At 59.3% G+C, this 56,019-nt stretch carries 58 protein-coding genes and 2 tRNA genes (2 of these 60 cut by a window edge); 22 read left to right on the forward strand and 38 right to left on the reverse strand.

Annotated features, from left to right (window positions below; all coding sequences use genetic code 11):
- Window positions 1-309, reverse strand: the 5' portion of a protein-coding gene (locus CIK76_RS07155; RefSeq protein WP_176484121.1) for an AraC family transcriptional regulator. The gene continues 618 nt to the left of window position 1, outside the view; the window shows 309 of its 927 coding nt (coding positions 1-309); the start codon lies at window positions 307-309; its stop codon lies off the left edge, out of view.
- Window positions 310-446: 137 nt separating this feature from the next.
- Here CIK76_RS07155 and CIK76_RS07160 point away from each other — a divergent pair, with 137 nt between their 5' ends.
- The 4 genes from CIK76_RS07160 to CIK76_RS07175 all read left to right on the forward strand — a co-directional run bounded on the left by CIK76_RS07160 (window position 447) and on the right by CIK76_RS07175 (window position 3,398).
- Window positions 447-890, forward strand: a complete 444-nt coding sequence (locus CIK76_RS07160) for a DUF1772 domain-containing protein (protein WP_096284882.1) — start codon at window positions 447-449, stop codon at window positions 888-890.
- Window positions 891-1,044: 154 nt separating this feature from the next.
- Window positions 1,045-2,130: an S-(hydroxymethyl)mycothiol dehydrogenase gene (locus CIK76_RS07165; RefSeq protein WP_096284884.1), complete on the forward strand. Its 1,086-nt coding sequence runs from the start codon at window positions 1,045-1,047 to the stop codon at window positions 2,128-2,130.
- Complete coding sequence (locus CIK76_RS07170) at window positions 2,130-2,759, forward strand: MBL fold metallo-hydrolase (RefSeq protein ID WP_096284886.1); 630 nt, start codon at window positions 2,130-2,132, stop codon at window positions 2,757-2,759. The genes CIK76_RS07165 and CIK76_RS07170 overlap by 1 nt, the downstream gene beginning before the upstream one ends.
- A 102-nt stretch (window positions 2,760-2,861) precedes the next feature.
- Window positions 2,862-3,398, forward strand: a complete 537-nt coding sequence (locus CIK76_RS07175) for a hypothetical protein (protein ID WP_096284888.1) — start codon at window positions 2,862-2,864, stop codon at window positions 3,396-3,398.
- Here the strand turns inward: CIK76_RS07175 and CIK76_RS07180 are convergent.
- Window positions 3,395-4,120, reverse strand: a complete 726-nt coding sequence (locus CIK76_RS07180; RefSeq protein WP_096284891.1) for an SOS response-associated peptidase — start codon at window positions 4,118-4,120, stop codon at window positions 3,395-3,397. The genes CIK76_RS07175 and CIK76_RS07180 overlap by 4 nt on opposite strands.
- A 148-nt stretch (window positions 4,121-4,268) precedes the next feature.
- Between CIK76_RS07180 and CIK76_RS07185 the strand changes: the two genes are divergently transcribed.
- Window positions 4,269-4,547, forward strand: a complete 279-nt coding sequence (locus CIK76_RS07185) for a glutaredoxin domain-containing protein (protein ID WP_096284893.1) — start codon at window positions 4,269-4,271, stop codon at window positions 4,545-4,547.
- A gap of 95 nt (window positions 4,548-4,642) precedes the next feature.
- On the opposite strand, the gene CIK76_RS07190 is transcribed toward CIK76_RS07185, so the two are convergent.
- Complete coding sequence (locus CIK76_RS07190) at window positions 4,643-5,380, reverse strand: lipoate--protein ligase family protein (protein ID WP_255248384.1); 738 nt, start codon at window positions 5,378-5,380, stop codon at window positions 4,643-4,645.
- A gap of 121 nt (window positions 5,381-5,501) precedes the next feature.
- Between CIK76_RS07190 and CIK76_RS07195 the strand changes: the two genes are divergently transcribed.
- The gene (locus tag CIK76_RS07195) at window positions 5,502-6,113 is read left to right on the forward strand and encodes a uridine kinase (RefSeq protein WP_255248385.1); all 612 of its coding nucleotides are present in this window, start codon (window positions 5,502-5,504) and stop codon (window positions 6,111-6,113) included.
- Here the strand turns inward: CIK76_RS07195 and CIK76_RS07200 are convergent.
- Both CIK76_RS07200 and CIK76_RS07205 read right to left on the reverse strand, forming a co-directional pair.
- Window positions 6,110-6,928: a thioesterase family protein gene (locus tag CIK76_RS07200; RefSeq protein ID WP_096284897.1), complete on the reverse strand. Its 819-nt coding sequence runs from the start codon at window positions 6,926-6,928 to the stop codon at window positions 6,110-6,112. The two genes, CIK76_RS07195 and CIK76_RS07200, sit on opposite strands and share 4 nt — an antisense overlap.
- A 72-nt stretch (window positions 6,929-7,000) precedes the next feature.
- A complete protein-coding gene (locus tag CIK76_RS07205) occupies window positions 7,001-7,582 on the reverse strand; it encodes an XRE family transcriptional regulator (RefSeq protein WP_096285289.1) in 582 nt (193 codons plus the stop codon).
- A 77-nt stretch (window positions 7,583-7,659) separates the two neighbouring features.
- On the opposite strand from CIK76_RS07205, the gene CIK76_RS07210 reads away from it, so the two are divergent.
- The 3 genes from CIK76_RS07210 (at window position 7,660) to CIK76_RS07220 (ending at window position 10,384) form a co-directional block, all read left to right on the forward strand.
- Window positions 7,660-8,589 (forward strand): NAD(P)/FAD-dependent oxidoreductase, encoded by a 930-nt coding sequence (locus CIK76_RS07210; RefSeq protein ID WP_096284899.1) that lies wholly within the window; start codon window positions 7,660-7,662, stop codon window positions 8,587-8,589.
- Window positions 8,590-8,635: 46 nt separating this feature from the next.
- Window positions 8,636-9,646 (forward strand): MerR family transcriptional regulator, encoded by a 1,011-nt coding sequence (locus tag CIK76_RS07215; RefSeq protein ID WP_096284901.1) that lies wholly within the window; start codon window positions 8,636-8,638, stop codon window positions 9,644-9,646.
- Between the two features lie 534 nt (window positions 9,647-10,180).
- The gene (locus tag CIK76_RS07220) at window positions 10,181-10,384 is read left to right on the forward strand and encodes a cold-shock protein (protein ID WP_096254701.1); all 204 of its coding nucleotides are present in this window, start codon (window positions 10,181-10,183) and stop codon (window positions 10,382-10,384) included.
- 77 nt (window positions 10,385-10,461) lie between these two features.
- Here the strand turns inward: CIK76_RS07220 and CIK76_RS07225 are convergent, their stop codons facing one another.
- The 10 genes from CIK76_RS07225 to CIK76_RS07270 all read right to left on the reverse strand — a co-directional run bounded on the left by CIK76_RS07225 (window position 10,462) and on the right by CIK76_RS07270 (window position 21,959).
- Complete coding sequence (locus tag CIK76_RS07225; RefSeq protein ID WP_096284903.1) at window positions 10,462-11,691, reverse strand: FAD-dependent oxidoreductase; 1,230 nt, start codon at window positions 11,689-11,691, stop codon at window positions 10,462-10,464.
- Between the two features lie 51 nt (window positions 11,692-11,742).
- Window positions 11,743-13,014, reverse strand: a complete 1,272-nt coding sequence (locus tag CIK76_RS07230; RefSeq protein WP_096285291.1) for an MFS transporter — start codon at window positions 13,012-13,014, stop codon at window positions 11,743-11,745.
- Between the two features lie 140 nt (window positions 13,015-13,154).
- Complete coding sequence (gene nrdF / locus CIK76_RS07235; protein WP_096284905.1) at window positions 13,155-14,129, reverse strand: class 1b ribonucleoside-diphosphate reductase subunit beta; 975 nt, start codon at window positions 14,127-14,129, stop codon at window positions 13,155-13,157.
- Window positions 14,130-14,339: 210 nt separating this feature from the next.
- Window positions 14,340-16,478, reverse strand: a complete 2,139-nt coding sequence (nrdE, locus tag CIK76_RS07240) for a class 1b ribonucleoside-diphosphate reductase subunit alpha (protein ID WP_096284907.1) — start codon at window positions 16,476-16,478, stop codon at window positions 14,340-14,342.
- A gap of 2 nt (window positions 16,479-16,480) precedes the next feature.
- The gene (gene nrdI / locus CIK76_RS07245; protein ID WP_096284909.1) at window positions 16,481-16,963 is read right to left on the reverse strand and encodes a class Ib ribonucleoside-diphosphate reductase assembly flavoprotein NrdI; all 483 of its coding nucleotides are present in this window, start codon (window positions 16,961-16,963) and stop codon (window positions 16,481-16,483) included.
- Between the two features lie 67 nt (window positions 16,964-17,030).
- Window positions 17,031-17,261 carry a glutaredoxin-like protein NrdH gene (nrdH, locus tag CIK76_RS07250; RefSeq protein WP_096284911.1) on the reverse strand — a complete coding sequence of 77 codons (231 nt, stop codon included), beginning with the start codon at window positions 17,259-17,261 and terminating at the stop codon, window positions 17,031-17,033.
- A 450-nt stretch (window positions 17,262-17,711) separates the two neighbouring features.
- A complete protein-coding gene (locus CIK76_RS07255) occupies window positions 17,712-18,527 on the reverse strand; it encodes a PfkB family carbohydrate kinase (protein WP_096284913.1) in 816 nt (271 codons plus the stop codon).
- The gene (locus tag CIK76_RS07260) at window positions 18,524-19,276 is read right to left on the reverse strand and encodes a YggS family pyridoxal phosphate-dependent enzyme (RefSeq protein WP_343252115.1); all 753 of its coding nucleotides are present in this window, start codon (window positions 19,274-19,276) and stop codon (window positions 18,524-18,526) included. The genes CIK76_RS07255 and CIK76_RS07260 overlap by 4 nt, the downstream gene beginning before the upstream one ends.
- Before the next feature lie 94 nt (window positions 19,277-19,370).
- Window positions 19,371-21,095: a ubiquinone-dependent pyruvate dehydrogenase gene (gene poxB / locus CIK76_RS07265; protein WP_096284915.1), complete on the reverse strand. Its 1,725-nt coding sequence runs from the start codon at window positions 21,093-21,095 to the stop codon at window positions 19,371-19,373.
- 84 nt (window positions 21,096-21,179) lie between these two features.
- Window positions 21,180-21,959 (reverse strand): YggS family pyridoxal phosphate-dependent enzyme, encoded by a 780-nt coding sequence (locus CIK76_RS07270; protein WP_096284917.1) that lies wholly within the window; start codon window positions 21,957-21,959, stop codon window positions 21,180-21,182.
- Window positions 21,960-22,094: 135 nt separating this feature from the next.
- Between CIK76_RS07270 and CIK76_RS07275 the strand changes: the two genes are divergently transcribed.
- A complete protein-coding gene (locus CIK76_RS07275) occupies window positions 22,095-22,709 on the forward strand; it encodes a DUF2249 domain-containing protein (RefSeq protein WP_176484122.1) in 615 nt (204 codons plus the stop codon).
- On the opposite strand, the gene CIK76_RS07280 is transcribed toward CIK76_RS07275, so the two are convergent.
- Both CIK76_RS07280 and CIK76_RS07285 read right to left on the reverse strand, forming a co-directional pair.
- Window positions 22,706-23,788, reverse strand: a complete 1,083-nt coding sequence (locus tag CIK76_RS07280; RefSeq protein WP_096284921.1) for a PLP-dependent cysteine synthase family protein — start codon at window positions 23,786-23,788, stop codon at window positions 22,706-22,708. The genes CIK76_RS07275 and CIK76_RS07280 overlap by 4 nt on opposite strands.
- Before the next feature lie 417 nt (window positions 23,789-24,205).
- Window positions 24,206-24,541, reverse strand: coding sequence for a helix-turn-helix domain-containing protein (locus CIK76_RS07285; protein ID WP_096284923.1), 336 nt, complete (start codon window positions 24,539-24,541; stop codon window positions 24,206-24,208).
- Window positions 24,542-24,703: 162 nt separating this feature from the next.
- Here CIK76_RS07285 and CIK76_RS19590 point away from each other — a divergent pair, with 162 nt between their 5' ends.
- The 3 genes from CIK76_RS19590 (at window position 24,704) to CIK76_RS07295 (ending at window position 26,172) form a co-directional block, all read left to right on the forward strand.
- Complete coding sequence (locus tag CIK76_RS19590) at window positions 24,704-25,225, forward strand: NAD(P)-binding domain-containing protein (RefSeq protein WP_255248386.1); 522 nt, start codon at window positions 24,704-24,706, stop codon at window positions 25,223-25,225.
- Window positions 25,222-25,476, forward strand: coding sequence for a hypothetical protein (locus CIK76_RS19595; RefSeq protein WP_217990355.1), 255 nt, complete (start codon window positions 25,222-25,224; stop codon window positions 25,474-25,476). The genes CIK76_RS19590 and CIK76_RS19595 overlap by 4 nt, the downstream gene beginning before the upstream one ends.
- Before the next feature lie 339 nt (window positions 25,477-25,815).
- Window positions 25,816-26,172 carry a hypothetical protein gene (locus CIK76_RS07295; protein WP_096284925.1) on the forward strand — a complete coding sequence of 119 codons (357 nt, stop codon included), beginning with the start codon at window positions 25,816-25,818 and terminating at the stop codon, window positions 26,170-26,172.
- Window positions 26,173-26,527: 355 nt separating this feature from the next.
- On the opposite strand, the gene CIK76_RS07300 is transcribed toward CIK76_RS07295, so the two are convergent.
- From CIK76_RS07300 to CIK76_RS07310, 3 genes are all read right to left on the reverse strand, one after another.
- A complete protein-coding gene (locus tag CIK76_RS07300) occupies window positions 26,528-26,833 on the reverse strand; it encodes a transcriptional regulator (RefSeq protein WP_096284927.1) in 306 nt (101 codons plus the stop codon).
- On the reverse strand, window positions 26,817-27,281 hold the full coding sequence (locus CIK76_RS07305) for a hypothetical protein (RefSeq protein WP_096284929.1): 465 nt from the start codon (window positions 27,279-27,281) through the stop codon (window positions 26,817-26,819). Before CIK76_RS07305 ends, CIK76_RS07300 begins: the two co-directional genes overlap by 17 nt.
- Before the next feature lie 171 nt (window positions 27,282-27,452).
- Window positions 27,453-30,035: an esterase-like activity of phytase family protein gene (locus tag CIK76_RS07310; protein WP_096284931.1), complete on the reverse strand. Its 2,583-nt coding sequence runs from the start codon at window positions 30,033-30,035 to the stop codon at window positions 27,453-27,455.
- 229 nt (window positions 30,036-30,264) lie between these two features.
- On the opposite strand from CIK76_RS07310, the gene CIK76_RS07315 reads away from it, so the two are divergent.
- Complete coding sequence (locus tag CIK76_RS07315; RefSeq protein WP_096284933.1) at window positions 30,265-31,116, forward strand: 3-hydroxyacyl-CoA dehydrogenase; 852 nt, start codon at window positions 30,265-30,267, stop codon at window positions 31,114-31,116.
- An 83-nt stretch (window positions 31,117-31,199) separates the two neighbouring features.
- A complete protein-coding gene (locus CIK76_RS07320; RefSeq protein WP_096284935.1) occupies window positions 31,200-32,882 on the forward strand; it encodes an ATP-binding cassette domain-containing protein in 1,683 nt (560 codons plus the stop codon).
- A 139-nt stretch (window positions 32,883-33,021) separates the two neighbouring features.
- Here the strand turns inward: CIK76_RS07320 and CIK76_RS07325 are convergent, their stop codons facing one another.
- A complete protein-coding gene (locus CIK76_RS07325) occupies window positions 33,022-34,761 on the reverse strand; it encodes an FAD-binding protein (RefSeq protein WP_096285295.1) in 1,740 nt (579 codons plus the stop codon).
- Between the two features lie 78 nt (window positions 34,762-34,839).
- Between CIK76_RS07325 and CIK76_RS07330 the strand changes: the two genes are divergently transcribed.
- Window positions 34,840-35,787 carry a LysR family transcriptional regulator gene (locus CIK76_RS07330; protein WP_096285297.1) on the forward strand — a complete coding sequence of 316 codons (948 nt, stop codon included), beginning with the start codon at window positions 34,840-34,842 and terminating at the stop codon, window positions 35,785-35,787.
- Here CIK76_RS07330 and CIK76_RS07335 read toward each other — a convergent pair.
- From CIK76_RS07335 to CIK76_RS07350, 4 genes are all read right to left on the reverse strand, one after another.
- A complete protein-coding gene (locus tag CIK76_RS07335; RefSeq protein ID WP_096284937.1) occupies window positions 35,777-36,442 on the reverse strand; it encodes a pentapeptide repeat-containing protein in 666 nt (221 codons plus the stop codon). The two genes, CIK76_RS07330 and CIK76_RS07335, sit on opposite strands and share 11 nt — an antisense overlap.
- Before the next feature lie 52 nt (window positions 36,443-36,494).
- Window positions 36,495-37,463 carry a DUF1731 domain-containing protein gene (locus CIK76_RS07340; RefSeq protein ID WP_096284939.1) on the reverse strand — a complete coding sequence of 323 codons (969 nt, stop codon included), beginning with the start codon at window positions 37,461-37,463 and terminating at the stop codon, window positions 36,495-36,497.
- 124 nt (window positions 37,464-37,587) lie between these two features.
- Complete coding sequence (locus CIK76_RS07345) at window positions 37,588-38,487, reverse strand: VOC family protein (protein WP_096284941.1); 900 nt, start codon at window positions 38,485-38,487, stop codon at window positions 37,588-37,590.
- Between the two features lie 159 nt (window positions 38,488-38,646).
- Window positions 38,647-39,519, reverse strand: a complete 873-nt coding sequence (locus CIK76_RS07350; RefSeq protein ID WP_217990356.1) for an SDR family NAD(P)-dependent oxidoreductase — start codon at window positions 39,517-39,519, stop codon at window positions 38,647-38,649.
- Window positions 39,520-39,758: 239 nt separating this feature from the next.
- Here CIK76_RS07350 and CIK76_RS07355 point away from each other — a divergent pair, with 239 nt between their 5' ends.
- From CIK76_RS07355 to CIK76_RS07365, 3 genes are all read left to right on the forward strand, one after another.
- On the forward strand, window positions 39,759-40,268 hold the full coding sequence (locus tag CIK76_RS07355) for an Lrp/AsnC family transcriptional regulator (protein WP_176484123.1): 510 nt from the start codon (window positions 39,759-39,761) through the stop codon (window positions 40,266-40,268).
- A 226-nt stretch (window positions 40,269-40,494) separates the two neighbouring features.
- Window positions 40,495-41,562 (forward strand): histidinol-phosphate transaminase, encoded by a 1,068-nt coding sequence (gene hisC / locus CIK76_RS07360; protein WP_096284945.1) that lies wholly within the window; start codon window positions 40,495-40,497, stop codon window positions 41,560-41,562.
- On the forward strand, window positions 41,559-42,947 hold the full coding sequence (locus CIK76_RS07365; protein ID WP_096284947.1) for an amino acid permease: 1,389 nt from the start codon (window positions 41,559-41,561) through the stop codon (window positions 42,945-42,947). Before hisC ends, CIK76_RS07365 begins: the two co-directional genes overlap by 4 nt.
- Before the next feature lie 75 nt (window positions 42,948-43,022).
- Here CIK76_RS07365 and CIK76_RS07370 read toward each other — a convergent pair whose 3' ends face one another.
- The 4 genes from CIK76_RS07370 to CIK76_RS07385 form a co-directional block, all read right to left on the reverse strand.
- A complete protein-coding gene (locus CIK76_RS07370; protein WP_096284949.1) occupies window positions 43,023-43,712 on the reverse strand; it encodes a DNA alkylation repair protein in 690 nt (229 codons plus the stop codon).
- Between the two features lie 76 nt (window positions 43,713-43,788).
- A complete protein-coding gene (locus tag CIK76_RS07375) occupies window positions 43,789-44,253 on the reverse strand; it encodes a protein-tyrosine phosphatase family protein (RefSeq protein WP_096284951.1) in 465 nt (154 codons plus the stop codon).
- Between the two features lie 12 nt (window positions 44,254-44,265).
- Window positions 44,266-44,892, reverse strand: coding sequence for a GyrI-like domain-containing protein (locus CIK76_RS07380; protein WP_096284953.1), 627 nt, complete (start codon window positions 44,890-44,892; stop codon window positions 44,266-44,268).
- Window positions 44,893-44,908: 16 nt separating this feature from the next.
- Window positions 44,909-46,003: a magnesium and cobalt transport protein CorA gene (locus CIK76_RS07385; RefSeq protein WP_255248387.1), complete on the reverse strand. Its 1,095-nt coding sequence runs from the start codon at window positions 46,001-46,003 to the stop codon at window positions 44,909-44,911.
- Window positions 46,004-46,330: 327 nt separating this feature from the next.
- Between CIK76_RS07385 and CIK76_RS07390 the strand changes: the two genes are divergently transcribed.
- Window positions 46,331-47,689 (forward strand): DUF4232 domain-containing protein, encoded by a 1,359-nt coding sequence (locus CIK76_RS07390; RefSeq protein WP_176484124.1) that lies wholly within the window; start codon window positions 46,331-46,333, stop codon window positions 47,687-47,689.
- Window positions 47,690-48,143: 454 nt separating this feature from the next.
- Here the strand turns inward: CIK76_RS07390 and CIK76_RS07400 are convergent, their stop codons facing one another.
- Window positions 48,144-48,701: a TetR family transcriptional regulator gene (locus CIK76_RS07400; protein ID WP_255248388.1), complete on the reverse strand. Its 558-nt coding sequence runs from the start codon at window positions 48,699-48,701 to the stop codon at window positions 48,144-48,146.
- Between the two features lie 119 nt (window positions 48,702-48,820).
- Between CIK76_RS07400 and CIK76_RS07405 the strand changes: the two genes are divergently transcribed.
- Both CIK76_RS07405 and CIK76_RS07410 read left to right on the forward strand, forming a co-directional pair.
- The gene (locus CIK76_RS07405; RefSeq protein WP_096284963.1) at window positions 48,821-49,573 is read left to right on the forward strand and encodes a hypothetical protein; all 753 of its coding nucleotides are present in this window, start codon (window positions 48,821-48,823) and stop codon (window positions 49,571-49,573) included.
- 549 nt (window positions 49,574-50,122) lie between these two features.
- Entirely contained in the window at window positions 50,123-50,770 is a 648-nt protein-coding gene (locus tag CIK76_RS07410) for a DDE-type integrase/transposase/recombinase (protein ID WP_096284965.1), read from the forward strand.
- A gap of 97 nt (window positions 50,771-50,867) precedes the next feature.
- On the opposite strand, the gene CIK76_RS07415 is transcribed toward CIK76_RS07410, so the two are convergent.
- The 8 genes from CIK76_RS07415 to CIK76_RS07450 all read right to left on the reverse strand — a co-directional run.
- Window positions 50,868-50,940: transfer RNA gene (locus CIK76_RS07415), tRNA-Ala, on the reverse strand.
- A 375-nt stretch (window positions 50,941-51,315) separates the two neighbouring features.
- Window positions 51,316-51,774, reverse strand: a complete 459-nt coding sequence (locus CIK76_RS07420) for a GatB/YqeY domain-containing protein (RefSeq protein ID WP_096284967.1) — start codon at window positions 51,772-51,774, stop codon at window positions 51,316-51,318.
- A 324-nt stretch (window positions 51,775-52,098) separates the two neighbouring features.
- A tRNA-Ala gene (locus tag CIK76_RS07425) sits at window positions 52,099-52,171 on the reverse strand.
- A gap of 82 nt (window positions 52,172-52,253) precedes the next feature.
- On the reverse strand, window positions 52,254-52,622 hold the full coding sequence (gene rsfS / locus CIK76_RS07430; RefSeq protein ID WP_096284969.1) for a ribosome silencing factor: 369 nt from the start codon (window positions 52,620-52,622) through the stop codon (window positions 52,254-52,256).
- Window positions 52,623-52,670: 48 nt separating this feature from the next.
- Window positions 52,671-54,284: a hypothetical protein gene (locus tag CIK76_RS07435; RefSeq protein WP_096284971.1), complete on the reverse strand. Its 1,614-nt coding sequence runs from the start codon at window positions 54,282-54,284 to the stop codon at window positions 52,671-52,673.
- Window positions 54,285-54,365: 81 nt separating this feature from the next.
- Window positions 54,366-54,971: a nicotinate-nucleotide adenylyltransferase gene (nadD, locus tag CIK76_RS07440; protein WP_096284973.1), complete on the reverse strand. Its 606-nt coding sequence runs from the start codon at window positions 54,969-54,971 to the stop codon at window positions 54,366-54,368.
- Window positions 54,972-54,973: 2 nt separating this feature from the next.
- A complete protein-coding gene (locus tag CIK76_RS07445; protein ID WP_096284975.1) occupies window positions 54,974-55,183 on the reverse strand; it encodes a hypothetical protein in 210 nt (69 codons plus the stop codon).
- 106 nt (window positions 55,184-55,289) lie between these two features.
- Window positions 55,290-56,019, reverse strand: the 3' portion of a protein-coding gene (locus tag CIK76_RS07450; RefSeq protein ID WP_255248389.1) for a glutamate-5-semialdehyde dehydrogenase. Its footprint extends 566 nt past the window's final position; only the last 730 of its 1,296 coding nucleotides appear in the window; its start codon lies off the right edge, out of view; the stop codon is at window positions 55,290-55,292.

The following is a 56,019-nucleotide window of genomic DNA, read 5'->3' on the forward strand; positions in this document are numbered from 1 at the left end:
CCGCGCCGCAGGGCCGAGGCATTGCTGGCCTGGTCCAATTAGGTATGTTTCAACGGCGGCGGCACGCGGCCGTGCGCTGTCAGCAAACACCCGATAGGGCGCCGTCCCGTGAATGACCACTAGGTTTCCCGGTTCGGCTTGGATCGTTGTTTCGCCTCGCTGCACCGCGCAAGATCCGCTACGCACCGCCAGGATTGTCAACGCGCAGCGATCTTGGACTTCGACTTCCCAGTCCCCTGCCATGCTCATGCGCAGGATGAAGCCATCACGGGCACGCGGCCCCGCCGGAAAGGCATGTTGAGCGGTCACTCCCTCAGATTGGACGATGACGCATGTTTTGTCGAGTTTCAAACATTCTGCATCTGCGATCCGTGCGCTTGAATGAATACCACGCATAGGAAAACGGCTCCCCTCCCAGCTCTCACACCCCGGTCAGGGACGGTGGCATGATCCCCGAATGGCTAGCGGCCACATTGCTCATAACAACTATTAGCAGCGCCGGGATTGTTGCAGGTTTTTATGCCGCCTTCGCGCTGACGGTCCTCCCGGCCTTGGCCTCGGTCCAGGATTCGGCAGCCGGCGACTTCATGATCTCGCTGAACCAGCACGCCGAACGTCCCGCTTTTCTCAGCTTATTTTTCCTTAGCCTCTTCGGCAGTCTCGGCTACACCGCATACGCCTTAGTGCAGGGCCTCCTGGTCCCTGCACTGGGCTCGGCACTGGTGCTGTCCGGAGCCCTGCTCACCATCTTCCTCAGCGTTCCCTTGAACCGGGCCCTGCAACGCGCAACGCTACCGTGGGCGCGCTATTGGCCCCGCTGGCACCGGGTTAATGTGCTGCGTGCAGCAGGCTCCGCGGCCGGATCACTGCTGCTCCTCATTACGGCCTGATCCGCCGCATCGCCATAGCCGAGCGCAGCGCGGTCGGTGCCCCGACTACGCCGCGCGCGAAACTTCTTACGTCACTGTGTCCCGAATACTCGATTAGCTTGGAGCACACCGATAGCATCAAGACACACGAACAATTAAACTCAGGAGCAAATCCATGCCGCATAAGGTCAAAGCCGTTATTTCCCGCGCCAAAGACGCCCCGGTAGAGGTCGTCGATATCATCGTTCCGGACCCGGGACCCGGAGAGGTCATTGTCGATGTACTGACCGCCGGTGTCTGCCACACCGATCTGCACTACAAGCTCGGCGGCATCGGCAACGACTACCCGTACCTGCTGGGCCACGAGTCCACCGCGGTAGTCAGCCAGATCGGTGAGAACGTCACCAATGTGGCCGTGGGCGACCGGGTAATCCTGAACTGGCGTGCGGTCTGCGGCCAGTGCCGCGCCTGCGCCAAGGGGCAGGCGCAGTACTGCTTCAATACCGCGAATGCCACCCAGAAGATGACTTTGGAGGACGGCACCGAGCTCTCCCCGGCGTTGGGCATCGGATCCTTCGCCCAGAAGACCCTGGTCGCCGCCGGGCAGTGCACCAAGGTGGACGAGGACGCAGACGCCGCCGCCGTGGGCCTGCTCGGCTGCGGCGTGATGGCCGGCATCGGTGCGGCCATGAACACCGGTGAGGTCAAGCGCGGGGAGTCCGTAGCGGTTATCGGCTGCGGCGGCGTGGGCGTGGCAGCGATCGCCGGCGCCAAGCTGGCCGGAGCGACCACCATCATCGCCGTGGACCTGAACCCGACGAAGCTGGAGACCGCCACGCAGCTCGGCGCCACCCACACCGTCGATTCCTCGAAGGTCGATCCGATCGAAGCGATCAAGGAACTGACCGGCGGCTTCGGCGCCGACGTGGTCATCGACGCGGTGGGCCGCCCGGAGACCTACAAGCAGGCCTTCTACGCCCGCGACCTTGCCGGCCGCGTGGTGCTGGTTGGGGTGCCGACCCCGGAGATGAAGCTGGAACTGCCACTGCTGGACGTCTTCGGCCACGGCGGCTCGCTGAAGTCCTCCTGGTACGGCGACTGCCTGCCTTCGCGCGACTTCCCGATGCTCGTTGAGCAGTACAAGCAGGGCCGGTTGGACCTGGATGCCTTCGTCACCGAGCGCATCAAGCTGGACGAGATCGAGGCAGCCTTCGACAAGATGCACGAAGGCACCGTGCTGCGTTCGGTGGTGGAGCTTTAATGAGCGCGCAGATCGAGAACGTCGTCACCTCGGGCACCTTCTCCCTGGACGGCGGCACCTGGGAGGTCGATAACAACGTCTGGATCATCGGCACTGATTCCGAGGTCATGGTCATCGACCCGGCGCATGACGTGGAGAAGATCCTCGAGCAGGTTGGCGACCGCGAGGTGATGGCCGTCCTGCTCACCCACGGACACGACGACCACATCCGCGCCGCGGTCGAATTCTCCGATGCGGTCGAGGCACCGCTGTACCTGAACCCGGCCGATACGATGCTCTGGGAGAACGTTTATCCCGAGCGCAAGGTGGATGCCGAAATCCAGGAGGGTGATACCTTCACCATCGGTGAAACGACACTGACCGCGCTGCATACCCCGGGCCACTCCCCGGGTTCCACCTGCTTCTACGCCGAAGATCTCGGTGTGCTGTTCAGCGGCGACACGCTGTTCCACGGCGGTCCGGGGGCTACCGGGCGCAGCTACTCCAGCTTCGAGACGATTATCGAGTCGATCCGCACCAAGCTGTTCGTCTTGCCCGAGCAGACCGTGGTGCACACCGGCCACGGAGATGCCACCACCATCGGCGCCGAGGCTCCGAATCTTGAAGAATGGATCGCGCGCGGGCACTAAACCGCGCAGCCTTCCTTGACTGCCGGCCAGCTTCCAAGCTGGCCGGCAGTTTTTAACTCCAGAGACAAGCGGTAAATGGCTGGACGTGGAAAGATGGTTCCCATGCCAGAATCTACAGCTCCGACACCGCGCAAGATCCCCGCGCTATCCTTCGGCCTCGGAATTCTCCTGCTGCTCGCCGGCAGCGCACTGCTCTGGTGGGACGGCCAGCAGGGGGTGACGATCTATTCCGGGTCCTATGTGTCGCTGCGCGAAGATACGTTTTACTTCGGGCCCAGCGCCACCATGCTGCTGGGACAGCTGCTGCTTGGCCTCGGGCTCGCCGGTTGCGGTGCGGGCTGCGGCTTTCTGCTCTCCCGGGGCACCTGGCTCGGCCGGATGACACCCTGGATCCCGCTCGGCATCGGTGTGCTGCTGCTGATCGCCGGTGGTGGTCTGCTGTGGTGGGATAACGTGCAGGTGAAAACCTTTGGCTGGTTCGCCTACGCTCCGCTGAGCACCGCTGAGCTCCAAGGCCAGATCTCGGCGAGCGCCGCAGCGATTTTCGGAAAGTTCGCCTTGGGGTTCGGCTTCGCGATGCTGGGCGCCGGTGCCGGGCTGTCGCTCGGTCGGCGTGCCGCGCGGCGGGGCCAGGGCTAGAACAGCGACTTGTGCTCTTCGATGAGCTCTGCCGAATCATTGCGCACATTGCCTACCGCGGCGTCGACCTCGTACAGGCTCCAGGTGGAAGCCACGTCGTAGGCCTGCGCGCGGACCTCTTCGATCAGCCCCTCGCCGTCGGCTTCACCCGGGTTCAGCCAGCGGGAGAGCTGCTCCGGATCCAGCGGGATCGGCAGCCGGTCATGCAGCCCGGCAAGCTCGCCGAGCACCCCGGGTTCCTCGGCGGAGGGTGAATCCATGGTGAGGATCGAGGTGGACAGGATCCAGTCCCCGTTTTCGTCCTTCCACCATTCGTAGAGTCCGGCGAAGAACATCAGTTTCCCATCCTCGCGGTGCACAAAGAATGGCCGCTTCTTGCTGCCTTCCTTCTTCCACTCGTAGTACCCCTGCATCGGGACGGCTGCGCGACGCTTTTTGACCGCCGCTCGGAAAGTCGGCTTGCTGGCCGCGGTCTCGCTGCGGGCATTGAAGGCGCGCACCCCCACCGAGAGTTCCTTGGCCCAGCCGGGCACCAGCCCCCACCGGGCCACGTGGACCTGGCGGTGCAGGGCATCGTCGATCAGCCGCTCGAGCACGATCGGCACATCCGTGGTGGGGGCGACGTTCCATGAGTGGCGCAGCTGGAGATTGTCATCCGCCTCGGCTTCGGCCTCCGCAACAAGGTCGCCGATCGCCTTGGCCATGACGTAGCGTCCGCACATGATTTTCGCCTCTCTTCGAACCTATCCGGTGGGCACCAGTGTAGTCCGCGCCCGGAGCTTGGGTGCGGAGAAATAGCGCATCGCAAAATTCTTCTGGCCCGCGGGTGCAATGTGGAACAAATCGATAGCTCACGTGGTTGCATGAAGTATGAGCAACGAATTAAATCTTGAGAAGTATGTTCCTGCTGCGGGCGGGGTCACCATGTTCACCACCAGCTGGTGCGGCTACTGCCGCAACCTCAAGCGGCTGATGGATCAGAAGGGCGTGGCGTACACGGAGGTGAATATCGAAGACGTTGAAGGTACCGCCGAGATCGTGGAGTCCTTCAACGGCGGCAACCAGACCGTGCCGACCCTGATCTTCCCCGATGGCACTGCGGCTACCAATCCGCGCATCGAAGAAGTCGTCGAGCGCGTCGGCGCCTAAGGCCCTGCGGTAGACCGCACTAAACATTCGAAGCCCGGCGCTTTTCCCTCCTGGGAAAGCGCCGGGCTTCACTTGTTGCACCAGCTGAGAGGAGTCTAGGCCTCCAGCAGTTCGGTGTGCTCCCGGTAGACGGCGAGTAATGCCTCGATAAAGCTCTCGACGGTGACCGAGGAGACCAGATCGTCGCCGGCACCCACAGTGGAGGGCTCCATGGGGATTTCCATCGCCCGGTACACGGTGTCGAGCACCGCACGCAGCGGGGCGGAATCCTCGATGACAAAGACGCTGCTGAACAGCCAGGCCCCGGAGATCACCCGTTGCGCGGTACCGATAAGTTTTACCGGGACCTCGCTGCGTGACCCAGCTGTGGGCAGTCCGTGGACCGAGTAGTCCCCGGGGCAGTATTCACCCGGGATCGACCCCACATGCGCGTCAATCTTGAGCCGGCGAAAGGCTCGGGCGTAGAGGTCGGCAAAAACCTTAAAGCGTTGCTGCTGCCCGATAATCGCTTCGGCATGCGGTTCGATATGATCCACGATCAACGTGCCGCGATGATATGCCGCCGCCCGTCCCCCGGCCTTGCGCACCAAGGGGGCAAAGCCGCGTGCCTCAGCCGCCTCGGCCGCACGCTGAAACCCGGGCAGGCGGACATCGCGTTGGCCAAAGGCCAGCGTTGGATCCGGCCGATAGAAACGCAGCAGCGGGCCGCGCGTACCGCCCTGCACCTCGCGTAGCAGCTGAACCCCGCGCTCCAAGTCAGCTTCGGGATCCCCGCTGGCTTCCTCAAACTGGTAGGACAGCGGCGCGCTCGATTCGGGATTCCAAAGGGTCATATTCAGAGTCTAATTCAGTCCGCTTCGTACACCGGTTCACCAAGGCTGAAAAGATCCTTCGGGGGCTGTGATGAGAGGCTCAGAATTCGGGTTCCGCGAGATTCTGCGTGATAATAATCTGGTGCCTAATTCTTCCACCCCCGTGATCCTGCTCGGCGGTCCATCCGGTTCTGGCAAGTCATACCTTGCCAACCGTTTCGGCAATCCGCACCTTCCGCTGGACGAGTTCTACCGGCAGATCAGCGAAGATGGGCACCCAGAATCTTTTCCGCGCACCGGATACGGCGAAATCGATTGGGACCATCCACGTACATGGAATCAGCACGCGGCCCTGAACGCGGTCGATGAGCTGCTGCGCCAAGGCTGCACGCAGGTGCCGAATTATTCGATTGCTACCTCCAGCTACAGCGGGCATCGTGAAGTGCATGGAACCGGCGGGCCGATTATCGCCGAAGGAATTTTCCTCTCCGAGGTGCTGGAACCATTGCGCGCCAAGGGAATCAATGTTCAGGCCTACTACGTGGACGAACCGGCGCTGCTGACCACGATTCGACGCTTCATCCGCGACGTGTCCGAGCGCCGCAAACCGGTGCTGTTTTTGGTCAAGCGCGGCTATGCGCTGTTCCGCGCCCACGGCGCAGATCGCGAAACCTACCGTGCCAAGGGCTTCACCATCATGCCCAAGGCGCAGCTGAAGAAGCTATTGGCCGAATTAGCGGCTACTCACGCTTAGAGCTGGCGCACGGTCAGTATCTGTTCGGCGCGGCCAAAGGGTCCATTGACATCGTGGAGCACGGTGGAGGTCAGGCCAATGCCGTCGGTGCCGTAGCTCTGCTGCACCTCGAGGCCGAGCCATTCTCCTTCGGGCGCACGGTACATGTGGATCTGCAGATCCAGGTTCGGGAACATCCAGCTGCCATCGCCAGGCTCGACGCGGGGCGCCACGCCATTCGCGGTATCCACCAAACCGATCAAACTTGCCAATCGCGAAGCCGGCACACCATCTAGCAGCGCATAAGGAGTCCGCAACCAGGCGATGCCCTTACCCGGGCGGCGGCCGGGAGCGGCGCGGAATTCGATGGAGCGAATGTACCCGCCGGGCCACTGCGCGGAAATATTCTGCGGCTCGCTGTCCTCGGGACCCGGCACTTCGGCATCTTCAGTTCCCGCAACCGCGGTTGAGTCTGCGGTAATCACTCGCCAGGCTCTGGCGACGATGCTGGTGCGCCCCTTGGCCGTCATTTCGGCTTCGATCAGTTCGATGGTTCGGCCCGGGCGAATCATCCGCGTGGTGACCTCGAATTCACCGGCGTGGATCAGCCCGTGAATTTCGAAGCTCAACCGGGCGATGCGCATGTCGTCGCGAGGCTGGAAGTTCTCCAAGGCATGCGTCAAGATCCCCGAGGCTGGGGCCATATGCTGTTCGTGAGGATTCCACGCTCCCTGGGTATGCCAGGAAGACCGATAGCGCCCTTCTCCCAGCTCTTCAAAGTAGAAGTCGCCGTTGGCAAGGATCTTGTCCAGTTCTTCTTCGAGCTGGTGTGTCATGAATCGATCTCCCGATCTGCAAGCTAAATGGTTCTTGATCACAGCCTAACCAAACTTGGTCCGCGATGCGGCTTAGACCGATTGCCCGTCGTGATGGTGCGCGCGGGTGCCGGCGCTGTCCATCATGCTCAGCACCTCGGCGATACCGCCGAGGGCACGAATCGAGTGCGGTGTCATGGTGTCGAATTGTGCCGCCTGCCCGGCTTTCACGTGGAAGACTCGTTCGCCGAGCCTGAGCTGCACTTCGCCGGAGAGCACGGTGAACCATTCCTTGCCCGGGTGGACCCTGTCCTCCGTTGGGATCACCTGCTGCTGCGGGTCGTAGCGGATCTTCGTGACTACCACCCCGTTGACTGCGTCGTCGTCCGATAATTTCCACATCGTCATTCCCGGTACAGAGATCGGCTCGGGGCCGATGATCACGCCTTTTCCATCGGCGGGAGCCACCAGCTCGTCCAAAGTGGTGCCCAGGGACTTGGCGATCGGCACCAGCTGGTCCAGGGCGATCCTCCGGTTGCCGGTTTCGATCCGGCTCAGCGTCGAAACGCTGAGTTCGGCCCGGTTCGCAAGGGCCTCCAGGGACCACCCCTTACCTTGGCGAAGGGCACGAATGCGCTGTCGGATGACCGAGTCTAAATCCAGTTCTTGCGTCATACGCAAAAACATACACGATCAATGCAATGTATCGATAGGTTGGATAGCGAATCAAAAACCCCGCGAAGGAGAGCACCATGGAAAAATACGACGCCATCATCATCGGAGGCGGCAACGCAGGACTAGCCGGAGCCATCGCGCTGGCCCGTTCCCGGCGCAAAGTCCTTGTGGTCGATGAAGGCAATCCACGCAACGCCGTCTCAGCGCACGCACACAATGTGCTTGGCCATGAAGGCATCAGCCCCCATGAGCTATTGGAGCTAGGCCGCAAAGAGGCAAGGGACTACGGAGTCGAGTTTGCCTCCACCCGCATTCAGTCGCTGGGCGGTTCGTTCGAAGAAGGATTCGCAGTTTCCACCGAGTCCTCGCAATGGCAGGCCGCACGAATTCTCCTGGCTACCGGACTAACCGATACCTTGCCCGAGATCCCAGGACTGCGAAAAGCCTGGGGAACCTCGGCCCTGCATTGCCCGTACTGCCACGGGTGGGAGGTGCGCGATCAGCGGATCGCCATTTTAGGTGTCAGTGAAATGAGCACACATCAGGCCCTGCTCTTTGGCCAGCTCAGCGGCACTGTCACCTACGTTAATCACGCCCCGCAATCGCTGACATCAGAAAACCGCGCACTGCTCGCCGCAGTGGAAATAGAAATCGTCGACGCGCAGGTCACCGACATAGCCGTCAGCGATGAAGGGCAGGTGCAGTCCTTGGCTTTGGACAACGGAAGCACCCTGGACGCTCAGGCCGTAGTGGTGGCAAGCCAGATGAAAGCGAACGCGTCATTGTTCCTCCAGCTAGGCGGGCACCTGAGCCAAAACCCCATGGGAGAGTTCATCTCGGTCAACGAGATGGGAGCCACGAGCGTACCTGGAGTCTACGCAGCCGGCAACGCCTCGAACTTAGGGGCAATGATTGGTTTGGCGACCGCCGCCGGAACTATGGCAGGTGCCGCCATCAATGCTGATCTAGTTATGGAATCGGCCAAGAAAAAATTAGCAAAAAAGTGACTCTCGGCTTGAACCCTCCCCTAAGGGCAGAGAATACGATGTCCACATGGAGTACAGCATCGGAGAATTTGCCGCGTTAATGAACGTGACGGTGAAGACGCTTCACCACTATGAGAAGCTCGGCCTGCTCAATCCGGCTCGGGTCGATCAGTTCACTGGGTACCGAAAGTACAGCTCGGTTCAGTTTGAAACCATGATGCAGATTCGCCAACATCAGCATCTTGGACTCCCTTTGGCCGCTATCAAACGGATCATTAGCGGCGAAGTCGATGATGACTCGTACGAAGCGATCCTCGAAAACAGGAAAGACTCACTGCGAGACAGGATCACCAAGGATCTGCAAACCTACGGTGCGCTTGCTGCGACGTTGGGCATAGAAGATGAGCTTTCAGATTTTGCCGAGATGTATTCGGCGATGCACACCATCGTTTGCGACAGGGTGCCACCGCCAATGCTCAGCGGATGCCTACGTCCAATGCCACCCCACGTTGAGGACTCCGGCTTTACGCATGGTCCCCGCTCGGCCTTGCTCAGCGTTTCGGTACCGCTCGCATCCAGAAGCGTCGGCAAACTCAGGCAGGCAACAAAGGCGCTGGCCGAGAAGCTCTTGCCAGAAACCAAAGCCGAAGAAGCCAAGGACCAGATCTGGTATTGGATCGAGACGATGGACGACCCTGAGGAGGGGACGCTATTTAGAATGCACGCGGGCATCGAGGCAAGCGAGGAAATCTCGATTGCACCCGGAGCCGTGAAAACTAATTTGCCGGATTTCCAAATTTCTTTCACCGGACACGATTTCCGGGCATTTGGCTCTGGAGCGTGGCGGCAAATGACCAACCATATGCACCACGAAATGTACGAGCAGGGAGTCCTGCCAACTGGTCCATTATTTGTCCGGCTAGGCGAAAACTCCGATTATCCCGGGGAATCTTTGGCATTCCAAGGGGGCGTCCGCGACGATTCGATTCGCCGATCCTTTGACGGAGTCGACGACCTGGATGACGAAGACGAACCCGCCAACCCATTCGATCACTGGTACTCCGATATGGAGCTCTGAGCGCCCTTGCCCTACAGCCTGGCTCGCGATGAGAGGCCGGCTGTAGGACAAGCCCGGAAAATGATGGTACGCTTAATTTGTTACCTCGACGTTTGCAGGTGTGAGTCATCCGCCAGCGAATGTTAGCAGTTTAGATTTGTAGCAAGACAAGCAAATCGTCTGTGCAGCAAATCGGTTCAACGATTCTTCGGAATTAGCGAACTCCTATCGAAACGAATTTTCATCTTCTCTTCTTCACCGCTTACAGCTCGTCCAGGCGCTTCTCAGCGTTTCCACGATGCGGCTTCCAAATTCTACTCCACTGACTCTGGCCATTATTCCACAGTCATGTCTATGGACCGCAAGGACATTTAGCGTGCGTAGCGACCTCCGTTTTGGCCGGTATCGGCAAAATCAGCATTCGATCGCTGATACCGACGGCATGGAAATCGCCCAACATAGTACTGCTCGAGGTAACCACTAATTTTCCGTTTCGGATTTCGACTCGGCAACAAGGTCACGTAGTGGCCAATGAATAAATAAGGAAATAAAAACATGGCTACTGGCACCGTAAAATGGTTCAACGCTGAAAAGGGCTTCGGCTTCATCGCTCCTTCTGATGGATCGGCAGATGTGTTCGCACACTACTCCGCAATCCAGAGCTTCGGTTTCCGTAGCCTCGAAGAGGGCCAGAACGTTGAGTACACCCTGGAAGCCGGTCCAAAGGGCCCACAGGCAACCAACATCCAGGCTCGCTAAGCTTTAGCAAAAGCCAAACTTTTGGTGCAGTACCGTCCGTATCGGATGGTACTGCACCATTGGTGTTTCTAGGGGTCCTAGCGTTCCGCTAAATTTCGCTTTGCAGCTTCCGGCGGGCGTTCGCGCAGGATTCCTACCCCCAAAAGCCGGGCTGGAATCGAAGTGATCTTGGGAAAGGTACGCAAGATTCTCGCAATAGATGCCGGCAAGAGCACGTCATTGCTTGTTTTCATCAACCGCCGCAATCCTAGGTGCATCAGCCGCTGAGTGCTCTGGACCACGACGGTCGGGAGGATGCGCCGACTCTGGACAGCGGCCACATCCCGATCCGAAATCGTTCCGGCTTTGAGCGGCTCGGCAAGTATTCGAGCCGCCGCGACTGCATCCTGAACCGCCAGGTTCACGCCCACTCCCCCAACCGGACTCATCGCATGTGCCGAATCCCCGATGCACAACAGCCCGCGGCGCCACCACCGTATCGCGCGGTTGAGTTTCACGTCCAGTAATTTAGCGTCCTGAAGTCTCAGCGCCGGGACCCCTTCTTCAAGTTCGGGAGCGGCTTCGATAATCGCCCGGTGCCACGGTTCGGTACCCTGAGCACGCAGCTCTGCGTCTTTCCCCTTCGGCAAGAGCATCGCTGTCTGAACGTACCCGGGCCGTGGAATTAGCACGAAAGATCTGTCCGCGGTGAAGGCCGGGGACAAAACATTCTTTAGATTCAATGCTCCGGGGATCTTGAACCACCAGACATCAATTGGCACGGCGAACTCTTTAATAGCGAGCCCCGCAGCATCACGGATCTTCGACCATCTGCCGTCGGCCGCGATGGTCAACAGCGCGTGCATTTCGCCGATTCCGTCGGGCCCCGAATAACGTACGCCCACAATGCGTTCCCCCACGGTGAGCACGTCGGTCACGTCGCAATTCATGCGCAGGTCAAAATTCGCTTCGGATTCACCGGCGCGAGCCAATAGATCCAGGAAGTCCCACTGTGGAGCCATCGCGATAAACGGATAGGGATGGTTGAGCTTGGATAGGTCGAGAACCGTGGCGCGGGCACCGTCTCGTGCCGGAAATTGCGCTTGGGACACCTTGCTGTAGCCGATCTTTTCAAACTCTTCCATCAATCCAAGTTCCTCGAGCAGCAACATCGTGGATGGGTGGATGGTGTCGCCACGGAAGTCACGAAGAAAATCCCCATGTTTCTCAAATACCGTCACGGGGACTCCGCTACGCGCCAAGAGGAGTCCGGCCACCATGCCGGCAGGGCCACCGCCAACGATGACGCATCGAGTTCTAGGTACCATGCGAGCTATCCCTTCAGCGAATGTCCGTGAATTTCACCTTCGCACTAATTTCTATTCGTGGATAGTCTCCGACGTGGACCTTTTGATATTTAAGGTGATCATGATCATCGCCAGGGCTAGGAGGACTAGAGCCAGTCCTTGGAAACCGATAGCGGCTAGAATCGGTCCGGCGCAGAGCCCGCCCATCACCCCAGCCAAGCTCATGCAAAGATCTGAAGTTCCTTGCAGCTGCGGGCGTTCGTTGATTCCCACTGCACCGGAAATCATGGTTGATCCCGCTACCGTTGCGGCGGACCAGCCCAAGCCCAAACAAAGCAAGGCTATGGTGGTAACCACATGATCTGCGGAGTTGGTCCAAACCAGGACACTGGCGGAGATCAGTAGCGCCTGCCCTGCCAGAATGATCACCCGTGAACCGCATTTGTCGGTCAGCCACCCGAAGACCGGCGACAGGGCGTACATGCCAGCCACGTGCATGGATATGGTGAAACCGATTAAGGTGAGCGTTGCGCCATGGTGCTGCATATGAATCGGGGTCATCGACATCATCGACACCATATACATATGCGACAGGGCCACGGTGAGCACCGCCCGGCGCGCGGCTACGGACGTACGCAATATATGCCATCCACGGCGGCGGGCCTGCCCGGAATCCGGCCGACCCAAAGCCTGACGCTGCGCTATTCGCAGCGGATCGGGCCGGAGCCCGATCCAATAGACCAGTGCACCGGCTAGCTGTGCACACATGGCGATCAGGAATCCGCCGGTATAGGGCGGAAGGTTGATGTACTGGGCGATAACCTCGCCAGGCTCAAAGAGATTCGGACCGATGACCGCACCGATGGTCGTCGACCAGACGACTACCGAAAGATCGCGTCCGCGGGTGGCCTTCGTGGAAAGATCCGTGGCAGCGAATCGCGATTGCAGGTTCATTGCGGCGCCTGTGCCAAGAATCAGCATGCCCAGCATCAAAAGCGGCCAGAAGTCGAGGAATGCGGCGGCAATAATGACCACAATGCCGCTTGCCGCCAGTACTGCACCGCTCGAGAGGGATATCCGTCGCCCATGCTTCTGCGCCATCAACGCCAGCGGAATTGCCATGAGCGCCGCGCCCAGCGTATTCATCGTGGCGGCCATGCCTGCCAGCGAGTCCAGACCCGAGATGCTGACGATCAACAAGGACCCCAGGGTCAAGGTGGCGCCGCCGCCTAGCCCACCAAGGATTTGTCCAGCTGCAAGTACCGAAATCGATTTGCGTCGAACCCTTTGCACTTGCTGCTCGTCTAATGTGCCCAGATCATTGGATGCTGATTCGATCTGCACATTCACCCCCGCGTTCGTTCATCAGTGAATCCGTTACTGTCCAAGTATCCACGATATGCAGCTGGTCGGCGGGGTATTTCTTCGGGTATGGCAATGGCCCCGTTGAGAAACGGGGCCATCGCCGGGAAGAGACTAAGCGCTTAGAAGTCCCAGTCCTCGTCTTCGGTGTTCACTGCCTTGCCGATCACGTAGGAGGAACCGGAGCCGGAGAAGAAATCGTGGTTCTCATCGGCGTTCGGGCTCAGCGCCGCAAGGATCGCTGGCGATACGTCGGTGACGGTTGCCGGGAACATTGCCTCGTAGCCTAGGTTCATCAGGGCCTTGTTGGCGTTGTAGTGCAAGAACTTCTTGACGTCCTCGGACAGGCCTACCGGATCATAGAGATCGTGGGTGTACTGAACTTCGTTTTCGTACAGCTCATACATGAGTTCGAAGGTGTAGTCCTTCAGCTCCTGCTTGCGCTCTTCGCTTGCACCTTCCAGACCCTTCTGGAACTTGTAGCCGATGTAGTAGCCGTGAACGGCCTCATCGCGGATGATCAAGCGGATCAGGTCTGCGGTGTTGGTCAGCTTCGCGTGCGAGGACCAGTGCATCGGCAAGTAGAAACCCGAGTAGAACAAGAAGGACTCGAGCAAAGTTGAAGCAATCTTGCGCTTGAGTGGGTCTTCACCGTGGTAGTAGCTCTCAATGATCTGAGCCTTCTTCTGCAGGTTCACGTTCTCCGTGGACCAACGGAAAGCTTCATCGATTTCCTTGGTGGAAGCCAAGGTAGAGAAGATCGAAGAGTAGCTCTTTGCATGCACCGATTCCATGAAGGCGATATTGGTGTACACGGCTTCTTCGTGAGGCGTCAGCGCATCCGGGATCAGCGAGACCGCGCCGACGGTGCCCTGCAGGGTATCGAGCAGGGTCAAGCCGGTGAAGACGCGCATGGTGAGCAGCTTCTCGGCTTCGGTCAGAGTTCCCCACGACTGGATGTCGTTGGACAGTGGAATCTTTTCCGGTAGCCAGAAGTTATTGACGAGACGGTTCCAAACCTCTACGTCTTTATCATCCTGGATGCGGTTCCAGTTGATTGCTTCAACCTTGTTGGCGAGCTTAATCTTCTCGGTCATTGCCCCTCATCGAAACGCTAAAAATAGAATTAGTCTGCCTACAACTGTACCGCGAATCAGGCCGAGTGACGAACTTTGAATCGATTCGTTAGAACTTTATATACCAATCTGACTAGGCATTTAACGACAATCAACCAATAAGCGACAGTGTCGCTTATTGGTTGATTGGTGACATTAATGACGAAGAGACTCAGTCAAAAACTTGAGGCATTACAGTGCGCAGGAGACGCAACCTTCAACCTCGGTGCCTTCCAGCGCAAGCTGGCGTAGGCGGATGTAGTACAGGCTCTTGATGCCCTTGCGCCATGCGTAGATCTGCGCCTTGTTGATGTCACGAGTGGTCACGGTGTCCTTGAAGAACAGCGTCAAGGACAAGCCCTGATCCACGTGCTGGGTTGCAGCGGCGTAAGTGTCGATGATCTTCTCGTAGCCGATTTCGTAAGCGTCTTCGTAGAAGTCGATATTCTCGTTGTTCATGTAAGGAGCCGGGTAGTACACGCGGCCGATCTTACCTTCCTTGCGGATCTCGATCTTCGCTGCGACCGGGTGGATCGAGGAAGTCGAGTTGTTGATGTACGAGATCGAACCGGTTGGCGGCACAGCCTGCAGGTTCTGGTTGTAGATTCCGTGCTTCATGACCGAATCCTTCAGCGCACTCCAGTCTTCCTGGGTAGGAATGTGGATTCCGTCGAAGAGTTCGCTCACTCGCGCGGTGGCCGGAGCCCACTGCTGAGTGGTGTACTTGTCGAAGAATTCTCCGGATGCGTACTTCGAGTTTTCGAAGTTGTCGAAGGTTTCACCGCGTTCCATGGCGATCTTGTTCGACGCAGTTAATGCGTGGAACAGGATCGTGTAGAAGTAGATGTTGGTGAAGTCAATGCCTTCTTCGGAGCCGTAGTAGATGTGCTCACGGGCTAGGAAGCCGTGCAAGTTCATCTGGCCCAGTCCGATGGCGTGCGACTTCTTGTTTCCGTCAGCAATCGATGGCACCGAAGCGATGTAGGACATATCGGATACCGCGCTCAGGGCGCGAATCGCGATATCCACCGAGCCGGCGATATCCTTGCCGTCCATGGCCTTGGCGATGTTCATCGAGCCGAGGTTGCAGGAGATGTCCTTGCCGACCTTCGAGTAGCTCAAGTCATCTGCGAACTCGGAAGCCGAAGATACCTGCAAGATCTCCGAGCAGAGGTTCGACATCGTGATGCGACCCTCAATCGGGTTCTCACGGTTTACGGTGTCCTCGAACATGATGTACGGGTAACCGGATTCGAACTGGATCTCTGCCAAGGTCTGGAAGAATTCGCGGGCGCTGATCTTGGTCTTCTTGATGCGCGAGTCATCGACCATCTCTTCATACTTTTCGGAGACCGAGATTTCGCTGAACGGCACGCCGTAGACGCGCTGCACGTCATACGGGCTGAAGAGGTACATGTCTTCGTTCTTGCGGGCAAGTTCGAAGGTGATATCAGGGATGACCACGCCGAGGGAGAGGGTCTTGATACGGATCTTCTCGTCGGCGTTTTCGCGCTTGGTGTCCAAGAAACGGTGGATATCTGGGTGGTGCGCGTTGAGGTATACCGCGCCTGCGCCCTGACGTGCACCAAGCTGGTTTGCGTAGGAGAAGGAATCTTCAAGAAGCTTCATCACTGGGATGACGCCGGATGACTGGTTCTCGATCTGCTTGATCGGTGCACCGTGCTCACGCAAGTTGGTAAGCGACAGTGCTACGCCGCCGCCGCGCTTGGAGAGCTGCAGCGAGGAGTTTACCGCGCGGGCAATGGACTCCATATTGTCTTCGATGCGCAGCAGGAAGCAGGAGACGAGTTCGCCGCGCTGCGCCTTGCCGGCGTTGAGGAAGGTGGGTGTTGCGGGCTGGAAGCGGCCGGCGATGATTTCATCGACCAGGCTCGTTGCCAGCTGTTCATCGCCGCGGGCCAGGTGCAGGGCTACCATGCACACGCGGTCCTCGTAGCGCTCCAGGTAACGCTTGCCGTCGAAGGTCTTCAGCGTGTAGGAGGTGTAGAACTTGAAGGCGCCGAGGAAGGTCTCGAAGCGGAACTTCTTCGCGAAGGCGCGCTTGAACAGATCGCGGATGAAGTTCATCGAGTACTGATCGAGGGTTTCACGCTCGTAGTACTCGTGCTTCACCAGGTATTCGAGCTTCTCATCCAGGTCGTGGAAGAAGACGGTGTTGTTGTTCACGTGATCCAAGAAGTACTGGCGGGCTGCGTAGCGGTCCACCTCGAATTGGATCTTGCCGTCTGGACCGTAGAGGTTCAGCATGGCGTTCAGATCGTTGTAGCTCAGGCCCTGCATATTTGCTGGGAGCTCTTTGGTGTCATTCATCGTTACTTCTTCTTGTGCGACGCTGGTGCCCAAAAGGTTTCAAGCCCTTCATTGACGTTGAGAACATCTTCCGGCGTTCCCATGAGTTCGAATGTGTACAAAACGGGTACGTCGCATTTGGCGGCAATTTTCTTGGCCGCGATGCAGTAGTACTCGCCGAAGTTCGTGTTCCCTGCGCCAATCACGCCACGCAAGTTTGCGCGGTTCTCTTCGTGACCCAGAAATTTCAAAATCTGGGGAAGGATTGAACGCTTCCCGCTTTCGCCGCCGTAGGTTGGTATGAGCAATACATACGGTGCCGTTGCGATCAGTTGCGGTTCGGTTGCAAAAACCGGGATGCGAGCCGCACTGAAATTCAATTTTTCCACGAAGCGCAAGGTGTTCTCCGATACCGAGGAGAAGTAAATCAAGTTGGTATCGGTGTATACCTTGGCTTCGTGAGCCTCAGCGTTTTGCCGTCGATCGGCAACTGCTGCTGGTGGCATTTCTTCGCCTCCGCTAGGTGGTCGACGAGTAAGTTCCCTTGGACCCCGTGCGGGGCCCGGATGCCGACTAGTTGGCTACGGCCAAGGTAGCGATCTTGTCTGGGCGGAAACCCGACCAGTGATCGTTGTCGGTGATAACGACCGGAGCCTGCTGGTAGCCAAGGCCGCGGACGTGCTCTAGGGCGGCGGCATCCTGCGAGATGTCTACCTTGTTGTACTCGATGCCCTGCTTGTCCAAAGCGCGGTATGTAGCGTTGCACTGCACGCAGGACGGCTTCGTGTAAACGGTGATTGCCATTTCCCTGTTTCCCCTTTTTAAAAGTCCTTGTTTTGGCTCGGACTCCACCATTTCCTGGTGCTTCCGGCCATCCTCTCGGATGCCCCAAAATGCTGTCTATGGGGTGCTTTCGGTGTTTCACTCACCAACGGGTTCAATACTACATCTTGTGTTTGGCCGGTCAAGCGGCCACAAGATGATGTATTACAAGTATGTCATTCCTCCACCGGGCCGTCCACAGCCACTGTGGATATTAACGGTCATTTAAACCGCGATTTCTCGCGGTCGGCCAAAACTTGTCCACAGCCTCGAGGATGGTCGATGTGGTTTAAAAATTCTTCATGTGAGATGTTCCTCGGCGTGTTCCACGTCGTCCTGCCCGACGACCGGACACTAGATGTGCCCTAGCTCCAGTGTCGGGGGCCGGACCGACACTTTAGGCGCGCATCGGCGAACTGTGGGTAAGTGATCTCAGGCCTCTTGCACCGCGAAGGCCGGATGCACCCCGGCCAATGCCTCGGAGGTGCCGGCCACCGCGCGGGCCACGGCCTCGGGCAGGGCGAGGCCGGAAAGCAGCGCACCGGTGAGCTGGCCCAGGAAGCAGTCCCCGGCCCCTTTGGCCTCGGTGCTAATCCGGCCGGTGTCGAACTGCTCGAGCTCTTCCTCGTCCATCACGAGCAAGCAGCCGATGAAATCTTCATCTTCGGTGGGCGCGGAGGTGGCGATCACATGCGCGGGGCCGGCATCCATGAGGTCCAAGGCCGCGTTGGCCGCGTCTTGCTCGTCATGGATCTGGGTTTCGGTGAGCAGCGCGAGCTCGAAGCAGTTCGGCGTCATCAGCCAAGCGTCTTCGACCAGATGCTCGGCATAGCTGGAAGCGACCTCCTCGCTCGCGTAGAGCCCGACATCCGTATCCCCGAAGGCGGGATCCAGGATCAGCCGCAGCTTCGGGTAGCGGGCCCGGGCGGCGCGGAACCAGTCGGCGATGATCCGCCCCTGGCTGGCCGCCCCGAGATAGCCGACGACCACGTAGCTGGCATCGCGCAGCGCGTCGCGGCTGAGCAGGTCCTCCAAAATGGCGCCAAGCCACTGATCCGAGATGGGGCCTCCGGCCACCGAGGGATAGTGCGGCAGATTGCTGAGCAGCACCGTGGGGACCGCCACCGTTCGGTGCCCGGCCAATTCGATCATTCGGGCGATGGCGTTGTTGCCCACCGATCCATAGGCCAGCTGGGAGCTGAGCACCACGGCGGCGACCGGGCGGGTATCTAGCTCAAAGCCGCTCATGCGTTCGCCTGCGGGTACTGGCGGGCGCCGAAGATCCCCTGACCCACGCGCACCACGGTGGCGCCTTCCTCGATGGCCAGCTCGAAGTCCCCGCTCATGCCCATGGAGAGCTGGTCGAAGCCTTCGGGGGCGCCGCCGTCGCGCAGCTGCGCCGCGGTGGTGCGCAGCAGCGCGAAGCTGGCGCGGATGGAGGACTCGTTCGTGGTGTTCGCGGCCATGGTCATCAGCCCTCGCGGGATGAGCCGATCCAGCGGGGCGATGGCTTCGAGCAGCGCACCGACCTGGCCGGCGTCGATCCCGGACTTGGTCTCTTCCCCGGAGGTGTTGACCTGGAGGAAGACCTGGAGGCTGCGGTCCTCGGCTTCCAGGCGGCGCTGCAGGGTTTCGGCGAGCTTCAGCGAATCCAGGGCATGGAACTCGTGGGCGAAGCGTGCTACGAACTTCGCCTTGTTGCCCTGCAGTGGCCCGATGACCGCATAGCGCAGTTCCGGGTAGTCGGCGGAGAATTCCTCGTATTTGGCCAGCGCTTCCTGGACCTTGTTCTCCCCCAGGGTGTCAACCCCGGCGTCGATGGCCAGACGCAGCCGGGCAGGTTCGATGGTTTTGGTGACCGGCAGCAGGCGCACCGCACCGGCTTCGCGGCCGGACCGGGCGGCGGCGGAGGAGATCTTCTGGTTGACGCTCGCCAGGTTCCGGGCGAAATCCTCGGTGGTTGCCGCCTGGGCCGCGGCCGGTTGCGAAGTTATCAAAGCGCCTGCGCCTCTTTCTGTTTGGTGGTGCTCGCTGCGAAAGCCGGCCCCGCTCACGCGGGTCCGGCTTCAAGCATAGGCATAGATCCCGGTGCTAGAACATTTGGCGCCAATTGGTCTTGGCCAGATCGAACAATTCGTCCCCGCGCCCGGAGAGCACCGTGCGGATGGCATAAAGCGCGAAGCCCTTGGCCTGCTCGACCTTGATGCTTGGCGGCATGGACATTTCCTGCCGGTCGGTGACCACGTCCAGCAACGCCGGCCCCTCGTGGGCGAGGAATTCTTTGACCGTGGCCTCTAGCTGCGCGGAGTCCTCCACCCGGAATCCCTTGAGTCCCGCGGCGTTGGCCACCGCACCGAAGTCGGGATTCTCCAGCTCGGTGGCATAGGTCACGAAGCCGGCGGCCTTCATCTCAAGTTCCACGAAGTTCAGCGAGGAATTGTTGAAGACCACCACCTTGATTGGCAGCTTATTCTGCGTGGCGGTCAGCAGCTCGCCGAGCATCATCGTCAGCCCGCCGTCCCCGGCGAAGGCGATCACCTGCCGCGTGCGGTCGATCGCCTGGGCACCGAGGGCGTGGCAGAGGGCGTTGGCCATCGAGCCGTGGTTGAAGGAGCCGAGCAGCCGGCGGTCTTCGGTCATGCTCAGGTAGCGGGCCGCCCAGATCACCGGGGAGCCCACATCGGCGGTGAAGATTGCGTCCTGGTCCGCCGCCAGATCGATCAGCCGGGCCAGGTACTGCGGGTGGATGGCCGCCTTGCCGCGCGAGGGGGTGGCCAGCTCGTCGAGTTTGGTGCGGGTTTTCGCGTAGTGCTCCAGCGCGTCATTCAGGTGCTTGCGCTTGCCCTGCCGGGGCAGTAGCGCCGAAAGCGCCGCGGCGGTGTCCTTCACCGTGCCCACCAGGGGCACATCCACGGTGGTGCGCCGGCCGAGCTGTTCCCCGCGCAGGTCGACCTGGATGATGCTGGCATGCTGCGGGTAGAACTGCTGGTAGGGGAAATCGGTGCCGAGCATCAGCAGCACCTCGCATTCCTCGATCGCCCGGTAGCCGGAGGCAAAGCCGAGCAGTCCGGTCATGCCCACGTCGAAGGGGTTCTCGTATTCGATATGCTCCTTGCCGCGCATCGAGTGCACGATCGGGGCGGCGAGCCGATCGGCCAGCTCCATCACCTCCGCGTGCGCCCCGGCGGTGCCGGCCCCGGCCAGGATGGTGACCTTGGCCGAGGATTCAAGCAGCTGCGCGGCGCGGGCAAGCTCCGCGTCGGCGGGCAGCACCCGCGGGCTGGTCTTGACGATCGCTTGGGTGCCGGCGCGTTCCATTTGGGAGAGCGCCACGTCCCCGGAGATCACCAGCACCGCAACCCCGCGCTTTTCGATCGCCTCGCGCATGGCGATGCGCAGCATCCGCGGCAGCTGCTTGGGGTCCGAGACCTGTTCGGCGTAGACCGAGCAGCCGCGGAAGATTTCTACCGGGTGGGTTTCCTGGAAATAGTTTGACCCGATCTCGTCGGTGGGGATCTGCGCGGCAATGGCCAGCACCGGCACCCGGGAGCGCTGCGCGTCGTAGAGCCCATTGATCAGGTGGAGGTTTCCCGGCCCGCAGGAGCCGACGCAGACGGCCAGCTCCCCGGTGAGTTCGGCTTCGGCGGTCGCGGCGAAGGCTGCGCCCTCCTCGTGGCGATGATGGATCCATTCCATCTCCCCGTTTTCGCGCAGCGCATCGGTCAGCCCGTTCAGCGAATCCCCCGGGACCCCGTAGATGCGCTTGACACCCTGGGTGTGGAACTGTTCGATCATGTGTTCGGCGACGGTAGGCATTAATTTCCTCCTGCAAACAAGGGGCCGGAATCCACCGGTTGATAACGCTCAGCCTACGAGAGAAAAGCGCCAGCTGGCTAACCGCTAACCGGCAAAGCCCGGCCAGTAATGCGAATCGGGCAGCGCACGAGCACCGAAGATCCCCTGCCCTACCCGCACCACGGTCGCGCCCTCGGCGATGGCCAGCTCGAAATCCCCGCTCATCCCCATGGACAATTCTTCCAACCCGATCCCCTCGGGCGCCCGCTCGCGCAGCCGGTCGCGCAGTTCGCGCAGCGTGGTGAAGCAGGTGCGCACCGCCTGCTTCTCGGAGGAGAAGATCGCCAGGGTCATCAGCCCCTTCACCCGCAGCCGGTCCAGGCCGGGCAGGGAACGCAAGAATTCTGGGGCCGCTGCCGGGTCCAGGCCGAATTTGGTTTCCTCGCCAGAGGTGTTCACCTGCACGAAAACATCCAGGGTGCGGTCTTCGAGTTCCAGCCTGCGCTGCAGCGCGGTGGCCTGGCGCAAATTATCCAGGGCCTGGAATTCGTCGGCGAAACGGGCCACGTCCTTGGCCTTATTCGATTGCAGGTGGCCGATCACCGAATATTTGAGACCCGGAATGTCGGCGAGGTTCTGGGCCTTGCGCGCGGCCTCCTGCACCTTGTTCTCCCCCAGCCAGTCCACGCCCGCCGCGATCGCCAGCCGCAGCCGCTCCTCGGGCACCGTCTTGGTCACCGGAAGCAGCCGCACGCTTCCCGGCTCCCGCCCGGCAGCGAGTTCGGCCGCCGCGATGCGCTTGCGGACCGAGGCGAGATTTGCCTTGTACTGCGCCACGGTGTTCGCAGTGGGCGCGGCGCTTGAATCCGAGGTTGCCTGGCTCATACGGTATTGCTCCTGCATCCAACTGGAGATGTTGCTGATCTGGCTTCATCGTAATATGCCACGGGCCGCCCCGGGCTCAAAGCAACTAGGCTAGAGGCAACCAGCGGGCAGGCGAGCGAAACCTTGGAGGTTGCAGTGGAGGAACAGTCAAGCAGTCACGTGATCGATGCGCGGAACATCCCGAAACCCGAACGCCACGGAAAAATCATGGAGGCCTACGACTCCTTGCCCACCGGCGGGTACCTGAGCCTGCTCAATGACCACGAACCGGTGAACCTGCACGCGGAATTCGAACGCAACCTCCCCGGCACCTATATCTGGGAGGCAACCGAACGGATCGGAGGAGACTGGGAAGTCATCATCACCAAGCTCGCCAGCACGCCGGTGCCGCGCATCATGACGAACACGGCCTGGCTCGGCGAACAAGGCAGCACGGTAGACGGCGCCATCTGGAAGCTCGAACCGGAGGGCCGCGACCTGGATGCGAATGTCATCGCACTGGCGCCAAGCCAGGAAATCGGCGAACACCGCGGCCCGGAACTGGACGTACTCATCCACGTGTTCGAAGGCACCGGGAAGCTGCACACCGAAACGGATTCGATCTCGCTAAAGCTCGGTGACGTGCTCTACCTTCCGGCACGTTCCAGGCGGCACTTCGTCGCCGGAGTCCACGGGCTGAAGTACTTCTCGGTGCATCAACGCAAGAAGACCTTGGGCCTGATGCCGGTGCTGCGCCCGGACGCCGATTAGCCTTCGAGTCGTCCGGAGTCCAGGAATCCTTCAAGCTTCGCGCGGTGCGGTGCGAGGTCCAAACCTTGGGCGTCCAGCCACTGCTGGTTGTAATAGGTGTTGGCGTAGCGCTCGCCGGAGTCGCAAATGAGCGTGACGATGCTTCCCTGTTCCCCGCGTTCGATCATGCCTGCAATGATCTGGAAGACCGCGTAGAGGTTGGTTCCCGTCGACCCTCCGGTCCAGTGCCGAGTGTGTGCCCGCAGCAGGTACATGGCGGCCAGCGAGCCCGCGTCGGGCACCTGGATCATCTGGTCGATTACTCCGGGCACGAAGGACGGCTCGACGCTGGGTCGGCCGATCCCCTCGATCCGCGACCCGAGCCCGGTGGAGTACGCCATATTTCCGGTACGCCACCCCTCGTAGAAGGACGAGTTCTCCGGATCGGCCACGGCCACCTGGGTGTCATGCTGGCGGTAACGCACGTATCTGCCAAAAGTCGCCGAGGTGCCGCCGGTGCCGGCGCCGACCACGATCCATGAAGGAATCGGGTGGCGTTCGGCCGAAAGCTGCGAGAACACGGATTCGGCAATGTTGTTGTTTCCACGCCAGTCGGTGGCTCGTTCGGCGTAGGTGAATTGATCCAGGTAGTATCCGTCGGATTCCTCGGCGAGCTGACGGGCCGCAAGGTCCACTTCGCCGGCGGCATCGACCAGGTGGCAGCGTCCGCCATAGAACTCGATGAGTTCAATTTTCTCCCTGCTGGTAGTCCGGGGTACTACAGCGATGAAAGGCAGGCCGAGCATGCGGGCGAAATACGCTTCGGATACCGCGGTGGAGCCGCTAGAGGCTTCCACAAGTGTGGTGTGCTCACCAATTTTGCCATTGACCAAACCGTAGAGCAGCAATGAGCGCGCCAAGCGGTGCTTGAGCGATCCGGTGGGATGCACCGATTCGTCCTTCAAATACAGGTCGATTCCCCACTGCTTTGGCAGCGGAAAGACATGGAGGTGGGTGTCTGCGCTGCGGTTCGCATCTGCGTCAAGCAGGGCGATCGCGGCTCGGACCCAATGGTTTGCTTTGCTAGTCTGCTCAGTCACGCACCCACTCTATCCCTAGTCCTTGACTTGGCGCAGAACGACTATACCGGCGGCCGTCGAGCTGCTTGCTGGAGGGATCTCGAATGCCATCTGGGGACGGTTCGATGAGTGGCATCCTGGCCGGGAATGCACCACGCTGCATTGCATTCCACGGAGCGCTTTGCCTTTGCTCCGGGGACAGACCGGTTCGACACGATGCACCGCAAACTTCAAATTCCCGAACGGAGCACGCTTCCGGTACTGGCGCTCGTCCATATTTCGGATCGATCGACCTCGAAAATCGGCAGGGTTTCGTGGATCTCGATTTCAGTCCTGGCCGTCAGGCTGGCAACCATCGGGCACCTCCCCCAGTCGGTCGACTCAGCTTCCTCGGAGCGCGCTGGAGAGGTTCGGCGCTTAGCGAGACGGGCTCGGCGACTAGGACTGCTTGGAGCCGCGGACCGATTCGTCGAGAACCAGCGTCAGGAGTCCCGGGAAACGTCGATCGAGTTCTTCACGTCGGATCCAGTTGCGGTGCCTGTTTCCCTGCGCCTCTTGTCTAATGAGACCCGACTCGCGGAGAACACGCCAGTGACGGGTGAGCGCGGATTTTGACACGCCGAAGTCCGAGTTGCTGCATGCCCGGCCCGGTTCTTCCGCAAGCTGCATGACGATCGCCCTGCGCACAGGATCCGCGAGGGCTGACATCACCTCGAAGAGGTCGAAATCTTCCTCTTCCGGGATGGTGAGCGGGTTTGCCAAGCGACTTGCCATGGTTCCTATCCTAATTCGCAACATAAAAAGATGTACCGCCTTACGCGTACATGATGAACGTTAGATGTACATGACTGCGCGTACAACAATTGTCCTGTTTGGTTTACGGAACCGCAAGCGTTCGGCAGCCACCGATCCAGAGCACACGCCCTGATGCTCGAAATGAATGAAAGAGGGACACCCGTGAAGATTTCCATCATTGGCGCCGGAGCAATTGGCAGTAACCTCGCCCGCCAACTCAGCGAAGCCGGACACGACGTGCTCATCGCAACTGCAAGCGGTCCAACGAGCATCCCGGCGAAGGCGACGGCTACGGGCGCACAGCCGGTCGAGCTGGAGGCCGCGACGCAGGATAGGGACGTCGTCATTCTGGCGGTTCCGTTCGGCGTTCAGCCCGTGCTCAAGAACTTGATTGCGGCTGCGCAGGAGAACACTGTGGTCGTGGACGCCTCGAACTACTACCCCGGCATGAATGGGCACATCGCAGCCGTCGTTGACGGCCAGGTCGAGAGCCTGTGGAGCCAAGAGCAGCTAGGGCGCCCGGTAGTGAAAGCGTGGAACGCCGCCCTGGCCGAAACCCAGCGGACCATGGGACGACCTGCCGGCAGCCCCGACCGGCTGGCACTCCCGGTCGCAGGCGACTCCCGGTCGCAGGCGACTCCGAAAAGGCTCGCGCAACGGTGATGCAGCTCGTGGACGACAGCGGCTTCGACGCATACGACGCCGGTGTCCTTGCAGAATCCTGGAGACTGCAGCCCGGAACCCCGGCTTACTGTACCGAACTAGGGCTAGAGGGCCTCGGCCAAGCTCTCGCCGCCGCGGAGAAAGACAAGGCGCCGGAAACGCGCGACCGGCTGATGGAGCATTTCGTCTCAATGAATACCATGCCGTCACGCGAGGAAACCGTCGCAATCAATCGCGCCGCCCACCTCTAGCCCCGCCAGCCCACAAGCCGAGGGCAGGAGAGGACGCCGAGCCGTCCGGAACACATGGCCCCGGGGAAACCTTCCAGCAACGGGTACCGGTCGCAGAATCCCCTCTGACACTGCCTGGGAGTGGGCGCCGGGTGCAGCAAACTAGCGTCGACGCCCGGGTATGCTGCGTACACGGCCTGCCCTGGGCATCTCAAGATCAGCCTCGCGTACGCTGTGAGTTCGCAATGAGCTAAACCCTCCACTATTGAGAGTTATCTTCGGGCTGGCTAGGGTAGATTGAGTGGCCCGAGTTACCAAAAAGTAACAAACCACGGGATCCTCAACGAGAGTAGGGTAAAAATGTCAAAGACTGCCAAGACTTTCAAAGAAGTCGAGAAATCGCTGAACAAATTGGCTAAGTCAGCCAAGGCAGAAATCCCGAAGGATCTTCGCGAGACGTGGAATAACGCAATCTACGGAGTGAACGGTGAAGCTATCGGCAACGCGGGCGCCAGCCTGATCGAAAGCGTCAGTGGCAATTCGAAGGCCGCACAGCGCACCCGTTCATCCGTTGAGAACGCAGTGAAGACCGCGCAGCAGAAGCTGGGCGCGCCAAAAAAGTCCTGCAAGAGCGGCAAGCTGCTGCTGGTCGGCGCGGTCGTTGCCGCGATTATCGCCGTCGTTGTTTCCAGCACTAAGAAGAGCGCCGCTCACTAATCTCTCGCATTCAAGCTAGCCAGCGTCTAAAACCGTGGTTCTGAAATTTTCGGAGCCACGGTTTTCGCGTGCACGGGGCAAAGCGAATAGCGGCGCTGCAGACAGCTGCGTGCCGCTATCTAGAAAATCGCCAGTATTCTAATCACGGCAAATCCCAAACCTCAAGGTCTCTAGCCAACGGCCGAATCAGCTTTCAGAATGCCTAATCCCGAGCGGAGCCAAAACGCTTTACGGCTCGGCTCGCCTGAGGCAAGATGAGAAAACGTGGCAAGCTTCCCATTCGTGAAGCAATAGCGTGATGCCACCTCACCTCCGGGCCCCAAGCCGACAGCCTGGCTACGCGGGCGCCCGAAGACTAATAGCTACCTTCAGTAAGAGAACGAAGCGCCGCGACATGACGGACATAAGCCTGCCGTCCGTTGGGAGTGAGCATTAGCCGCACATGGCTTCTCCCACCCTTGGAGAATTTTTCCACGTCGATAAATTCGGCCTCGGAAAGCTGCTTCAAATGCTTGCTCAACACCGAATCGGCAATTCCCAACGAATCACGCAGTTGAGCAAACTCGGCATATTTGAGTGGAGCCAAGCTGGCGCAGATGCGCAGACGGATTGGGGCATGAATCAGTTCATTGAACTCCCCGTGATCAGACACCGCGCTCATTCGCGTCCTTGAGCCGATTCTTGATCGTTGCCGTGCGCATACCGGTCATGCACAAACAAAGAACACCAAATAGCGCCAGCCATTTCAGGCCCGCCTCACCCCAGGACCCAGGTTCCCAGAAGTTAGCAACCTGCAAGGTCAACATAAACAGAAGAACATAGCCCATGTAGCGGCCTGAATGCCTGAGAACCGGACGCGCCTTGGGCCGCTTGCGCATCAACAGAAAATACCAGAAACCCAGGGGAATGATCAGCAAAAACAGCGCAAAGAAGGCCGGCCATGACACGTAATTCGCCAATGTACAGACCGTTGCCACGAAGGCCAGCACGGCATACATGATTTTACGCGGCGCCTCCGTGGCACCAACCATCGCCTCCGAAGCATCTTCTATTTCCGCGAGTGCTTCGCGCGGCTCATAGCCGCCCGCCACATGCTTTTCACTGTCCATCACACCCTACTTTCCGTTAAGGAAAGTCTTGACTTTCCATGGTGGAAAGTCAAGGTTTCTCCGCGCTTCGCCAACCTGGCCGAGCTGCCTTCAACAGGATTTCGAGCCTGCTCGGATGGATCTCCAAGCAGACTCGATGCCTTGCAATGCCAACTGCTAGTTTTTCAATGACTATCGACGAGCACGCGAGTTCTTGATTGCGGCTGCGAGCCCTAAGCCTGCGGCAACCAAGCCGACCGGAATCAGCCAAAGACTGTTTGCCCCGGTGTCGGCGAGCCTATCGATTTTACGCTGTTCGGGCTCCTCCTCGGAGGGTTCTTTGGTCGGTTCCGAACTTTGCTCCTGCTTGGGCTCCGTAGTTTCTTCGCTCGGGGTTTCATTCACCTCTGGGCGTTGGGAAGGCTCGGCCGTGGGCGAAGCCTCCGGTGCTGCCGACTCGTCCGGTGTATCGGTCTCATCCGGAGTCTGCGACTCAACAGGGCGCTCGTTTAACCCAAAGACCTCTTCGGCCGCACCCAAATTAGCGAACACCGTTTCACCGCTGGCATCATCCACCGCATCGTTGTCGGTGACGATATACACATCACCGCTGCCGGCGACGGCCAGGCCTTCGAGCTTCTCCTGGGTCCAGCCATTGGTCGCTTCAAGCACCGGAAGCACGTCTACTGCCAGTTCCTTTTCCAGCATGGTGACCTCACCGGCCACACCTTCTGGAAGTTCAAACTTATACAGGGCCTTGAGCTCAGCATTCTCACCGTTGCGTTTGTCGCGCTCGATAACGGCGAACGATCCGTCCGGAAGCTCGGTGATTTCCGAAAGCCCATTCCACGATCCATCGTCACCGGCTGGCTCAAGCTGGTAGCCATACCAGGTGAATTCGGCAGAGTCCGGAACATACTTGCCGATGCGGACGAAGTCTTCGCCTGGCACTTCGCGCTGCAGGGTGAAGATCACCTCTTCTTCTGCGCCTTCACCGCGCACGCTGACACCTTCGAGTCCCTGTCCGCCGAGCTCTGCGACAACTTCCGCAGGCAGCGACACTTCCTCGATGACGGCCCCGGCTTCATCAATGCGCACCAGCGCATTTTCTGCGCCTTCCTGACCTTCATGCGCAGCCCAGAACCCTCCCTCGGCACGGGCCGCGATGCCTTCAAGATCAAATTCGGCAGGGGCACCGTCCTTGGTCACCGCCATGGAGCTCTCGACCAGCGCGGGCTTCTGCGCGGTGTCGATGGAGTAAATGCGTGGCTCATAAGCGCTGTCACTGACCGCGTAAAGCTTCTCCAACTCTTCCGGGTTCTCACTCAACCCGCTCAAGGCACCGAACGGCACCAGGTTCTCGATGCTGGATGCCAACGCCGGGAATTGCGCTTCGGTTGCACCGAAGGAGAATAGCGTAATCGACGATCGCACGCCCTTGTCTGCCTCATCGGTTTCCGAGGCCACGGCCAACAAGTCCCGGCCTGGAATCGGAAGGATGCCTTCCGGGCCGTTGGTGGTCGGCAGGGTCTGCACATATTCCGGATTGGTTGGATCGCTCAGTTCGTACACCGCGACGAAATTGCCGCGTTCCGAGGCAACGAAGGCGTAGTCGACACCGTTGAAGTTGTCGATCGCCAACCCCTCGGGTTCCACGCCCTTCTTGCCTGCGCGCTTCTCCGGGAACAGCCCCTGGGAGAGCGCCAACCGCTCGAAGGTGTTTCCTGCATCCCAAGCAACTTCGCCGGTTTCGGAATCGAAGATGGTGAAGCCTCGGCTGCCACCTTTCCAGTCCCCCTCGTTGGCGGTGGCGAGGTAGCGATCTTGGATCCAGCCGATCGCGTCCGGTTCGCGCGGAACGTCTTTCAGCGAGCCGGTGGGATCCAGTTTCCCGTCTTTTTCGATGTCTATGTTTTCCAGGTCAACGCTGCCCGCGCTGAAGGCGTCGGTAATGTCGCCGCTGGGCAGGTCGATGAGGACTACGCCGTTGTTTTCTTGGAGGGTTACCGCCAGTTGGTTTTTGGCATTGATGGTGACGTACTCGGGCTCCGGATCCTGTGGGGTGTCGAATCCGGCGTCGTTAAGCATCGGAAGCGCAATCGGGGCTTCGCGCGGCCCCGCGGTCAGCGGTACCTCGCGAACGCTCCAGGCTTCGGGGTTTTCGCCCACGAGATCCAGGATCTCGATAGCACCGGCGGGCGCCTGCGGCAGACCGCCATCTCCGGCGTCCTCGTCACGTTCGTTTTCGATGGCGATCGCCGCGTAGGCGCCGTCTTCAGAGATCGCGATAGAGTCCGGCTGTCCGGTCAATTCGATGCTGTGGACCAGCGTACGGTCAGCGATGCGCACAACGTCAACACGCCCCGAAGGGTTCGAGTAGCTTTCCGAGGTGTTGACTACGACAAAAACGTACTCTCCATAGGCGGCAACGCTAGTTGGCTCGTCTTCTGGGCTACCGAGCTGGTGCAGCGGGAGCGTTCCCAAACCCTTCGGTGCGGCGGGGTCGCTGATATCCACGAATCCCACCTGGCGGGCGAGCGCGTCAGAGTAGATCAGGGTTTTGCCGTCTTCGGAAACGGTCGAGATTTCGGAGGCAGTTTCGGCTGCGGCCCCGTCTGGGTCGTTCTGATACACCGGGTAGGTCGCGGTGCGTTCAAAGTAGCTCCCGGTTTCGGCGGTTGCGACCCCCGCCGTAGTCAATGGCGCAACGCCTACTGCGCCCACCACTATGGCTGCGGCGAGAATGCCTGCAGATTTCTTTGCAACTCGGTTCACGTTCCCTATCCCCATCAAGCTTGATATTTCCCATAAATTCCCTCTTAAGATTGGCAAATCAATCCGGCCGCGAGGTGAATTCCGGGCAACGGGAGTTGAACAAGTTGTAGCTAGTTCATTCACTCACATTTAGTTGNNNCAACTAAATGTGAGTGAATGTGGGTGCAGGCATCTCGGTGCACCTGCGCGGCTTATTCAATTCACAAGGAAATTAAGAACGGACGAGCTCATGATCCTGAACAACACCACAGTCTTAGGTACCGGCGTACTTGGCTCCCAGATCATCTTCCAAACCGCCTACCACGGACTACCCGTGGTCGGCTACGACATCGATGATGCTGCCCTCGAAGCCGCCGCCGCCAGGCTGGATAAATTAGTCCCGGTTTACGCGGAGTACTTTGACGCCGGCGACAACACGAAAGCTCAAGCAGCACGCGATTCCATCCGGTTGAGCAGTGACTTAGCCGAGGCTGTCGAGGATGCGGACCTGGTGATCGAAGCGGTACCAGAAAGCCTGGAAATCAAGCAGGATACCTACCGGAACCTTGCGCAAACAGCCCCAGAACGCACCGTCTTCGCCACTAACTCCTCGACGTTGCTTCCTTCAGCTATTGCAGGGTTCACCGGCCGGCCCGATCGCTTCCTTGCGTTGCACTACGCCAACCGAGTTTGGCAAAACAATACCGGCGAAGTCATGGGCACCGAGTCAACCAGCGCCGAAGCCTACGAAGCAGTGGTGAACTTCGCCGAACGCACTGGGATGGTTCCAATTCGGGTGCTGAAGGAACAGCCGGGATACGTGCTCAACTCGTTGCTCGTACCTTTTCTGCAGTCTGCGAGCCATCTACTGGTAAATGGCGTCGCGGACGCAGCAACCATTGACCAGACATGGAAACTGGGCACCGGAGCTCCCAAGGGTCCCTTTGAAATTTACGACATCGTCGGGCTGAACACCGCGTACAACATTTCACGTTCCGGAGATGAAACCAGCCAGAAATTCGCAGAACTGCTCAAAAACAACTACATCGAACACGGAAAACTCGGTACTGCCACGGGTGAAGGCTTCTACAAGTACGACTAGGTATTCCTCGGGCACACGCCATAGACCGGCATGCGCAAGTTCCTCATAGCAGCCGGGATAGCAATCGCGGTTAGGATGGGCTGGTGGCACATATCGACGTTTCCGACATCCAATACTTCCTTTCCGACGGCACCCAGTTGCTCGGCGGAGTCTCCTTCAAAGTTACCGCCGGCTCCAAAACCGCTTTAATCGGGCCGAACGGCACGGGCAAAACCACCTTGATCAAGATCATCTCCGGTGATCTCAAAGCCGACGAGGGCGCGATAAACCGCTCGGGCTCGATGGGCATCATGCGCCAGTTCGTGGGACAGGTTCGCGACGAATCGACGGTGAAGGATCTTTTGCTTTCCACCGCGGCTCCGGCCGTCGTTGCTGCCGCCGCCAAGGTCGCAGCGTGCGAAGCGAAGATGCTGGTCAGCGAGGACGAAAAGGTCCACATGCGCTACGCCGAAGCGATTATCGAGTGGGGTGACGCCGGAGGCTACGAGCTGGAAACCACTTGGGACAAGGTCTGCATGGCAGCGCTGGGCATTCCCTTTGATCGTGCCCAAGACCGCCAAGCGCGCACCTTGTCCGGCGGCGAGCAAAAGCGCCTCGTGTTGGAGGCGCTTTTCGAAGGCAACGATGAGCTGCTGCTCTTGGATGAGCCGGATAACTATCTAGACGTACCGGGTAAGCGCTGGCTTGAAGCGATGATGGAGCGCTCCCCCAAGACGGTGCTATTCATCAGCCACGACCGCGAGTTGCTCAACAACGCGGCCACGCGCATCGTCACGCTGGAGCCCGGCCATGGTGGAGCCACCGCGTGGATCCACGGTGGTTCGTTCGGCTCCTACGTACAGGCCCGCAAGGAACGCAACGAACGCTTCGAGGAACTGCGCAAGCGCTGGGATGAAGAGCATTCCAAGCTCAAGGAATTGGTCATCATGTACAAGACCAAGGCGGCGTTCCGTTCGGATATGGCTAACCGGTATCACGCGGCACAGACACGGTTGGATAAGTTCCTGGAGGCCGGCCCGCCGCAGGCGATTCCGCTAGAGCAAAACGTGAAGATGCGACTGAAGGGTGGACGCACCGCCAAGCGCGCGGTCGTAGCCGAAAAGCTCGAACTCACCGGGCTGATGAAGCCCTTCAGCAATGAGATCTGGTTTGGTGACCGTGTTGGCGTGCTCGGTTCCAACGGCTCGGGCAAATCCCACTTCCTGCGGCTGCTGGCTGCCGGCGGCACCGATCCCGAACGGGAGCACGAGCCGGTTTCAGATGTGAAGCTCGCCGAAGTTCCTCATGAGGGAACGGTAAAGCTCGGCGCTCGGATTCGCCCTGGCTACTTTGCCCAGACCCACACCCGCCCCGACCTATTCGGCCGCACCTTGCTGGAGATTCTGCACCGCGGTGACGAGCACCGTTCGGGGCTTGCCCGTGAGGCTGCCGCAGGCGCATTGGACGGCTACGGTCTGGCTGGCCAATCTGAGCAGAAGTTCGAGTCGCTCTCCGGGGGCCAACAAGCCCGTTTCCAGATCCTGCTCCTGCAGCTATCCGGAGCGACCCTGCTGTTGCTTGATGAGCCGACGGATAACCTCGACCTGCATTCCGGCGAAGCGCTCGAGCATGCGATCGATTCCTTTGAAGGCACCGTGCTCGCGGTGACTCACGACCGCTGGTTCGCAAAGTCGTTTGACCGCTTCCTGGTCTTTGGCTCAGACGGCAAGGTCTACGAGTCCGATACTCCCGTGTGGGACGAGAAGCGCGTGCAGCGGGAGCGCTAGGCGCACTGCAGATAGTCCCGCGTGAAGAACTGCCTTGCACAGCCAGTTCCTCGCGCGGGACTTTCGCGCCGAGAATTCCTCCATGCATCGAAGATGCGGCATAGTTGGCGTCTGACGGTCGCCTGCCTGATCGTGAAAATTATTCGACGAGCTTGCCTGCGGCGGAGACCTCTTGGATCAATTCCGCTATTTCTGCTGGCACTTCCACGATGGATTCTCGGGTGATCCCGGTCTTCGGCGACCAAACCAGATTCACCTGCAAGCCGGGATCCATGGCTGGGAAGTCGCTGCGGTTGTGGCAGCCCCTGGTTTCGCGGCGTTCCAAGGCGGCCTCCAGGGTTGCCCGGGCGGCCAGCGCCGAGGATTTCAAGTCAAAGGCATGGGATAGGTCTTGGAACCCTGCGATGTCGGGATGAATTCCGATGTTTGCCATGCGCTGTTCGATCTTGTCGAGTTTCGCCAGGCCGGCAAGCAATCCTTGCTCGTCTCGCACCACTCCTGCGTGCGCGGTCATCACATCGCGGATGGCGCGCTGCAACGCACGTACGTTCTCCACGCCATCTGCGGCCAAGAGGTCCTCGATGTCGCGTCGTGCTTCGGCGATGGCTTCTGCGGATCGAGGCTGGGATTCCAGCCCCCTGGCATACGTGGCGGCCGCCTGTCCGACGATTCGCCCGAAAACCAAGAGCTCGATCAGCGAGTTGCCACCTAAGCGGTTGGCACCGTGCAGCCCGCTTGAGGCCTCACCGATCGCATAGAGTCCGGTGACTTCGGTTGAATGATCGTAAGGGTCCACCCAGACCCCGCCCATCGAATAGTGTGCGGTCGGTGCGATCTCGATGGGTTCGCGAGTAATGTCCAGCATCTGTTCTTCGAGCATCGTCTGGTACACCCTTGGCAGCCGCTCCATGATCAGCTGGCGCGGCAGGTGCGAAACATCGAGCCACACCCCGCCCTTTTCCGTTCCGCGCCCTTCGCGGATCTCGGTATAGGCCGCGAGCGCCACTCGGTCGCGGGTAGAAAGCTCCATGCGTTCCGCATCGTAGTTTTTCATGAAGCGTTCACCGAGCTGGTTGCGCAGGATTCCACCCTCCCCGCGGGCGGCTTCGGAGATCAGGGTTCCTGCAGCCGATTCGGGTTCGATAATCCCCGAGGGGTGAAATTGCACGAGTTCCGGATCTCGCAGGCGGGCACCGGCCTCGACGGCCAAGCGGAACGAATCTCCAGTGTTTTCGTCACGTCGCGACGAGCTGCGCCGCCAGATGCGGTTGTGCCCGCCGGCGGCGAGGATGACCGAGTCGGCATGGATCAGGTATCGGGTTCCGTTGTTCACGTCGAAGCCGTAGGCGCCGAAGATTTGATTGTCCTTGACGAGCAGTCGTGTGATATACACCGTGTCAAGTATCGGAATATCCAGTTGCTCGGCACGTCGAATCAGCGTGCGCTGGATTTCCAGTCCGGTGTAGTCCCCTGCAAATGCGGTGCGGCGGAACTTGTGCGCTCCGAAGAAGCGCTGTGAAATGCGGCCATCGTGTTCCCGGGCAAAATTCATTCCGTACCGTTCGAGATCCTCGATTCCGCGTTGCGCGCCCTGGGCCACGGTCTGCACGGTGCGCGGATCGGCGAGGAAATAGCTTTCCCTGATGGTGTCTGCAGCGTGTTGCTGCCAGCTGTCTTCTTCATCCATGGTGCCAAGGGCCGCGTTGATTCCACCGGCCGCCAAAGAAGTGTGCGCATCGTGACGCGGACGCTTTCCCACGGCCAGGACATCTACGCCGAGTTCGGCGAGTTCGATAGCGGCCCGGAGTCCCGAACCGCCGGTCCCGATAACTAGGACGGTGGTTGAAATCTGCTGTTCTTTGCTGCTGTAAGTGTTCATGACATCAAGCATCTGCCTCTAAGAAACATACGTCCAATGAATTATCTTCATGGTTTCGATAGCCGTATGCTATGGGATATGAATCTAGAGCAGCTGCGGGGTTTCGCGACGATCGCCAGGGTGGGGCACTTCACAAGAGCTGCCGAGGATCCGCATCTGACGCAACCGTCGTTGAGCCGTCAGATTTCCACCCTCGAACAAGATCTGGGCTCCCAGCTATTTCACCGCGCGCGGGGCAACATCACGCTGACTGCCGCCGGTGAAGCGTTGCTGCCGCTGGCACGCCGCATGCTCGCCGATGAAGAGAATGTGCGCACCGAAATGGCAGAGCTGGCAGGCTTGCGGAAGGGTCGGGTTCGGCTAGGCGCGCCCCCAACCCTGTGCGTCTCGCTGGTTGCCGAAGTGCTCGATGTCTTTCACCGCCGATTCCCCGGCATTGAGCTTCACCTGAGCGAAGCCGGGTCGAAGGATCTGTTGGATGAGCTAGCTGGCGGGCTGCTGGATCTCGCCCTCGTTGTTACCTCGGAGCATTCTGCAGCGGAGAGAAGTCTGGCCAGTCTCCCGCTGCTATCCGAAGAACTTGTCGTCATCGATTCAACGGCTAAACCACGTCTCGGGGCCAAGGAATTCCTAGATCTCAAGGCCCTGTCGAGGCTTCCTCAAATAGTTTTTTCGCAAAGCTACGACCTGCGTGCAAGTACGATGAACGCCTACCGTGCACAGGGCCTGGCCCCCAACGTAATCCTAGAAGGCGCCGAGATGGACGCTGTCTTGCGCTTCGTCGAAGTCGGATTGGGGGTTGCGGTTGTCCCGGCGACCGTGCTGGTTGATCGCCCCGGGCTCAGCGCCACAGCGCTGAAAGATCCACAATTGACGCGGACCATCGGTCTGGCGCATCGCCGAGATGTTTCATTGACTCGTGCCGCAGCCGCCATGCAGGAAATCATTCTAAGCACGGCTCGGTCACTGGCCGAACGCCAGCCTCGAATCACAAGCCTGCTGTCTGCCAGCGAACTTAGTCCTTGATTCGCAGACCAAGATATGCGGCGAACTCATGCGACAGGGAACTCAACTGCTGCTCGCTGATCGTGGCACCGCGCAATCCTTCGATGCCTTGGACTTGCGAGATTTCCAACCCGGTCAGATCAACCGAGCTGAGAGTTGCACGCTCCACGCTCAGCACCCCGGTACGACAATTTTCAAAGCTCACGCGTTGCGCCTTGGCCTGCTGCAAATCAATTTCATCAAAGGTGCAATCCCGGAAGAGCACGTCCCGCAGCTGCGCGGAGCGAAGATTGACCCAACCGAATTTGCAATGGTCAAACACCACCGAGTCAGTCGAGGAATCCGAGAGATCGGCCGAGCCGAAGCGGCTGTGGATCATCCGCACGTCATTCAAGGTCGCCCCGGCACCCTCCACGATTGGCGCGCTGAGCTGCTTGAACTCGCATTGTATATAGCGCGCGTTGCGCATGGAGAGTTCACCGATATTCAGTTCAGAAAACAGGCAATCTTCCAGGCGAGCGTCGGTCAGGTCAAGCAGCTTCCGGTCATAGCCGGTGAAATGAAGCACCTCGACATACCCTCCGCCGAGCAGGTCCTCGACGGTTCCGGCTTCCAGTTCCGGAAGCCGGAATTCTCGTATGCGCGGAGCCATGCCGTTTGTTTTGAGACGAGCCATGCCTAGCTTCCTTTCAATTCTGCAAAAAACTTGCACCGGGGATCACCGGTGTTTATTTTGCGACGTCAGCCAGCGCGGGATGCAGTTCGGGCCACGTGAATTCGTAGCCGGAGCGTTCAAGCGTCTCGGGTAGTACCCACCGAGACTTCAACAGCATTTCCGGTTCAACCCGGAGCACGAACATCGCTGGTTCCAACATCCAACGATACGCCGGTAGTCCGAACCTGCGCCCGGCGACGCGTCGCAGGCTCGACATGAGTTCGGCGTTCGTCACCGGGTACGGAGCGCTTAAGTTCACCGGTCCGCGGATTTCTGGATGTTCAATCAGATGCCAGATCGCGCCCATGACATCATCAATGTGAATCCAACTGAACCGCTGTTGGCCCCGCGTCGGATGGAAACCGCTTTTCTCCGGCCCCGTGGGGTCCGGCCCGATCCCGCGGTACCTTCGGTGCACTGGCCACCACCCATCAATCTGCGGCCCGCCGACGCCCCATCTGGCAAGCCCAAGAAGTTTCTGGCTCGCCGGTCCATCGCCGAGCACAATCGCCATGCGCAGCGCCACCCGGCGGGTGGCTGAGAGCTCACCCGCGAAGAATTCACGTTCCCAGTTGCGTGCGACATCTACGGAGAACCCTTCACCGATTTCTCCGGTGCTTTCGGTGTTCGGCCGGTCCATCGCATGGCGGTAGATGGTCGCGGTCGAGGCATTCAGCCACAGCTTGGGCGGATGCTGGGCCGAAGCTACCGCCCTATGCAAAATCCGTGTCGTCGCAACCCGGGACCTGAGAATTTCGCTGCGCGCCGCATCGCTGTATCGGCAGCCCACGTTCTTTCCCGCCAGGTTGACCAGTAGCTGCGCGCCATCGACGGACTCGTCGACCGCAGCCTGGTCCGCCCAGCTGATGGGCCCACCGCGTCCGATGATGCTCAGCTCGTACCCGTGAGCCGAGAGCTCATGTAGCAGTCGCTCCCCGATGAATCCGGAGGCTCCGGCGATTACCGCCCGACGTTTTGCCACCCGTGTTCTCCATCCATCAAGTTTGGCTTGGACCGAAGCCCAGTGTCAGGATATCGCTGGTGTTGGCACCGTCCGCAATTCGTGTTCGGCAGCAACCAGCATGGGCTCGGCCCGAACCCAGTGCCTAGAAGTCCTCGATCACCAGTTTCTTCATATTCAGCATCTTTTCGAAGGCCCCGGGTCGAGCCATCAGATCGCCCATGTTCTTCGGAACCACCTGCCAGCTCACGCCGAACTTGTCCTGCAGCCAGCCGCACTGCTCGGCCTCCGGAACTGCGGATAGCGCCTCCCACAATCTGTCGATCTCAGCCTGATCTTCGCACTGGACTTCAATGGAGATTCCCGGACTGAAACTGAATGGTTGCGCGACGGCGGAATCCATGGCCGCGAAGCATTGCCCGTTCAGTGTGAAATCGCTGAACATCACCGCTCCGGGGACGGTCACCTCGGTTGGTTCCGGGTAGGGGAATCGACTGCCTACCTGCGAGTTCTCAAACAGTTCAACGTAGAAATCCACCGCAGGCACCGCCAGGTTCTGCGCGGCCCCGCCGAACATCAGCGAGGGGACAACAAATGATTCGCTTTGCCCGGCGTCTGACTGCATGAGCTGCCAGCTGATGCCATAGCGGTCCTGTACCCAGCCGTAGCGGGCGCTGAAGGGGTAGGTATCCAATCCCATCAGGACGCTGCCGCCGTCGACAAGCTGATCCCAGGTTTGATCGAGCGCCGCGCGCGCCGCATCGGCATCTCCAGAATAATTAGCCGGGTCAAAGCTGACTATGAATGAGATCGAAGGGTTTGGGGTGAAGTCATTTCCCGCGTTGATCAGGGTCAGGTGCGTTCCATTCAGCTCCACGGTGATCGTCAGCGGAGCACCAGCTAGTGGTTCTTGAAAGTCGAGCAGCCCTTCGGTGGGGTACCGGGATTCTACAAATGTGGAGGTGTTTGGGAATACACCTGCGTAGTACTGTCCTGCTTCTTCGGCGTTACCAGCGAACCAGAGATTCGGGATGAACTTTTGCATGGCGAGTCGCTCCTGGTGATCGGAAATCCCGTAGCAGTGACCACCAAGAAATCCTTGAGCCGCCTGAGGTCACATTCCGGGTTACCACGCTTACGCTACTCCGGGTAGGCGAAGAGGTAAACATTCAGATGGTGAATTCTGTGCCAACGGCAAACCGGACTAGGAAACCGGCTCATTGACAGGCGTTTGCTTCTCCCGTCCGGTGAAATCATCCATGGAGCCATAGATCTTCAGCACCCTATCGGCCACCAGGTCCCATGCACTGCGCGGAAGGACTCCGCGCAGCAGTTGGCCGAACTTGCTCGTCCAGGGCAGAAGCACCAGTGGCGTTCCGCGCAGCATCGCGGCCCATGCTTTGCCCGTCACGTACTCGGGATCCATGACTGGGGTGAACAGCATGCTTTTCGCCCCGGCGAACATTCCGGTTGAAACGTAGGTGGGACAGAATGTGGTGACCTTGATATCGGAATCGGTTTCCCGTTCCAGTTCCAGACGCAGCGAATCGCTCCAGCTCATGGCAGCTGCCTTGGAAGCGGCATACACGCTCATATTCGGATTTGAAACCAAGGCGGCTGCTGAGGCGATCGTGAGAATGCGTGCAGGACTGCCGCCTAGACCCATTTGCCCCAGGAGCGCATGGGTGAGATACATTGGCGCCAGTGCATTGACCGCCATGATGTCATTGATCTGTTCCGCACGATGACTGGCAAACGAAGTGCCGGTGACGACCCCGGCGTTGTTCACCAGCACGTCCACCGCGCCCGCGGCCAGCGACTGATCTGCCGCAGCAACGATCGCCGCTTGACTGCGCAAATCGACTACCTGGGTATCAATGATGCTTCCGGATTCCAGTTGCTCCAACTCCTGGGAGACGGCAGAAAGCATCTGGCTGGAGATATCCCATAGAATCACTCGCCGCGCACCTTCAAGGCAGGCCGTTCGTGCGAAGATCGCTCCCATGCCTTGCGCCGCCCCGGTAATCAAGACGGTCAGTCCCGCAACGGATTTCAGTGGCGTGCTTGTACTCATCATTTTCCCTCTCCCAGATAGGCCGATAAAGGCCAAGTCACCCTTAGCCTACAACGTGAGCCGCATTACATCGGGCTAGCTGGCCCCACTCCGACACCCCTTGCCCCAAGGGCAGCTGCCCGCCGGGAATATTCGGCCACGGATCTTCGCGCTACCCTTGAAGGGTGATCAGAAATATCGCCCTTAGACGCAACTTTTCTGGCAGCCATTCCGATGTTTGCACCCAGCAGAGGACCTAAGCAGTGCGTATTGACCGTCTCGACGCCGACCTCATCGAGCTTCTCACCGAGTTCCCCATGCTTCCGGTCATGGAATGCGCCCGTCGCCTCGGCGTGGCCAGGGGCACGGTAACCAGCCGCCTTGCCCGCCTGCACGAAGGCGGAGTAATCCGGGCCATCATCCCGCAAGTTCAGCCAGCTGGCTTCGACTACCAGCTGGTCGCGTTTTGCTCGGTGGAGATTATTCAGAAATACGGCCACGAGCCGGTGGCTACGGCCCTGGCCAATTCGATCCCGGAGATCGTAGACATGTATACGGTGACCGGAACCTCGGACTTGCAGTTGCGCATAGTCGCCCGCAACGCGGTGGACCTCCAAGCGATCTTCGATCGGATCAACCAAGTCCCCGGAGTCGCGCGCACCTCCTCCTCCTTGGCCTTGCGCGAACACTTCCAGGGCAGGACCTTGCCGCTCGTTAAGTCCTACGCAAAAAATTCTCCGCCAGAGGAAAAGACTATACAGATCGACCAGTGATCTTCGCCGCCGCAGTCCAAACGGTATGCAGCGTGCCTAGCCGTTTGCGCATCGATTGCGCCCTGTGATTGCCACCACCTACAGTTTTTTGTTGTGACTCGCTTCACCTCCCTTTGGGCCATAGTTGCCCAGGGAATGTCGACATCTTGAGTGCGACTCAAATTTTTGGGCAAACCGTACACCACCGGAATGTTCCAAGCGGTTCATGACTTTTAGAGAGGAATCAATGAACATCAATCAACGCCCCTCCCTTGCCGCAGTGCCGGCTTACCGCCAGGGAAAATCGGCGGCTCCGGGCGCTTCGAAGCTCTCGTCGAATGAATCGCCGCACGCTCCCCTGCCTTCGGTGGTGCAGAGCATCGCCGAGGGTCTGGAAAGCATTCACCGCTACCCGAATATGGCGGCACCGGAGCTGATCACGGCGTTGGCTGAGCAGTACGACTTGGACCCGGCAGAGATCAGCCTGGGCGCCGGTTCGGTTGAGGTCGCCTCCCAGCTCATTCATGCAGTCACCGGCGAAGACGACGAGGTCATGTTCGCCTGGCGCTCTTTTGAGGCGTACCCATCGCTGGTGCGCATTGCCGGCGCGGTTCCGGTCGAGATTCCGCTGGATGCCGAATTCAAGCATGACCTGCCAGCAATGCTGGACGCGATCACCGAGCGCACCCGGCTCATTTTCATCTGCAACCCGAACAATCCCACGGGTACCGTCGTTGCGGCGGACGCCTTGGAAGAGTTCGTCGCCTCCGTCCCCCGGAATATTCTGGTGGTCATCGACGAAGCCTACGTTCACTTTGACCGTTCCGATATCCGCGCCGACGGCCTTGCGCTATTTCGCAAGTACCCGCACGTCGCGGTCCTCCACACCTTTTCCAAGGCCTACGGCTTGGCCGGCCTGCGGATCGGCTATGCGGTCAGCCCCAAGCCCGTAGCGCAGAACCTGCGCAAGGTTGCGGTGCCTTTTGGCGTCACCGATCTGGCTCAGCGTGCAGCGGTGGCCTCCCTCGAAGCCGCCGACGAACTTGGCGTGCGCATCGACGAGGTCGTCGAACAGCGCGAGCGGATGCTTGAAGGCCTGCTGGCTGCCGGATACCCGGCGGTACCTTCCGAGGCGAATTTCGTCTGGGTAGCGGCGGCGGATCGCACCGCCGAGCTCGAAGCCCTGTTGCGCGAAGGCAATGTAGTGGTCCGCGCCTTCCCGGGCGAAGGCCTGCGCATCTCTTCAGGCAGCGTTCAGGACGTTGACCGCGTCTTGGCTGCCGTCACCAGCAAGGTACAGGTAGCTAGCGTATGAGCATGCAAACCAAGGTCCGCGCGGCGGATAACTCACCAAAACTCCATGCAGGGCTAAGCCAGCGCCAGATCTCGATGATGGGTCTGGGCGGAGCGATTGGCGCGGGGCTGTTCATAGGTTCCGGCCAGGCCATCTCCATTGCCGGCCCGGCCGTACTGCTCTCCTACCTCATCGCCGGCACCGTGGTCATCGTGATCATGTCGATGCTCGCCGAAATGGTCGCGGCCGATCCGTCCTCTGGCGCCTTCAGCACCTTCGCGCACAAGGCGATGGGCAGCAGCGCCGGAAGCACCGTCGGCTGGCTGTACTGGATCCAGCTGGTCGTGGTGATTGCCGCAGAAGCCACCGGCGCGGCGGCCATTGTCGCCGCCTGGTTCCCTGGCTTCCCGCAATGGACCTGGGTCTTGGGCTTCGTGGTGCTCTTCACCGGCGCGAATCTCTTGGGCGTGGGCAATTACGGCAAGTTCGAATTCTGGTTTGCCTTCATCAAGGTCGCGGCGATTATCGCCTTCCTGGCCGTCGGCGCGCTGGTCTTGTTCGGCCTCATCCCGACCGATGCGCCGGTTGGCCTGGCCAACCTCGCCTCGCATGGTGGTTTCGCGCCGGCCGGGCTCACCGGCATTGCAGCGGCCCTGCTGATCGTGATCTTCTCCTTCGGCGGCACCGAGGTTGTATCCATCGCCGCAGCCGAATCCGATGACCCGCAGGGCAACATCAAACGCACCATCAAATCGGTGATGATGCGAATCATGTTCTTCTACCTCGGTTCCATCATCGTGATCGTGGCGATCCTGCCATGGAATACCCCGTCCATCGTCGACGGTCCGTTCTCCGCGGTCTTGGGCGTGCTGAACGTCCCTGGCGTGGAATTGCTGATGAGCGCCGTCGTGGTGATCGCACTGCTCTCAGCCATGAACGCGAACATCTACGGTGCTTCGCGCATGCTGTACTCGCTCGGTACCCGCAAGATGGCCCCTCGTTCGGTGACTCACGTGACCGGAAAGGGAGTACCGGCCAAGGCGGTGCTCAGCTCGGTTGCTTTCTCATTCATTGCCGTCGGGTTGAACTGGATCTGGCCCGATGCAGTTATGCCGATCCTGTTGAATGTCGTTGGCTCGACAATCATCGTGATTTGGTGCTTCATCGCGGTGACGCAGTACATCCTGCGCCGCCGCGCCGAGCGCGAAGGCACGGAACTTCCGCTGAAGCTCTGGGGCTTCCCGTACCTGTCCTTGGCGACCATCGCCATGATGGTGCTTATCGTGTGCATCGCGATGACCGACGCGGTGGCCCGGACCCAGCTGCTGCTCACGCTCGGACTGACCGGTGCGCTGTGGCTGGTATCCAAGGTGCTGCGTCTGGGTGCCACCACGCACCAGCACTAGAGCACAGCGCATAACGCGCAGAGGCCGGCGGAACCCAACAGGTTCCGCCGGCCTCTGCGCCATTAACGGCGGCAGCTAGTCTTTCTGGCGCTTGACCATCTCATTGATCCAGATGGGAGCGAAAGGCGAGGTGCAACCCGGCGACGTTGGATAATCCGCCAAGACCTGCAGCGTCTCCCCGATTTCCAAAGCCCGGGCACGCAGTCCTGCGTTTGAGATACCAATCTGCGCCAGCGTGTTATTCATGGCCCACTGGAGCCGTTCCGGGGCCTGCTTCATCTCGGCTTCGATCACATCGAGTAATTTGTCCAGGTCGAGGTTGTCCGGTGCCTTGATGACCTGATGCGCGGTGAGCTCCCAACCGGCACTGGCGATCACCGGGTCCGGATCCTGCATTAATCGCTGGCGCAGTTCTTCGAGGTGCTTGCTTTTCTTCACTACGTAGCTCAGGAACCAGCCCTGAACCTTCGGACGATCGCCTTCACGGATCCAATGTTCAAGGTCATCCAGCGAGAATGCACGCGGTTTGCAGATGAGAATGGCCACCAGTCGCGGCGTCGTTTGCCCGGTCTTCCATAGTTCGACGGCAAGCTCCTGGTTGCTCTTCAGCGCTTTGGCCAACGCTCGCAATTTGCCCAGGTTTACGCCGAAATCATCACCGCGCTTTTCGTTAACTGCACGCATCTTCGGGTTCTCCAAGGCAGCTAAGGCCTCTTGCACCTCTGCAACGGTGCTCGACGGGTTCAGTCCAATATCGGTGCTCATACCTTCATCTTCTCTCAAATTCTCTCGCGGTGCCCCTGCACCAGGCCAAGTCCTTCTGGCTTGGGGATCAGTGATGCTAGTCCATTTGCAGATCAGGCAAGACCGTGAGCAGCCAGCGTCGCTGCCCTGGCGTCTCGACTGCCTTTGGATGATAGTTATGCCTGACCCATTCCACCGCGTCGGAGGCCTGAACCCCACCGAGCACAGCCACTACGGCCAGTGCGGTTCCGGTTCTTCCCGCTCCCCCGCGACAAGCAATTTCCACGCGCTCCTTGGACGCTCTCCCATACGCTTGGCGTAACGCCTCCAAGGTGCCTGCAGTGGATGAAGGAATCGAGAAATCACGCCATTTCACCCACCGGTATTCACGGTCGGTGAATCGTGGATCTTTTCCCAGCAGATACACGCCAAAATCAGGTGGCGGCAGGACCTTGCTTTGTTGCAGGCTCGAACCGCGGATCAGGACCCCATCGGGAAGCCGCACCAGATGTTCTTGCTCGGTCCATATCTTTGGTTCGTCAGGTGAGCGTCCGCTCGTCATCGGCTGTACCCGCTATTCGATGATGGATCGTACCGGCTGGCGAAGGATTGTGCGCAGCTTGGCCGGTGCAACGCGGCGCGGGTCACTGAGGTAAATTTCGTGATGCTTGCCGGTCAGCTCCAGTCCCTGATCGGGGATGAATTGCCGATGCATCCGGTGCAGCGTTTGGGCTTCATCGTCATAGGCACCTATATGCAGGGTTTGCGCACACAGCCCCTCTGCGAATGCTTCAAGCCTCACCTTGTCCAGTGCAGCTGGAGGTTCCTTCTCGGCCAGTTGCTCACGGATGGTTTCAAACATGGTGCTGTCGATCCATTCGGGCTGCAGGATCATCATGGTCCAGTCCCATTGGGATTTGTCTCTGTGCTCGGTAAATGCCGACATGTCTTGCGCCCACCAGAGCCCTTCTAAGGGCATGACAACGTAGTCCCTGCCATGTTCACGTTTGCTCATGAACTTCAGCTTGTAGGCCACCGGATACAGCGCCTGCAGGGCTTGAGCATATTCGACCGAGGTGTTCGGGTCCCCGTGCCCGTCGATCATGAGATATTGCAGTTCGGGCACCTCGACTATGCCGAACACCTCATGTTTGGCCTTATAGCTTGGAAGAGTTTTCTTGAGATCTACTTTCGCGTCCATGAGAGTATCCGTTTCCTTAGAACCACCGGCGACGCCGGAACGTGATGTAGAGGAATGCCGCGAATCCAATCATCAAGACGACTGCCGCTGGGTAGCCAAACGCCCAGTGCAGTTCGGGCATTACGTCAAAGTTCATTCCGTAAATCGCTGCAATCAGGGTCGGCGCGAAAAGGATCGCTGCCCAGCCTGATATTTTTTTCATGTCCTCGTTTTGGCGTTGGGCCACAAGTGTCGAATTAACATTCAAAATCTGTGACAGCGCGTCCCGGTATTCCACCGTCTGGGCGTGTGCGCGGGTCAGGTGATCTGTCACGTCCTGCAGGTAGGTCTGCAGCTCATTCGGAACATCGTATTTGGTGAATCCGTCCGATAGCGAGCGAACGACTTCGAGCAATGATGCCGTTGAATGCTGCATGTCGATGACTTCTTGGCTCAATCGGTAAATACGTTCGGTGACCGCGGCGTCACCGCTGAACACCTGACGTTCGATCTGTTCCTTATCGATTCCCAAGCCTTGCAGAACCGGGACATAGCCGTCGACGATCTCGTCTAGTAGCCGATACAGCACCGCTTCGGCGCCCATGCTCAGTAGTTTATGGTCGGTCAGCAAGGTGCGGTCGCGAGCGACAAATTCATCGGCGACGGTAGTTTCAAGTTCCAGACCAGGTGTGCCGTCGATCCACCGATGGTCTTGGCACAGGACCGCGATAGATCCCTGCCGAAGCAGGATATGGAACTCTGAGAGCTCAACTTCCTCATGTTCATCCAGATACTGCGCCGAGCGGACAACCAGCAGGAGGATCTCGCCATAGCGTTCCAGCTTTGGCCGCTGCTGCGCGTGCATCAAGTCGTCAACCAAGACCGGGTGCAACTGCCATGCTTCGGCAAGCTCATGGATATCCTGCTCATCTGGCGTGGGGTACAGGCTGAGCGAAGCCCTCCCGGCGGCACTCGCAGCGTACTCCACGGCGCTTGCCGCGGTGGTTCCGGCAGGGGCAGCGTGCACCGTTCCATGCTCGATGAATCTGACCATGACCGGGGCATGCTCGTACTTCTGCAGATCATTTTCGCGGCTCGTACGGCCTATGACCCTGCGTGTAGGTTCCCTCACCTAGGCTCCTATCCCAATACCAACGAAACTTTGGTCGTCGGCAGATTCCGCGACGATCCGTTTTATCGACCCGGATTCAAAGTAGCGTATCTCTAAGCTATATGGCCGCCGGGGTTTTCTGTGGCTCCACGCGCGTTTTACCGAATCGAATGCTGGACAGGCATGGACTCGAACGGCGATTCCCAGCGTTGGGCAAAGGATTTCCCAGACGAACCCGTGCAACGCCGACGGACCCAATCGAATGATGGTCAGTTATCCCGCCCCAGCCCGGAAGGAGTCAAAGCCTCCGAATCGATCGCCTTGCTTTGGCTTTGGTACGGTGAGCACGTGAAGAGATCTCCAGTGATCGCGTTGGTCACCGCCCTGGTTTTAATCGCAACGTGGCTTGTCCTTTGGAATCCTTGGGATCCATGCGATGCGCCGGCGTCCGTCTGCGAGAAATTTGATGAGATCCAGGAACTGAACGGCGTGGCATCGGTGGAGCTGGAGTACGAGGTTACGTCCGCAGATCCCAAAGACGGTGATCAAGCCACGGCAACGTGGACGATACGGCTTTCGGAAGATCCGGTGGCCTCCGAAGCTGCTGCCGCGGCACTTCGGGCGGAGCGGATCACTCAGGGGATTTCGCTTCCAGGTGTAACGCTGAATCACTACTCGCAATTCACTATAGGTAAACCGCAAGTCATTAATACGGGCGCGACGACCGGCAAATATTATCCGCTGAGCATTCTCCCGCGGGAAGACCTTGGTGCGGAGCTCAAGCAGGCCTACGAATTCAGAGATGCCGGGGCCTTGCGAGTGACTAACTCTTCTGTGGTTGCCGCTGATTCGCAAAGCCTGAAGACGCTAGCCGAACTCGCTGTGCAACAGAACTACTTGGTGAGCTTCGAAGCCGAAGACCGCTCCGTGCGCTATACCCCCGATGCAACGATCGACCTGGAAAAACTTGAGCTCGTTATCGATGCCGGAGCCTTGCAGGACGTAGGGAGCGCCATTTACGGCAGTCAGTCGCTGTCCATTCACACCACGTCACCTGATAGCTCGGTCGAGACACGAGCCATCCAAGGCTGGCTTGAGCAACGCACCCCGCCAAACAACGAACCGTTGAAATACTCCATCTCGTCTCCCGGATTTGCGAAGATTGTCGACGGTTGGATCGGCGAGGTACTTCCCGCGGCACTTATCCCGTCACCAGCGCCGCTGCCCGAGGGCGTCGAACCCTGGACACGAGATCCCGATGCTTCTTATTGCACCACCGAGGCAGTCCGTTTCACCCTGAGCGCCCCGGACGCTGCATTGGGTTCGCGGTATCTTTCGGTCTTTGCCACGAACGTTTCCAATCAGCCTTGTGCAGTTCAGGGGCTGGCGGCTATCGAATTTTTCAATGGCCTTGGTGAATCTCAAGAAGACGTCACCATTATCGCCACCCCTACTATTTCGCCCGAACTGGTGCTCATACCGGCCGGGGAAACCGCAATGTCCACGATGAAATGGGCCGCCATGTCTACGGCCAACGATCCCGACGAAACCGAAAGCCTGGAGGTCAGCCTCTTTCCCGGACTCGAACCGGTGAAATTGATTCCACGAATAGACGGCCAGGACACCACGCTGGATGTGCTCGACGGCGCTGAGGTAGAAGTCAGTCCTTGGGTGCAAGCGCTCGAAGGATGGAATAAGCCAACCTAGATATGCCTAGCCGATCCGAGGGCTGGCCGAGGACGCACGGACAACATGCTTAGGGATTTTTGTGGACATCCTAGGAAACTACTTCCATCCCAGGCTGTCTGCTGACTAGGCATTTCGTCTCATCGATCTGGCGAGGAAGAGCCAGAGAAGAAACGGGAGCACAACCCTGAAGCGAGAATCTACTCAAACCCCGGGACGGCGCCCGAAGCTCAGCGACGAGCAGATCCCACAGATCGTGCAGTGCTACCAGGACGGCGACTCGATGCGAACGCTCGCGCGGCGGTTCGGTGTCCACCGCGAGACCATCGGCAGGAAGCTGCGACAGTCGGGCGTCGCAATCCGCACGGCATAGGCGGCTCATCGCACTTGAGGTCGAGTCCTCGGATGCGTCGATGCTGAGGGTGATTCCAAGACACAGCTCTCGGCATGTCCGCGTTCATACGTGGCGGACCATTCATAGATCGTTGGCCTGACCTGGCGGAGAGGTGATCGGTTCACTGCCGGTGAGGTAGTGCTGAATGGTCGGTCCGAGCCATGCAACGATCTGAGTTCGAGACATACTTGCGACGGGTGGGAAGGCGAGCACAAAGCGACACAACGCCATCCCCAGGATCTGCGTGGCCGCCAGCGCGGCCCGGGTCACCCCTTGGGTGGGGTCAGGACTCGCCATGGCAGCCACTGGCACGAGCTGAGCGGTGAAGATCGACCGCATGCGTTCTGCTGCCGCGTCATCGGTGACTCCTGACCGCAAGAGGATCAGGAGGGAATCGTCGCGTTCCCACCGTTCGAGGAAGTGGGTGACGATGGCCGCGCCGATCTGGTCGGAGGAGACCTCGGCCAGATCCGGTAGTTCGAGATCGATCTCGGCGGCCGCGGCGAACAGACTTGCCTTGTTGCCGAAATAGCGCATCACCATCGCGGGGTCAATGCTGGCATCCGCGGCGATCGCCCGGATCGTGGCCCGATCGTATCCGTCGGCAGCGAACCTCAACTTTGCTGCATCCAGGATCATGGCTTTAGTTTCCGTCGACGACCTACGCATGACCCCAAGTGTACGCCAACACTTGTTGACATCATCACCGGCCAGTCATAGCATTTATGCCAACAAGCGTTGACATGCAAGGAGTGGAAATGGAAAAAGAAATCACGTTCATCAATGATCACCGGGCAGACCCAGCGCGACTTCAAGCTCCCACGGACAACGGCTTCGCTCTCATTGCCATTGAGGTCGGCCACTGGGCAGGACCATTCCCACTCCCGACGCGGGCACGGAGTGAAGCGCTCGACCAGGTCGAACCGTTGCTGCAGAGCCTCAACAACCGAGACAACGTCATAGAAGCAACAGCATTCCGTGCGGCGTTGCGGCCACCAGGAGAAGGCGGACGACTGCTGCGGGCCGCCGGAGTCGCACCAGCACGCTACGATATTGTCTTGCTCGTCCGCACGCGTACCGTGACAGATCTGGACGCGATCCGCACAGATCAGGCTTGGCAAAAGCTGGTGACATTGCTCGATACGCGTGCCCGGCGCATGCATCAGCTCACCGCAAGCAGCCCTGCGCGAATCGCCGACGTCGATCACGACCCTGGAAATGTGTTCCTGTTCAACTACTTTCACAGCGCAGATCCCAAGACAGTCCGCGCCGTGTGGGAATACACTGCAGGCTGGTTCCAACGCACGACGGCACTCGCGGACTCAGTCCCCATGCAACCGTTGCCCGAAGCCTCCCACGACTACGCCCTTATCAACCACTGCAGCTGGCCGAACTTCAGATCGTTCCTGCCACACCTACTGCTGCGGCCGAGCTTCCGCAGGTTCGTCCTGGCGAACTTTGCCGCCAACACCATTGCCGCCCAGCCCATCATATACAGGCGACACATGTGATCGGCCGGCTCCCGCAGAACGCGCGGCGATCGTGCCCTCCGTCACGGACGCAGCAGGAATCGGGAATCAGGCTATGCGCGGGAGAGGACGTTCAAAACTGCGGACGCTGAACCCGGCCACAGCAGGTCTTCCCGCAGCCGCCCTCAGAGCAGTTGCCACAGCGGTCGTGGGTCTCATCAACAACTGGCGTTTTGCCCTACCACCGGCAGCGATCGGCGTGGCCGAATGTGCAACCCTCGTCGCCGGCCTCTACCCGGCAGCCCGTGCGGCACGGACGCCACCGACCGCCACGCTCAACTCCTGACGACACGTGATCGAATAACGGCGCATGACGTAACGCACGAACTCATCTAGTGTGGCCGGCACCGGACCACTGCACGACAGGGAGCGTCACAAACCCTACCCGCAAACAAACGGGCAACGGTTCGAGGATGAAACGTTTGGTGGAGCTAACGGTGTCTGGGTTCACGACATATTTGACTCATGAGTCGGGACATCATTGACACTCGCACCTTGACCTATGAATCGCGTCATCCTTGACACTATTACATGTCTAGAAACCATGTCATCGTCCACCAGATCCGCGACGCCGGCATGAGCGTCACCGCAGCCTCCCGGGCCTACAAGATTTCCCGGCAACGCATCTACCAACTACTACGCGCCTACGACGACTGCGGCGACTGCAGCGACTGCGGCGACACCGCCCTGGAACCTGCCAGCAAAAAACCACACACCAATCCCCGCTCCACCACACCCGAGCTCACAGCACGCATCCTCGAACTACGCCACACCCTCAGCGCCAATGGCCTGGACGCAGGCCCGATGACCATCCAGTACCACCTGGACAAAGAACACCTGCACGTCCCGTCCACATCCACCATCCGCCGCATCCTGCACGCCCACGGCCTGGTCACCCCACAACCTAAGAAACGTCCCAAGAGCAGCCTGCACCGCCTCCAATCTGATCAGCCGAACGAGACCTGGCAATCAGACTTCACCGAAGCGACACTCGCCAACGGGCACACCGTCGAAATCCCTCATTGGCTCGATGACCACTCCCGATACCTGCTGCACTACTCAGTCCACGAAAAAATCACCACACAAATCGTCATCGACAGCTTTACCTGGTGCCTCAACCACTACGGACCACCGCAAAGCACCTTGACCGACAACGGACTGGTTATACTGGTCCGATAAACAGAAATCCCCCGGCCGATGGCCGGGGGAATCCGATGATAATTTGTAAAGCATGTCGCGACTCATCTGTAAACGATGTCTCGACTCTTCACAATTGTGGAGCTAAGGGGAATCGAACCCCTGACCTCTTCGTTGCGAACGAAGCGCTCTACCAACTGAGCTATAGCCCCTCAACACCAATGATCCTACTCCCCTGCATCTTCGAGGAGCAGAATAATGCATTCTCGGGTCTGTAAAATTTGAGGATTACCATCAAGGATTGACCACGCAGGTAGAGCTCCGGGCGATCGCTTAAGTCGGCGTCGAGGAACAACCGTTCTCATTGCCAATATTCTGTCGCTGATTAATGCAAATCCTGACGTCAAGCAATGCTTGACGTGTGTTTTCACGAACGAGCATTGCAATACGTGCGTAAATGGAAAATTCGGGGTACCAAGCCACGTTCACGGCTTGGTACCCCGAATTTCAATTGCCATTGCGGTCTGCAGGCAGTGTTTCTACCGTAATCTCCCTGGATTGACCCCAAGGTAGACCATGGGGGCCAATTAGCTAAGTTTGGCGCGCACCATTTGCGATACAGCCTTACCATCAAAACGTCCAGCGATTTCAGCGCCTACCGCCTTCATCGCAGAGCCCATATCTTTCATGGTGAGTGCATGATCGGCGGAAAGTTCCGCCATAATCCGATCCACGATGCCCTGAGCCTCATCCTCGGTCAGTACCTTCGGCAAGTACGTCGAGATGAATGCAGCTTCGGCCAATTCTCGCTTGGCCATCTCCTCGCGGTTATCCGCGGACGCAACTTTTGCAGTTTCTTCTCGATTGGCGACCTCTTTACGGAGAAGGTTCTCGACATCCTGGTCGGTCATCTCCGTTGGATTCTTACCAGATTTCTCTCTGGTGCCGATGGCACTCAAGATATTTCGCAAGGTGGTCTTTTCCAGCTCATTCCCTGCTTTCAGGTGAATAATGCTGTCATCGCGAAGGCGTTCTTTTAAGCTCATGGCTTTTCTCCTCTAGTAACTTCTGAGACCGACTCTACTCGCTAGTTCAATCAACGCTTAAAACGGCATAGGCTGAGTTATTTCGGAATCTCACCCTGTCAGGCAGCAATCTATCCACTACTTCCAGATACGGCCCGTTGGCGTGAAACTGCCTAGCGTTCCAACAATCCCTGAAGGCACAATGGAGCAGGTCATTTCGCGGCCGATTCTTGGCAACGGGATCGAAAACAGAAAACCCCCGACCGCTGGCCGAGGGATTCCGATGAAGATTTGTAAAGCATGTCGCAACTCATCTGTAAACGATGTCGCGACTCTTCAGATTTGTGGAGATAAGGGGATTCGAACCCCTGACCTTCTGCATGCCATGCAGACGCGCTACCAACTGCGCCATACCCCCAAAAGGATTGCTACCGGATAAGGCAACTCACTAATCATAGATGAATGCCGAATCAGGAAGCAAATCCCATGCTACTAGGGCTTTATTTGGCTTCCGTAGCAAGTTCAATGACTGGGCAGTCCGACCATAGACGCTCTAGAGCGTAAAAAACGCGGTCTTCCTGGTGCTGTACGTGGACAACAACGTCGCCGTAATCCAGGAGAACCCAACGTCCCCTGCCGAATCCTTCGCGACGTACCGGGCGCATCTCAAACTTTTCGAGTACTTTGGCCTGGATCTCATCAACAATTGCGTTTACCTGTGGCTCAGAGCCACCGGAGACGATAAGGAACGCGTCGGTTACGCCCAGTCGTTCGGCGACATCAAGTGCCACAATGTCTTCTGCCAACTTGTCCGATGCGGCCAATGCTGCAACGTTAACGAGGGCGATAGAGTCTGCGTGTGCTCCCATGAAGTGGGGTGTCTCCTTTTAGAGGTATAGATCAAGAACTTAATTGTCCTACGAAGTAAGCGAACTGATCAACATGACGATGCCCGCAACAAGCGCTGCACCGCCGACGCTGAGCGCCGCGATCATAGCAATCAGCCTGTTATTTGCTCGTCGCACACCGTGGGTCTGAGCGTCCAGAGGCTGCAGGCCTTGGGCATTCACCGCATCGATGCGCGGCATTTCCACATTCCCTTGTGTGGCCCCAGCTTCAGCTGGAGCGGGAACCGATGAGGCCGGTGCCTTGGGCTTTGAACCCGATGCTGGCTTGCTTGCGGATTTTGCTGCAGGTTTCGGCGCTGGCATCGCCTGAGGCTTGGGCGCTGCCGGCGAAGTTTTGCCAGTTCCAGCCTTCAACTCGGACTTGACTACAGGCTTTACAGTTTTTGGCGCTGGTTTTAGCGGAGCTTTCGCATTGCTTGGCTTCTTGGCAGCCTGCGAATTGTGCTTTAGTTTGTCAGATAATTTGCCCCTGGAATCAAGATCTAGCGAAACACTTTCGGTCTGCGGGCCCCGCACGCCGGTCTTGGCGATGCGGTCTTCGACTTCGCGAATATTTCCCAGAGCCCCGGTGAACGGATCAGACAGGGCCTGTTCCTTGCCACTCTTGGCGTTCTCAATCCGGAGCCGTTCGCGTTCTGCGGCCCGGCGAGAAATGATGGCTGCACGTGCCGCCATCTCGCGCTGATGGGCAAGAACTTCGAGATCAATCTCACCGTCATCATCATTCAAAAGATTCGGATCAACAAGTGTTTCGGGCGCATGTGAACGCCGTGCGGCCAGCGCTTCCTCCACACTCATCACGGTGGTTTCCGGCGAGTCGTCTGTAGGCTTTGGCTTGGCCACCGGCTTAGCGGCGCCCTGCTTCTGATCTGCAGCGTCCGGATTCTGATCCGCTAGCGACTGAAGTCGTAGCTGACGGCGAGTCAGTGGCTTCGGATCTTCGGCTGGCTCGACCGTTGGAATGTTTGTGGTGAGTGCGCCGACTTCTTCTTCAAGGCGTCGACGCTCACGTAGCGCTTCTCGGTCGCGAGCGCGGCGCAAGGAAGCGCGCTCCCCCATTGGCTTATCCGCTGCATCGTGCGACGTGTCGGCAGCCGGTACTGAACCAGCCGCGGGCTTGGCCTTCGGAGCGCTGGAAGTCGGCCTTGCCGGAGTTGGCGTCCCCTTAGCCTGTCCAGGCTTGGCCGGCGACGGTGCGGCCTTGGCTTGTGCGGTCTTTTTAGCCGGCGCTACGGTCTTCGCCTGTTCGGCGGGTTTCTCGGCGGCCTGCTTCGGCTCGGCAGCCTTGCCGGCCGCGGTCGGAGCATTCGCCGGCGTCGCGGTCGGAGCATTCGCCGGCGTCGCGGACGGGGTCTTCGCCGCTGCCGGCTTATTCGAACCTTGGCCTTGCTGCGCGCCAGCTACCGGCTTTGCAGGGGCTTTTGGGGCAGGGGAGGAAGTTTTCGGGTCAGCTGGGCTGGCACCTGCCGAAGGCTTTGCATCCTTCTTTTCAGTTGCCTTCTGATCAGCGAGCTGCTTGGCGTCCTGCTCGGCTTTACTGCTCGCCAGCATGGCTTCCATTTCAGCGCGCCGCTTTTCACGCAAAGCTCGCCGGCTTGAAGCCGGCTGCGTGTTATCGCTCATCCTGTTCTTCTCCCGACCGCTTAGACAAATACCGTCACCCTTACCTAGAGATTATGCCGTGTTGGACGCATCAATGTGAGGTTACGACTCGGTATAAAGCCCATATTTTGCAATGTACTGCACCACACCGTCCGGCACCAGATACCAAACGGGCTTGCCTTGGGCTATGCGCCCACGACAATCCGTGGAGGAAATCGCCAATGCTGGGATTTCTAATAGTGAAACGTTCTCTTGCTCTAGTTCTGGCAGAACGTGGCCTGGACGGCTGACGCCAACAAAATGCGCCAGATCCCAGACCTGATCGACATCCTTCCAACTGGCGATTTTGCTCAATGCGTCCGCACCAGTGATGAAGAAGAGCTCCGCCTCCGGCCGTTCGGCCCGAAGATCAAGCAACGTGTCGTGCGTATAGGTTGCACCCTCACGGTCGATGTCGACGCGGCTCACGGTGAAACGCGGGTTCGACGCGGTAGCGACCACCGTCATCAGGTAACGGTGCTCTGCGGCAGTCACATCTCGGGCAACCTTCTGCCAGGGCTTGCCGGTAGGCACGAAGACCACTTCATCTAAGTCGTACTCGGCCGCAACTTCACTGGCAGCGACCAAGTGACCATGGTGGATGGGATCAAAAGTACCGCCCATCACGCCGAGGCGCAATGGGCGGTTCTTGTTCAGTGGATCCGCCAAGACTAGTGCTTGTCTCCGTGGACCTTAAACTGACGGTGAATGTCATCCACTTCGTCGTGGTCTGCGTGACGCAGGCCCACGTTGGTGTAGGAAACCGTGACCAGCAGCAGAACCATCAGTGCGACGAAGATGCCACCACCGACGATGATTGCCATGGTATGTGGGTCAATACCGGTGGATGCAGCTTCAGAAGCCATAATCAGCGCGTTCAACTTATTTCTCCAGACGTTTTATCGAGACCAAATCTGCGACGCAAATACAGGTCCGAAAAGTAACGGTACGATTCTTCTACATCCTACCGAAGACAGGGGGCAGAAACTATTTACGGATATGCCCGTCGCCCTGAACGATCCATTTGGTGGTCGTCAGTTCCGACAAGCCCATCGGTCCACGCGCATGCATCTTCTGCGTAGAGATGCCTACCTCGGCACCCAGCCCCAGCTCGCCACCATCGGTAAAGCGGGTCGAAGCATTGACAATCACTGCCGCAGACTCGATTTCCGCGATGAACCGTTCGGACTCGGCCAAAGACGAGGTAATGATTGCTTCGGTGTGTCCGGTGGAGTATTCGCGGATATGCTCCAGCGCTTCGTCCATCGTGTCCACCAGCTTCACCGCGATGTCCAGGTCCAGATACTCGTTGCGCCAGTCATCTTCACCGGCGGCTATCGTTTCCAGCTCTGGGACCAGTGCCGCCGCGCGGGCGTCGGTGTGCAGCGTAACCCCGGCCTTGGCCAAGGCCTTGAGCACACCCTGTGCGGCCGGAGCATCCTTGGAGACAAGCAGCGTCTCTACCGTATTGCATACGCTTGGACGGTGGGTCTTGGCGTTGAGCAGGATATCGGTTGCCATTTTCTCATCGGCGCTGGCGCCCATGAAGATGTGGACGTTGCCTTCTCCGGTCTCGATGACCGGAACCTTCGCGGTGGTGACCACCCGCTGGATCAACTCGCGGCCACCTCGTGGAATCAGCACGTCGATGCGTCCACGTGCTGCCATCATCGCGTCTGCGCCTTCGCGTCCGTATTCGTCCACGGAGATTACCAGG

It is taken from the genome of Glutamicibacter sp. BW80 (assembly GCF_002332385.1).
In the GTDB taxonomy this organism is placed as follows: Bacteria; Actinomycetota; Actinomycetes; order Actinomycetales; family Micrococcaceae; genus Glutamicibacter.

Bases quoted from the DNA above. Each gene is read 5' to 3' on its own strand.
- CIK76_RS07225 (WP_096284903.1), bottom strand. From the start codon at position 11,691: ATGGTACCTAGAACTCGATGCGTCATCGTTGGCGGTGGCCCTGCCGGC.
- CIK76_RS07300 (WP_096284927.1), bottom strand. From the start codon at position 26,833: ATGAGCGCGGTGTCTGATCACGGGGAGTTCAATGAACTGATTCATGCC.
- poxB (WP_096284915.1), bottom strand. From the start codon at position 21,095: ATGCCTACCGTCGCCGAACACATGATCGAACAGTTCCACACCCAGGGT.
- CIK76_RS07190 (WP_255248384.1), bottom strand. From the start codon at position 5,380: ATGACCCTTTGGAATCCCGAATCGAGCGCGCCGCTGTCCTACCAGTTT.
- CIK76_RS07160 (WP_096284882.1), top strand. From the start codon at position 447: ATGATCCCCGAATGGCTAGCGGCCACATTGCTCATAACAACTATTAGC.
- CIK76_RS07370 (WP_096284949.1), bottom strand. From the start codon at position 43,712: ATGAGCACCGATATTGGACTGAACCCGTCGAGCACCGTTGCAGAGGTG.
- CIK76_RS07380 (WP_096284953.1), bottom strand. From the start codon at position 44,892: ATGGACGCGAAAGTAGATCTCAAGAAAACTCTTCCAAGCTATAAGGCC.
- CIK76_RS07400 (WP_255248388.1), bottom strand. From the start codon at position 48,701: ATGATCCTGGATGCAGCAAAGTTGAGGTTCGCTGCCGACGGATACGAT.
- CIK76_RS07170 (WP_096284886.1), top strand. From the start codon at position 2,130: ATGAGCGCGCAGATCGAGAACGTCGTCACCTCGGGCACCTTCTCCCTG.
- CIK76_RS07295 (WP_096284925.1), top strand. From the start codon at position 25,816: ATGTCAAAGACTGCCAAGACTTTCAAAGAAGTCGAGAAATCGCTGAAC.
- CIK76_RS07420 (WP_096284967.1), bottom strand. From the start codon at position 51,774: ATGAGCTTAAAAGAACGCCTTCGCGATGACAGCATTATTCACCTGAAA.
- CIK76_RS07330 (WP_096285297.1), top strand. From the start codon at position 34,840: ATGAATCTAGAGCAGCTGCGGGGTTTCGCGACGATCGCCAGGGTGGGG.
- CIK76_RS07175 (WP_096284888.1), top strand. From the start codon at position 2,862: ATGCCAGAATCTACAGCTCCGACACCGCGCAAGATCCCCGCGCTATCC.
- CIK76_RS07365 (WP_096284947.1), top strand. From the start codon at position 41,559: ATGAGCATGCAAACCAAGGTCCGCGCGGCGGATAACTCACCAAAACTC.
- nrdI (WP_096284909.1), bottom strand. From the start codon at position 16,963: ATGCCACCAGCAGCAGTTGCCGATCGACGGCAAAACGCTGAGGCTCAC.
- CIK76_RS07180 (WP_096284891.1), bottom strand. From the start codon at position 4,120: ATGTGCGGACGCTACGTCATGGCCAAGGCGATCGGCGACCTTGTTGCG.
- rsfS (WP_096284969.1), bottom strand. From the start codon at position 52,622: ATGGGAGCACACGCAGACTCTATCGCCCTCGTTAACGTTGCAGCATTG.
- CIK76_RS07335 (WP_096284937.1), bottom strand. From the start codon at position 36,442: ATGGCTCGTCTCAAAACAAACGGCATGGCTCCGCGCATACGAGAATTC.
- nrdF (WP_096284905.1), bottom strand. From the start codon at position 14,129: ATGACCGAGAAGATTAAGCTCGCCAACAAGGTTGAAGCAATCAACTGG.
- CIK76_RS07410 (WP_096284965.1), top strand. From the start codon at position 50,123: ATGTCTAGAAACCATGTCATCGTCCACCAGATCCGCGACGCCGGCATG.
- CIK76_RS07315 (WP_096284933.1), top strand. From the start codon at position 30,265: ATGATCCTGAACAACACCACAGTCTTAGGTACCGGCGTACTTGGCTCC.
- CIK76_RS07325 (WP_096285295.1), bottom strand. From the start codon at position 34,761: ATGAACACTTACAGCAGCAAAGAACAGCAGATTTCAACCACCGTCCTA.
- CIK76_RS07200 (WP_096284897.1), bottom strand. From the start codon at position 6,928: ATGACACACCAGCTCGAAGAAGAACTGGACAAGATCCTTGCCAACGGC.
- CIK76_RS07215 (WP_096284901.1), top strand. From the start codon at position 8,636: ATGGAGTACAGCATCGGAGAATTTGCCGCGTTAATGAACGTGACGGTG.
- CIK76_RS07220 (WP_096254701.1), top strand. From the start codon at position 10,181: ATGGCTACTGGCACCGTAAAATGGTTCAACGCTGAAAAGGGCTTCGGC.
- CIK76_RS07270 (WP_096284917.1), bottom strand. From the start codon at position 21,959: ATGAGCCAGGCAACCTCGGATTCAAGCGCCGCGCCCACTGCGAACACC.
- CIK76_RS07345 (WP_096284941.1), bottom strand. From the start codon at position 38,487: ATGCAAAAGTTCATCCCGAATCTCTGGTTCGCTGGTAACGCCGAAGAA.
- CIK76_RS07375 (WP_096284951.1), bottom strand. From the start codon at position 44,253: ATGACGAGCGGACGCTCACCTGACGAACCAAAGATATGGACCGAGCAA.
- CIK76_RS07305 (WP_096284929.1), bottom strand. From the start codon at position 27,281: ATGGACAGTGAAAAGCATGTGGCGGGCGGCTATGAGCCGCGCGAAGCA.
- CIK76_RS07350 (WP_217990356.1), bottom strand. From the start codon at position 39,519: ATGATGAGTACAAGCACGCCACTGAAATCCGTTGCGGGACTGACCGTC.
- nrdH (WP_096284911.1), bottom strand. From the start codon at position 17,261: ATGGCAATCACCGTTTACACGAAGCCGTCCTGCGTGCAGTGCAACGCT.
- CIK76_RS07165 (WP_096284884.1), top strand. From the start codon at position 1,045: ATGCCGCATAAGGTCAAAGCCGTTATTTCCCGCGCCAAAGACGCCCCG.
- nrdE (WP_096284907.1), bottom strand. From the start codon at position 16,478: ATGAATGACACCAAAGAGCTCCCAGCAAATATGCAGGGCCTGAGCTAC.
- CIK76_RS07210 (WP_096284899.1), top strand. From the start codon at position 7,660: ATGGAAAAATACGACGCCATCATCATCGGAGGCGGCAACGCAGGACTA.
- CIK76_RS07405 (WP_096284963.1), top strand. From the start codon at position 48,821: ATGGAAAAAGAAATCACGTTCATCAATGATCACCGGGCAGACCCAGCG.
- CIK76_RS07205 (WP_096285289.1), bottom strand. From the start codon at position 7,582: ATGACGCAAGAACTGGATTTAGACTCGGTCATCCGACAGCGCATTCGT.
- CIK76_RS07255 (WP_096284913.1), bottom strand. From the start codon at position 18,527: ATGAGCGGCTTTGAGCTAGATACCCGCCCGGTCGCCGCCGTGGTGCTC.
- hisC (WP_096284945.1), top strand. From the start codon at position 40,495: ATGAACATCAATCAACGCCCCTCCCTTGCCGCAGTGCCGGCTTACCGC.
- CIK76_RS07285 (WP_096284923.1), bottom strand. From the start codon at position 24,541: ATGGCAAGTCGCTTGGCAAACCCGCTCACCATCCCGGAAGAGGAAGAT.
- CIK76_RS07185 (WP_096284893.1), top strand. From the start codon at position 4,269: ATGAGCAACGAATTAAATCTTGAGAAGTATGTTCCTGCTGCGGGCGGG.
- CIK76_RS19590 (WP_255248386.1), top strand. From the start codon at position 24,704: ATGAATGAAAGAGGGACACCCGTGAAGATTTCCATCATTGGCGCCGGA.
- CIK76_RS07435 (WP_096284971.1), bottom strand. From the start codon at position 54,284: ATGAGCGATAACACGCAGCCGGCTTCAAGCCGGCGAGCTTTGCGTGAA.